At 45.8% G+C, this 56,545-nt stretch carries 59 protein-coding genes, 2 tRNA genes and 2 pseudogenes (2 of these 63 only partly in view); 32 read left to right on the top strand and 31 right to left on the bottom strand.

The genetic code is table 11. The features are described from left to right. Positions 1-773: the 5' portion of a homoserine O-succinyltransferase MetA gene (metA, locus tag AC6I8U_RS06610; RefSeq protein WP_498018078.1), read on the bottom strand. 169 nt of this gene lie to the left of the window's left edge; only the first 773 of its 942 coding nucleotides appear in the window; its start codon is at positions 771-773; its stop codon lies off the left edge, out of view. A 184-nt stretch (positions 774-957) separates the two neighbouring features. On the opposite strand from metA, the gene AC6I8U_RS06615 reads away from it, so the two are divergent. From AC6I8U_RS06615 to AC6I8U_RS06625, 3 genes are read left to right on the top strand one after another with little or no spacing between them, the layout of a single operon-like run. After that, complete coding sequence (locus AC6I8U_RS06615) at positions 958-1,326, top strand: AAA family ATPase (RefSeq protein WP_498018079.1); 369 nt, start codon at positions 958-960, stop codon at positions 1,324-1,326. 32 nt (positions 1,327-1,358) lie between these two features. Beyond that, positions 1,359-1,796, top strand: a complete 438-nt coding sequence (locus AC6I8U_RS06620; protein WP_234495757.1) for a DUF3859 domain-containing protein — start codon at positions 1,359-1,361, stop codon at positions 1,794-1,796. Further along, positions 1,775-2,128: a ribosome recycling factor family protein gene (locus tag AC6I8U_RS06625; protein WP_498018080.1), complete on the top strand. Its 354-nt coding sequence runs from the start codon at positions 1,775-1,777 to the stop codon at positions 2,126-2,128. The genes AC6I8U_RS06620 and AC6I8U_RS06625 overlap by 22 nt, the downstream gene beginning before the upstream one ends. Before the next feature lie 66 nt (positions 2,129-2,194). Here AC6I8U_RS06625 and AC6I8U_RS06630 read toward each other — a convergent pair whose 3' ends face one another. Both AC6I8U_RS06630 and AC6I8U_RS06635 read right to left on the bottom strand, forming a co-directional pair. Next, the gene (locus AC6I8U_RS06630) at positions 2,195-3,301 is read right to left on the bottom strand and encodes a M20/M25/M40 family metallo-hydrolase (protein ID WP_234495759.1); all 1,107 of its coding nucleotides are present in this window, start codon (positions 3,299-3,301) and stop codon (positions 2,195-2,197) included. Between the two features lie 118 nt (positions 3,302-3,419). Continuing rightward, positions 3,420-4,346 carry a DMT family transporter gene (locus AC6I8U_RS06635; RefSeq protein ID WP_498018081.1) on the bottom strand — a complete coding sequence of 309 codons (927 nt, stop codon included), beginning with the start codon at positions 4,344-4,346 and terminating at the stop codon, positions 3,420-3,422. A 101-nt stretch (positions 4,347-4,447) separates the two neighbouring features. Here AC6I8U_RS06635 and AC6I8U_RS06640 point away from each other — a divergent pair, with 101 nt between their 5' ends. Further along, complete coding sequence (locus AC6I8U_RS06640; protein WP_498018082.1) at positions 4,448-5,383, top strand: LysR family transcriptional regulator; 936 nt, start codon at positions 4,448-4,450, stop codon at positions 5,381-5,383. Here the strand turns inward: AC6I8U_RS06640 and AC6I8U_RS06645 are convergent. Continuing rightward, positions 5,334-6,074, bottom strand: a complete 741-nt coding sequence (locus tag AC6I8U_RS06645) for a glycerophosphodiester phosphodiesterase family protein (RefSeq protein WP_498018083.1) — start codon at positions 6,072-6,074, stop codon at positions 5,334-5,336. The two genes, AC6I8U_RS06640 and AC6I8U_RS06645, sit on opposite strands and share 50 nt — an antisense overlap. Before the next feature lie 112 nt (positions 6,075-6,186). Here AC6I8U_RS06645 and AC6I8U_RS06650 point away from each other — a divergent pair, with 112 nt between their 5' ends. Then, positions 6,187-6,948 carry an MBL fold metallo-hydrolase gene (locus AC6I8U_RS06650; RefSeq protein ID WP_498018084.1) on the top strand — a complete coding sequence of 254 codons (762 nt, stop codon included), beginning with the start codon at positions 6,187-6,189 and terminating at the stop codon, positions 6,946-6,948. On the opposite strand, the gene AC6I8U_RS06655 is transcribed toward AC6I8U_RS06650, so the two are convergent. After that, positions 6,945-7,481, bottom strand: coding sequence for a lipocalin family protein (locus AC6I8U_RS06655; protein WP_498018085.1), 537 nt, complete (start codon positions 7,479-7,481; stop codon positions 6,945-6,947). The two genes, AC6I8U_RS06650 and AC6I8U_RS06655, sit on opposite strands and share 4 nt — an antisense overlap. 141 nt (positions 7,482-7,622) lie before the next feature. On the opposite strand from AC6I8U_RS06655, the gene AC6I8U_RS06660 reads away from it, so the two are divergent. The 5 genes from AC6I8U_RS06660 to AC6I8U_RS06680 all read left to right on the top strand — a co-directional run bounded on the left by AC6I8U_RS06660 (position 7,623) and on the right by AC6I8U_RS06680 (position 10,024). Beyond that, the gene (locus tag AC6I8U_RS06660) at positions 7,623-8,288 is read left to right on the top strand and encodes a DUF2726 domain-containing protein (protein WP_498018086.1); all 666 of its coding nucleotides are present in this window, start codon (positions 7,623-7,625) and stop codon (positions 8,286-8,288) included. Positions 8,289-8,468: 180 nt separating this feature from the next. Then, positions 8,469-8,545, top strand: a tRNA-Val gene (locus tag AC6I8U_RS06665). Positions 8,546-8,584: 39 nt separating this feature from the next. Next, positions 8,585-8,661 (top strand) — tRNA-Val (locus tag AC6I8U_RS06670). Between the two features lie 233 nt (positions 8,662-8,894). Beyond that, positions 8,895-9,116: a hypothetical protein gene (locus AC6I8U_RS06675; protein WP_498018087.1), complete on the top strand. Its 222-nt coding sequence runs from the start codon at positions 8,895-8,897 to the stop codon at positions 9,114-9,116. 215 nt (positions 9,117-9,331) lie between these two features. Continuing rightward, positions 9,332-10,024 carry a hypothetical protein gene (locus AC6I8U_RS06680; protein WP_498018088.1) on the top strand — a complete coding sequence of 231 codons (693 nt, stop codon included), beginning with the start codon at positions 9,332-9,334 and terminating at the stop codon, positions 10,022-10,024. Positions 10,025-10,125: 101 nt separating this feature from the next. Here AC6I8U_RS06680 and AC6I8U_RS06685 read toward each other — a convergent pair whose 3' ends face one another. From AC6I8U_RS06685 to AC6I8U_RS06705, 5 genes are all read right to left on the bottom strand, one after another. Continuing rightward, positions 10,126-10,326, bottom strand: coding sequence for a hypothetical protein (locus AC6I8U_RS06685; RefSeq protein ID WP_394151406.1), 201 nt, complete (start codon positions 10,324-10,326; stop codon positions 10,126-10,128). Between the two features lie 219 nt (positions 10,327-10,545). Then, positions 10,546-11,685, bottom strand: coding sequence for a permease (locus AC6I8U_RS06690; RefSeq protein ID WP_498018089.1), 1,140 nt, complete (start codon positions 11,683-11,685; stop codon positions 10,546-10,548). A 162-nt stretch (positions 11,686-11,847) separates the two neighbouring features. Further along, entirely contained in the window at positions 11,848-13,215 is a 1,368-nt protein-coding gene (locus AC6I8U_RS06695; RefSeq protein WP_498018090.1) for an L-cystine transporter, read from the bottom strand. A 167-nt stretch (positions 13,216-13,382) separates the two neighbouring features. Continuing rightward, positions 13,383-14,066, bottom strand: a complete 684-nt coding sequence (locus tag AC6I8U_RS06700; RefSeq protein WP_498018091.1) for a Rossmann-fold NAD(P)-binding domain-containing protein — start codon at positions 14,064-14,066, stop codon at positions 13,383-13,385. Positions 14,067-14,140: 74 nt separating this feature from the next. Beyond that, the gene (locus AC6I8U_RS06705; RefSeq protein ID WP_498018092.1) at positions 14,141-15,025 is read right to left on the bottom strand and encodes a sigma-70 family RNA polymerase sigma factor; all 885 of its coding nucleotides are present in this window, start codon (positions 15,023-15,025) and stop codon (positions 14,141-14,143) included. Between the two features lie 727 nt (positions 15,026-15,752). On the opposite strand from AC6I8U_RS06705, the gene AC6I8U_RS06710 reads away from it, so the two are divergent. The 5 genes from AC6I8U_RS06710 (at position 15,753) to AC6I8U_RS06730 (ending at position 19,193) form a co-directional block, all read left to right on the top strand. Next, entirely contained in the window at positions 15,753-16,043 is a 291-nt protein-coding gene (locus AC6I8U_RS06710) for a hypothetical protein (protein WP_498018093.1), read from the top strand. A 155-nt stretch (positions 16,044-16,198) separates the two neighbouring features. Continuing rightward, positions 16,199-17,227, top strand: coding sequence for a nicotinate-nucleotide--dimethylbenzimidazole phosphoribosyltransferase (gene cobT / locus AC6I8U_RS06715; RefSeq protein WP_498018094.1), 1,029 nt, complete (start codon positions 16,199-16,201; stop codon positions 17,225-17,227). Further along, the gene (locus tag AC6I8U_RS06720; RefSeq protein WP_498018096.1) at positions 17,224-18,012 is read left to right on the top strand and encodes an adenosylcobinamide-GDP ribazoletransferase; all 789 of its coding nucleotides are present in this window, start codon (positions 17,224-17,226) and stop codon (positions 18,010-18,012) included. Before cobT ends, AC6I8U_RS06720 begins: the two co-directional genes overlap by 4 nt. 12 nt (positions 18,013-18,024) lie before the next feature. After that, a complete protein-coding gene (gene cobU, locus AC6I8U_RS06725; protein ID WP_498018097.1) occupies positions 18,025-18,573 on the top strand; it encodes a bifunctional adenosylcobinamide kinase/adenosylcobinamide-phosphate guanylyltransferase in 549 nt (182 codons plus the stop codon). Continuing rightward, positions 18,570-19,193 (top strand): histidine phosphatase family protein, encoded by a 624-nt coding sequence (locus tag AC6I8U_RS06730; RefSeq protein WP_498018098.1) that lies wholly within the window; start codon positions 18,570-18,572, stop codon positions 19,191-19,193. Before cobU ends, AC6I8U_RS06730 begins: the two co-directional genes overlap by 4 nt. Here AC6I8U_RS06730 and AC6I8U_RS06735 read toward each other — a convergent pair. After that, positions 19,182-20,897, bottom strand: coding sequence for a bifunctional protein-serine/threonine kinase/phosphatase (locus AC6I8U_RS06735; protein ID WP_498018099.1), 1,716 nt, complete (start codon positions 20,895-20,897; stop codon positions 19,182-19,184). The two genes, AC6I8U_RS06730 and AC6I8U_RS06735, sit on opposite strands and share 12 nt — an antisense overlap. A 19-nt stretch (positions 20,898-20,916) precedes the next feature. Beyond that, positions 20,917-21,750 carry a formate/nitrite transporter family protein gene (locus tag AC6I8U_RS06740; protein WP_042472574.1) on the bottom strand — a complete coding sequence of 278 codons (834 nt, stop codon included), beginning with the start codon at positions 21,748-21,750 and terminating at the stop codon, positions 20,917-20,919. A 326-nt stretch (positions 21,751-22,076) separates the two neighbouring features. Here AC6I8U_RS06740 and AC6I8U_RS06745 point away from each other — a divergent pair, with 326 nt between their 5' ends. The 4 genes from AC6I8U_RS06745 to btuD all read left to right on the top strand — a co-directional run bounded on the left by AC6I8U_RS06745 (position 22,077) and on the right by btuD (position 26,883). After that, entirely contained in the window at positions 22,077-23,876 is a 1,800-nt protein-coding gene (locus tag AC6I8U_RS06745) for a M3 family oligoendopeptidase (RefSeq protein ID WP_498018100.1), read from the top strand. Between the two features lie 192 nt (positions 23,877-24,068). After that, positions 24,069-25,097, top strand: coding sequence for a succinylglutamate desuccinylase (locus AC6I8U_RS06750; protein ID WP_234495816.1), 1,029 nt, complete (start codon positions 24,069-24,071; stop codon positions 25,095-25,097). 45 nt (positions 25,098-25,142) lie between these two features. After that, positions 25,143-26,141: a vitamin B12 ABC transporter permease BtuC gene (gene btuC, locus AC6I8U_RS06755; protein ID WP_498018101.1), complete on the top strand. Its 999-nt coding sequence runs from the start codon at positions 25,143-25,145 to the stop codon at positions 26,139-26,141. After that, on the top strand, positions 26,125-26,883 hold the full coding sequence (gene btuD / locus AC6I8U_RS06760; protein WP_498018102.1) for a vitamin B12 ABC transporter ATP-binding protein BtuD: 759 nt from the start codon (positions 26,125-26,127) through the stop codon (positions 26,881-26,883). Before btuC ends, btuD begins: the two co-directional genes overlap by 17 nt. A gap of 84 nt (positions 26,884-26,967) precedes the next feature. Here the strand turns inward: btuD and AC6I8U_RS06765 are convergent, their stop codons facing one another. The 5 genes from AC6I8U_RS06765 to AC6I8U_RS06785 form a co-directional block, all read right to left on the bottom strand. Then, on the bottom strand, positions 26,968-27,540 hold the full coding sequence (locus tag AC6I8U_RS06765) for a nucleoside triphosphate pyrophosphohydrolase family protein (RefSeq protein ID WP_128650266.1): 573 nt from the start codon (positions 27,538-27,540) through the stop codon (positions 26,968-26,970). Between the two features lie 36 nt (positions 27,541-27,576). After that, positions 27,577-27,774 (bottom strand): hypothetical protein, encoded by a 198-nt coding sequence (locus AC6I8U_RS06770; protein ID WP_498018103.1) that lies wholly within the window; start codon positions 27,772-27,774, stop codon positions 27,577-27,579. Between the two features lie 102 nt (positions 27,775-27,876). Then, complete coding sequence (locus AC6I8U_RS06775) at positions 27,877-28,137, bottom strand: hypothetical protein (protein ID WP_498018104.1); 261 nt, start codon at positions 28,135-28,137, stop codon at positions 27,877-27,879. A gap of 394 nt (positions 28,138-28,531) precedes the next feature. Beyond that, positions 28,532-29,092: a DUF1415 domain-containing protein gene (locus AC6I8U_RS06780; RefSeq protein ID WP_042472588.1), complete on the bottom strand. Its 561-nt coding sequence runs from the start codon at positions 29,090-29,092 to the stop codon at positions 28,532-28,534. An 82-nt stretch (positions 29,093-29,174) separates the two neighbouring features. Further along, a complete protein-coding gene (locus AC6I8U_RS06785; protein WP_498018105.1) occupies positions 29,175-30,386 on the bottom strand; it encodes an MFS transporter in 1,212 nt (403 codons plus the stop codon). Positions 30,387-30,490: 104 nt separating this feature from the next. Here AC6I8U_RS06785 and AC6I8U_RS06790 point away from each other — a divergent pair, with 104 nt between their 5' ends. Further along, positions 30,491-31,360, top strand: coding sequence for a LysR family transcriptional regulator (locus AC6I8U_RS06790; RefSeq protein ID WP_498018106.1), 870 nt, complete (start codon positions 30,491-30,493; stop codon positions 31,358-31,360). Here AC6I8U_RS06790 and AC6I8U_RS06795 read toward each other — a convergent pair. From AC6I8U_RS06795 to AC6I8U_RS06810, 4 genes are all read right to left on the bottom strand, one after another. After that, on the bottom strand, positions 31,344-32,090 hold the full coding sequence (locus AC6I8U_RS06795) for a hypothetical protein (protein ID WP_498018107.1): 747 nt from the start codon (positions 32,088-32,090) through the stop codon (positions 31,344-31,346). The genes AC6I8U_RS06790 and AC6I8U_RS06795 overlap by 17 nt on opposite strands. Positions 32,091-32,154: 64 nt before the next feature. Further along, a complete protein-coding gene (locus AC6I8U_RS06800; protein ID WP_498018108.1) occupies positions 32,155-32,385 on the bottom strand; it encodes a glutaredoxin family protein in 231 nt (76 codons plus the stop codon). 489 nt (positions 32,386-32,874) lie between these two features. Continuing rightward, positions 32,875-33,078: a hypothetical protein gene (locus AC6I8U_RS06805; RefSeq protein ID WP_498018109.1), complete on the bottom strand. Its 204-nt coding sequence runs from the start codon at positions 33,076-33,078 to the stop codon at positions 32,875-32,877. A gap of 218 nt (positions 33,079-33,296) precedes the next feature. Then, complete coding sequence (locus AC6I8U_RS06810) at positions 33,297-34,196, bottom strand: DMT family transporter (RefSeq protein ID WP_498018110.1); 900 nt, start codon at positions 34,194-34,196, stop codon at positions 33,297-33,299. Positions 34,197-34,313: 117 nt separating this feature from the next. Between AC6I8U_RS06810 and AC6I8U_RS06815 the strand changes: the two genes are divergently transcribed. Beyond that, on the top strand, positions 34,314-34,796 hold the full coding sequence (locus tag AC6I8U_RS06815; protein WP_042472598.1) for a MarR family winged helix-turn-helix transcriptional regulator: 483 nt from the start codon (positions 34,314-34,316) through the stop codon (positions 34,794-34,796). An 82-nt stretch (positions 34,797-34,878) separates the two neighbouring features. Here AC6I8U_RS06815 and AC6I8U_RS06820 read toward each other — a convergent pair whose 3' ends face one another. Together AC6I8U_RS06820 and aceB are read right to left on the bottom strand one after the other, a co-directional pair. Then, positions 34,879-35,316, bottom strand: coding sequence for a GlcG/HbpS family heme-binding protein (locus AC6I8U_RS06820; protein ID WP_446567396.1), 438 nt, complete (start codon positions 35,314-35,316; stop codon positions 34,879-34,881). An 84-nt stretch (positions 35,317-35,400) separates the two neighbouring features. Beyond that, complete coding sequence (gene aceB / locus AC6I8U_RS06825) at positions 35,401-37,017, bottom strand: malate synthase A (protein ID WP_498018111.1); 1,617 nt, start codon at positions 37,015-37,017, stop codon at positions 35,401-35,403. Positions 37,018-37,328: 311 nt separating this feature from the next. Between aceB and gcl the strand changes: the two genes are divergently transcribed. The 4 genes from gcl (at position 37,329) to AC6I8U_RS06845 (ending at position 41,705) form a co-directional block, all read left to right on the top strand. Beyond that, positions 37,329-39,122, top strand: coding sequence for a glyoxylate carboligase (gcl, locus tag AC6I8U_RS06830; RefSeq protein WP_498018112.1), 1,794 nt, complete (start codon positions 37,329-37,331; stop codon positions 39,120-39,122). Between the two features lie 10 nt (positions 39,123-39,132). Beyond that, positions 39,133-39,909 (top strand): hydroxypyruvate isomerase, encoded by a 777-nt coding sequence (gene hyi, locus AC6I8U_RS06835; protein WP_498018113.1) that lies wholly within the window; start codon positions 39,133-39,135, stop codon positions 39,907-39,909. A 25-nt stretch (positions 39,910-39,934) separates the two neighbouring features. Beyond that, complete coding sequence (locus AC6I8U_RS06840; RefSeq protein ID WP_498018114.1) at positions 39,935-40,828, top strand: 2-hydroxy-3-oxopropionate reductase; 894 nt, start codon at positions 39,935-39,937, stop codon at positions 40,826-40,828. 262 nt (positions 40,829-41,090) lie between these two features. After that, entirely contained in the window at positions 41,091-41,705 is a 615-nt protein-coding gene (locus tag AC6I8U_RS06845) for a TetR/AcrR family transcriptional regulator (RefSeq protein WP_042472610.1), read from the top strand. Positions 41,706-41,808: 103 nt separating this feature from the next. Here the strand turns inward: AC6I8U_RS06845 and AC6I8U_RS06850 are convergent, their stop codons facing one another. The 4 genes from AC6I8U_RS06850 to uraH form a co-directional block, all read right to left on the bottom strand. After that, the gene (locus AC6I8U_RS06850; RefSeq protein ID WP_498018115.1) at positions 41,809-43,170 is read right to left on the bottom strand and encodes an 8-oxoguanine deaminase; all 1,362 of its coding nucleotides are present in this window, start codon (positions 43,168-43,170) and stop codon (positions 41,809-41,811) included. 141 nt (positions 43,171-43,311) lie between these two features. Beyond that, positions 43,312-44,721 carry a nucleobase:cation symporter-2 family protein gene (locus AC6I8U_RS06855; protein WP_252011101.1) on the bottom strand — a complete coding sequence of 470 codons (1,410 nt, stop codon included), beginning with the start codon at positions 44,719-44,721 and terminating at the stop codon, positions 43,312-43,314. A gap of 165 nt (positions 44,722-44,886) precedes the next feature. After that, the gene (locus AC6I8U_RS06860) at positions 44,887-46,230 is read right to left on the bottom strand and encodes an NCS2 family permease (RefSeq protein WP_498018116.1); all 1,344 of its coding nucleotides are present in this window, start codon (positions 46,228-46,230) and stop codon (positions 44,887-44,889) included. 230 nt (positions 46,231-46,460) lie between these two features. Further along, positions 46,461-46,814, bottom strand: coding sequence for a hydroxyisourate hydrolase (gene uraH / locus AC6I8U_RS06865; RefSeq protein ID WP_498018117.1), 354 nt, complete (start codon positions 46,812-46,814; stop codon positions 46,461-46,463). Positions 46,815-47,170: 356 nt separating this feature from the next. Between uraH and puuE the strand changes: the two genes are divergently transcribed. The 6 genes and pseudogenes from puuE to AC6I8U_RS06895 all read left to right on the top strand — a co-directional run. Further along, positions 47,171-48,088 (top strand): allantoinase PuuE, encoded by a 918-nt coding sequence (gene puuE, locus AC6I8U_RS06870; RefSeq protein WP_498018118.1) that lies wholly within the window; start codon positions 47,171-47,173, stop codon positions 48,086-48,088. Between the two features lie 23 nt (positions 48,089-48,111). Further along, complete coding sequence (uraD, locus tag AC6I8U_RS06875; RefSeq protein ID WP_498018119.1) at positions 48,112-48,627, top strand: 2-oxo-4-hydroxy-4-carboxy-5-ureidoimidazoline decarboxylase; 516 nt, start codon at positions 48,112-48,114, stop codon at positions 48,625-48,627. A 67-nt stretch (positions 48,628-48,694) separates the two neighbouring features. Continuing rightward, positions 48,695-49,681, top strand: coding sequence for an allantoicase (alc, locus tag AC6I8U_RS06880; RefSeq protein WP_498018120.1), 987 nt, complete (start codon positions 48,695-48,697; stop codon positions 49,679-49,681). A 20-nt stretch (positions 49,682-49,701) separates the two neighbouring features. After that, entirely contained in the window at positions 49,702-50,271 is a 570-nt protein-coding gene (locus tag AC6I8U_RS06885; RefSeq protein WP_498018121.1) for an ureidoglycolate lyase, read from the top strand. A gap of 21 nt (positions 50,272-50,292) precedes the next feature. Further along, positions 50,293-51,228: pseudogene (locus AC6I8U_RS06890) on the top strand (urate hydroxylase PuuD); the annotation flags it as partial. Positions 51,229-51,306: 78 nt separating this feature from the next. Next, positions 51,307-51,561, top strand: a pseudogene (locus tag AC6I8U_RS06895) (urate hydroxylase PuuD); the annotation flags it as partial. A 116-nt stretch (positions 51,562-51,677) separates the two neighbouring features. Here the strand turns inward: AC6I8U_RS06895 and AC6I8U_RS06900 are convergent. Both AC6I8U_RS06900 and AC6I8U_RS06905 read right to left on the bottom strand, forming a co-directional pair. After that, a complete protein-coding gene (locus AC6I8U_RS06900) occupies positions 51,678-53,147 on the bottom strand; it encodes an HD-GYP domain-containing protein (RefSeq protein WP_498018122.1) in 1,470 nt (489 codons plus the stop codon). A 175-nt stretch (positions 53,148-53,322) separates the two neighbouring features. Continuing rightward, complete coding sequence (locus AC6I8U_RS06905; protein WP_498018123.1) at positions 53,323-54,255, bottom strand: 2-dehydropantoate 2-reductase; 933 nt, start codon at positions 54,253-54,255, stop codon at positions 53,323-53,325. Between the two features lie 101 nt (positions 54,256-54,356). Between AC6I8U_RS06905 and AC6I8U_RS06910 the strand changes: the two genes are divergently transcribed. Beyond that, entirely contained in the window at positions 54,357-54,827 is a 471-nt protein-coding gene (locus AC6I8U_RS06910) for a DMT family transporter (RefSeq protein WP_498018124.1), read from the top strand. Positions 54,828-54,840: 13 nt separating this feature from the next. Here AC6I8U_RS06910 and AC6I8U_RS06915 read toward each other — a convergent pair whose 3' ends face one another. Both AC6I8U_RS06915 and guaD read right to left on the bottom strand, forming a co-directional pair. After that, positions 54,841-55,203 (bottom strand): YgiW/YdeI family stress tolerance OB fold protein, encoded by a 363-nt coding sequence (locus AC6I8U_RS06915; protein WP_234495840.1) that lies wholly within the window; start codon positions 55,201-55,203, stop codon positions 54,841-54,843. Between the two features lie 216 nt (positions 55,204-55,419). Continuing rightward, on the bottom strand, positions 55,420-56,545 hold the 3' portion of the coding sequence (gene guaD, locus AC6I8U_RS06920; protein ID WP_498018125.1) for a guanine deaminase. It continues 209 nt past the right edge of the window; only the last 1,126 of its 1,335 coding nucleotides appear in the window; the start codon falls outside the window, past its right edge — the gene reads right to left on this strand; it ends in the stop codon at positions 55,420-55,422.

Genomic DNA, 56,545 nt, shown 5'->3' on the forward strand with positions numbered 1-56,545 from the left:
GCTGGCTCCATACCTTCACCCAAGTCTCTCACGTATTCGTTGTGTAACGTATGAGAATCGTACTCAGGGTGACCTGTTACGAATACATTTCGCTTGTCTTTCGTTGCCGCGAGATACACGCCGGCGACATCCGAGGTTGCCAGAATATCGAGATCTGTGTGTGATTCTAAGTACTCTGGTGAAAAGTCAGCATATCGAGAATGCGGGGCTAAGAAGGTGTCATCAAAACCGCGCAGGATAGGGTGGTGCGGGTCATGAATTTCATGGTGATACACACCCGACAGCTTCTCTTTGCGAGTGCGTTTTGGAAGATCGAATAAGAGCTTTAGGCCCGCTTGTGCCGCCCAACAGACATACAGCGTTGAGGTCACATGCTTGCTTGCCCAGTTCATGATGGTTTGCAGGTGCTCCCAATAGATCACGTCTTCAAACTGAACCAAACCAAGTGGCGCACCTGTGATGATGAGTCCATCAAAGTTACGGTTTTTAATCGTTTCAAACTGGCGGTAGAAAGTATCAAGGTGCTCAGTTGGCGTGTTCTTACTTGGTCTATCGTCGATACGAAGCAGCTCGACATCGACCTGCAGTGGGCTATTTGAAAGAAGTCTTAAAAACTGGGTTTCCGTTTCAATTTTCTTTGGCATCAAATTGAGAATCAATACCTTGAGCGGACGGATTTCCTGAGTCGAGGCGCGAGACTCAGACATCACAAAAATGTTCTCTTCACGCAGGACGTTAGAGGCAGGTAGTTGATCGGGAATCTTAATTGGCACAGCTTTCTCCCTAAGCTCTGTTTGGTCTTCTGGACGTCTATACTTCTAAAGTTAACGCAAACGTTTTTGCTTGTCGATAGTTAATTTTAGCTCAGGTGTCATCAGTTGAATGCAATACGTCATGACGTACATGGGTGAGACAGGGTACAATCACGGCACTTTCTATATTTTGCGGTGAACTTGTTTGAAACTCACGTTAATTCGCGGTCTTCCAGGTTCTGGAAAGAGTACCTTGGCGAAAACCCTCGACGCGCTGCACTTCGAAGCTGATATGTATTTTATCAATGAAAAAGGTGAATATTGTTACGATGGGGATAGGATTGGCGAAGCACATGAATGGTGTCAGCAGCAGGTCGAGAAAGCATTGGCGGCTAACCAAGACGTGGTTGTTGCCAATACCTTTGTTCGCTTGTGGGAAATGAAGGCATATAAAAATTTAGCCAAACGCTACAAGGCCGACTTGGACATCATTGTTTGTAACCAGCGTTACCCAAATGTACATGGCGTGAGTGACATCGTCATCGCCAAGATGCAAAAACGTTGGCAAGACTAACCTTATTCACTTTAAAACAGAAAAATCTAATTATGGCAAAACGCTCTCCAGTCATCGAAATGACGTCGTACGGCATCTATTCCACATGGGATTCCGGATCAAAAGATCTTCCTAAAATACAAGACTTTACAACCATAGTGCCAGCGGATGAACATATTGAGTTTGGTTTCATCGTCAACATCAAAAAGGCCAAAGGAGAAAAGGTGCGCTATTGCATCTATCATCCGGGTGTTCTTAGCAAAAAAGGACAGGTCCTTGCTCCATTTGACGGTGAAGAGCACGTAGGCAGCAATGATTGGGATTTCTACCTAGGCGATACGATTCAGCTACTTCATCCTATAGACGGACTGGAGAGTAACCTCGGTGAGTGGCATATGGTCATTGAGATGCAAGGCAAAGTGATTGCTGAGAAAAAATTCAAAGTGACGGCAAGAGATGAAGGTCAGTTTTGGAAAAATCGCGGTTTCTAATCACAATTCGCCTTAATAGCTTTGTTCACCGCGTTGAAGACAAATCGGCGGTTTTGGCGTGTGCTGCAGATAGTGGTTGCACGCTAAAACGTATACGTCGCTCTCGCAATTGGACGTTGACCGGAGAAGCTACCCAACTAACCAAGTTTGCGCTTGAGTCTAATGTCGGGTGGATATCCGTTGCGGTTGATAAAGCCCTTGAAGGCTATAAATCACCGATTCAAGAAGTGCTGGAAAAAGACCCAGAAATAACCGTTGCGGATCTGATGTTTCAGTCTGGCTGCACACTTGCCGAAGCGCGCACTGCAATCGATGAGTTTGAGGACTTATAAAAAAACCGCGTTGTTCTTATTAGTTAAAAGTACAACGCGGTTTTGAGCTTTCTACTGCTTTGGCAATTACGCAGTCACGTAAGAAATCACAAAGTCAGTGATCTTAACCATGTCTTCTACTGCGATAAACTCCTCAGTCGTGTGAACTTTCGACATACCAGTAGATAGGTTAACTGTTGTTAGACCTTTCTCGTTGAAGTTGTTCGCATCGCTACCACCGCCAGTGTGTTTGGTGTTTGCTTCAATACCGTTAGCTGCAAATACTTCTTTGATCTTCAGTACATGCGCGTCATCTTCTGCAATCACGAATGCGTCATAGGCACGTGTTGATTCGATTTCAACTTCGGCGCCGAACTTCTCTGCAGACGCTTGGAACGTCTCTACCATGTGGTTGACTTGAGCTGTAAGCTTGTCGCTGTTAAGAGAGCGTGCTTCTGCTACTACCGTTAGCTCTGGCATTACGATGTTTGTTGCTTGACCGCCGTTCACAGAGCCGATGTTTGCAGTTGTTTGCTCATCGATACGCAATAGTTTCATGTTAGCGATAGCATCCGCTGCAACCATAGCTGCACTGATACCTTCTTCTGGTGCTAGACCCGCGTGAGCTGGACGGCCTTTGATCTTAGCCACAATCTTTTGCTGGCCAGGGGCGCCCGTTACGATAGTGCCGATTGGACCGCCTGTATCGAGTACGATTGCGTTCTTAGACTGAATGTAAGACATGTCGAAATATTCAGAGCCGAATAGACCGCCTTCTTCATGCACAGTGAACGCAACTTCAATCGTTTTGTGTTCACGGTTTTGCTCTTGTAGGCAGCGCACAGCTTCCATGACTGCTGCGATACCTGATTTGTCGTCGCCACCAAGGATGGTGTCACCTTTTGAACGGATAATACCATCTTCAATAATTGGTTCGATGCCGATGCCTGGCGTTACTGTGTCCATGTGAGCACTGAATACGATGCTGCCTTCTTGTTTACCTTCAAGGCGACCGTATACGTTAAAGCCATTTGTGTACTGCTCAGGTACAGGTAGTTTGCTTACTACGAAACCTAGCTCACCAAGTTGCTCAGCAATCGCTTCTGCAACGGCTTTTTCATTGCCTGATTCGCTATCGATTTTTACGAGGTCACAAAAATGGTTTACTAGGCGTTCTGTATTTACTTGAGTCATTGGATCACTTCACGTTAGTGGAACAGGGGAGAACCACTTTACACGCTACTTGGAGACCAAAGACCTGAGTTAAATCAAAGAAAGGTCCGCAATTTAGAGAATATGACTGTCTTTTGACCTAGTTTTGTTTGGAAAATTTGTAACAAGCTGCAATGGTGGTGCATATGATGATAAAACATCCAATCCATTGAAATAAAGACATCGTCTCTTGAAGAAATACTGTGGCAAATAACAGGCCGAACAAAGGCTCTGTTCCCATCAATAAAGACGCTTGGCTCGCTGGCAGGTGTTTCACGGCATAGTTCTGGATAAAAAACGCCATGAGCGTGCAGCAAAGTGCGAGATAGAGAAGGCTGAGCCATCCGTGCGTATCAAGACTACCGAGCACGGTGATCATTGAAGGTGAGTTTTTATCGAGTAATACAAGCCCTAGGCTCATTACGGTGACCGTAGCAAGCTGAACTAAGGTAATCAACTCAACATGGAAGGTAGTGCTCGTAAACGCTTTTCTACAGGCAACAACCATTACGCCCCTCAGAAAGGCTGCCGCTAGCACCAAGCCTACCCCCAGGTCTAAGCGAAGCGCGACTTGGTGTGGTTCTGCTATCAGTATCATTCCGGTCACACCGACAATGCAAAGTAGAAAAATCCCTTTAGGCAACTGAACCTTAAGCCAGAATTTCTCTAGGATTGGTGTAAACAGCACACACAAGCTTATTAGAACGGCTACTTGCCCAGCTTGCGCCAGTTTGACCGCCCAGGTTTCAGTCACAAAGATGCAGCTTAGAATCAGTCCCGTTGAGACGCCTACCTGCAAATACTGCTTTTGATTAGCTATAAAGTGGCATATTTGTCCTTTATTGACAGCGATAGTGAATAAAATTAAGCAGCTAATCAAAAACCGAAGAAACAGTAGCTGGGGCACAGATACATGGCTAAGTATTTGTTTTGAAACTCCATAACTGGTTCCCCAAATGATGGCGACCGCAAGTAGCCCTAAAATAGCCCAGTGAAATGAGACCTTGTTAACGAAATTCCTTTCCATTTAGCTGTTACCTAAAAGTTAATTATTAGTGTTGGCCTACCTATGCTAACTTATGAATATGGATGTGATAATACTCCCAATTCTCATAGGACTTGTGACTAATGGACACAAATAAGCTCATGGCAATGCTTCCTGACATCGCAGCGTTCGTCACTGTTGTAGAGTCAGGCAGTTTTACTGCCGCTTCACAGCGCTTAGGCGTCACGCCTTCGGGTGTCAGTCGCCAGATTAGTCGCTTGGAGTCAGCATTGAATGCGGATTTGTTAGAACGGACCACTCGTAAGCAAGTGACCACCGAGACGGGAAAAATTGTTTACGAGTACAGCAAAAAGATAATGGAGTCAGCCGCAGACATAGTGCATGTTACAAGCCAAGATTTAGGTGAGGTAACGGGTGAACTGCGCATCGCGGCACCGAAAGCATTCAGCCGCCGGATTTTGCAGCCACTCATGCTCGAGTTTTTAGCGAAATACCCTGAGGTAAAGCTTCGCTTGATCGTAAGCGATGAGTTTATCGATCCGTTCGGCCATAACCTCGACTTTGTCTTCGAGTTAACGCATTTCCCAAGAGAGAACTTAGTCGCTAAATCGCTGGGTGAAATCAAAGCGGTACTCTGTGCCAATAAGGCGTATCTTCAAGAGCATGGTATTCCGTTCCATCCTAATAATTTACTCGATCATGATTGTTTGTACCTTAATGAGCAACCTAACGATAATGTTTGGCTGTTCTCAAAAGATGAAGATAACGTGAAAGTTCAGGTGCACGGGCGTTACTCTGTGAATCACTCTGAGATGCGGCTCAATGCCGTGAAAGAGGGGTTAGGAATAGGCATTTTTCCAGAGTTTGTTGTCGATGAATCGATAGACAACGGAGAGGTATTGCAGGTATTACCTGAGTGGCGCGTAAACTCTCGTTATCAAGGGGAAATCATCATGCAATTTCCCCAATCTAAGTTCACCCCGGCGAGACGAAGGGCGTTTATCGATTTTATGGTTGAGTCGATGTCTCGAGGTTCGTCGCACCTTCAAAAAGAGTAGGGAAGTCGGTAAAGACGGCATCGACGCTATCTAAGTGCTTAAATGATTCTGGATTATTGACGGTATAGCACCAAATCTCGACGTCGAGCTCTCGCAATATGTTGATATGGTTGGCGGTGAGCCATTTGTAATCTAGGTGACAACTAAAAGCATTGACATCGAGTATGGTTGCCAGCGTTTTGCGGTTGACGCGCTTTGCTAACACGCCTAGTCGAATTCCGAGTTCTGCTTGGTGGAGTTCGCGCATCACATCGTTACTGAAACTCGAGATAATGAGATTACTCTTATTAAAAGCGCTATTCTCAAGCTCAGTCTTAAGCAATGAAACAACGTAGGCTGGGTCGTGGCTGTCGACCTTCACTTCCAGATTTATCGACATGTCATTCGCACTACAAAACTCTAGAAGAGCCTCAAGGGTGATAATAGGCTCACCTTGAAATTCCTCTGACTTCCAAGAACCAAAATCTAGGGCTTGAAGCTCTTTCAGCGTCAGCTCATCGACTCGGCCTTTACCGTTACTGCAACGATTGACAGTGTGGTCATGGCATACCACCAAAACATTGTCTTTGGTTGGTTGCACATCAACTTCAACCCATTTCATGCCCAGTTGTTTTGCAGCCTGTATACTGACCATAGTGTTTTCTGGATGCGTTCCCGCGACACCACGATGACCGACAAAAATAACGCTCATAAGCAAACCTCAAAAAAAGCGATGGCTATCGCTACAAAGAATAGGTGTTGTTGCAATGTTGTTAACATCAAGTTATCTTGCAATAAGGTTGTCTGACCAGTTAGCAGGGCTTATGAAAATTCACCAGATCTCAGGATATATTCAACAAATTTATCTCGCAGAGTACCCAGAGAAGTTGTTACTACTGGATGGTGCTAGCCGCGCTGATGTCGGCACGATATTACGCTATATTCGCGACGAACTGAATCGTCCGATATCGGATCTTAAAGCCATTGTGGTTACCCACATGCATCCCGACCACGCAGGGGCTGCGCACAGGTTAAAAAAACTGACAGGTGCGAAAATTGTGTCGCGTTCACACCATAAAGCATGGTACTCCGGGGCTGATGGCATTCTCATGCATCTTACCGATCTGTTTCTTGCTCGATACATGGCGAATCGAATGGGTAAACCGAAGAGAAACCTTTGGTATCAAAGAAAGCTTAAGGTCGATCACGCAGTTACTGATGGTGATCCTGTACCACTGTTTGAAGACTGGCAGGTGATTGATACTCCAGGGCACACAGATCGTGATATATCAGTTTACAACGCCAAGCACTCGACAGTGTATGTTGCAGATTTGATGGTTGAAGTGAAAAAGCACTTAATTGCTCCTTTTCCAGTGTTCCACCCAAACCAATATCGACGCTCAGTGGATAAGGTGTATAACTTGAACGCGAAAAGTGTATTGTTGGCGCATCGTGGGCCCGTTGAGTTTGATGAGGTAGCAAAGAATCATATCCTCGACACCGCACCAAGAAGACCTGTGACTCATTGGCGGGTGACGAAGATAAAGCTCAATAGTGTATTGAAATCAATGTGGTCTAAGCGTTAATTGGTTTGCGCTTTGTCATGGTTAGGGTAGATAAGCGACGCAGTATCAAAGCCCGCGTTTTTGGCCAGTTCGACATACTGTTCTAGTTTTTGGCTCTCAATCGTCGGAGTTCTGGACAGGATCCAGAAATAATCCGAGTTATAGCCACTCACTAGGGCTACTGAGTAGTCTTCTTCCAGATAGTAAACCACATAGCTACCGTAGAAAGGTCCGAAGAACGACACTTTGAGGTGAGCGATATCTTGCGCTTCAACAAACTTCGCTTTACCAATCGCCTCTGACCATTCTTTATCCTCGGTATCCCAGCCTCGGTTGAGTACTTTCACAGACCCATCGTCATTCATAGTGTAGGTCGCAGAGACGTTGTCGAGACCACGCTCGAAGCTGTGGTCGAGTCGAGCGACTTCATACCACTTGCCGAGATATCGATCGAGATCGAAGCCTGTTACAGGTTTCACCGTATCTGGCATCCCAGTACAACCCAATAGCATCAAACTCAAAGAAAACAGCATAAATTGTCGAATCAGTTTCATCCTAAAACCTCTTTTTTGGATTGGTTACCTATTGAATATACGTCACTTTATTAGGATAACACCACAAAGATTGCATCTATTGGTTATTGAGCTTAATCTGAGCACGTACTCTGTCTATTTTTGTTAGGTATCACTAAAAACATGTTAGAGATTTTTATTGTTCTTGCCTTGTTGGTTGGCTTCTCCATGGTTGCACTTAAATACTTTGTGAAACAGGAAGATACCAAGTCATATCAATACAAAGTGAAAGGACCAATCTTATCGTCAGCTCAGACCGCGTTTTATAACGCATTAAAAGAAGCAGTTGGCGATCACGGTGTGATCTTAACGAAGGTAAGCATGGCGAATGTTGTGACACCACAGCAGATGAAGAGTAAGAAGCAATGGTTTATCGCAAATAACGTGATAGCGAAAAGCTACTTTGACTTTGTGGTGTGCGACCCACGAACGATGCAGCCTCGTGTCATTATTGAATATGACAATGGACAAAAGCTCCACAAAGGTAAAATAGAACGCCAAAAGCTGATTATGCAGGTATGTAAGTCTGCAAATATTCCGCTTATTGGAGCATCGGTCAAACTGAGCTACCAAGTGGGTAAAATCCGCCGTTTGCTTGCTGCTCACATTGATTTGATTGAGCCAGACAAAGAAGTTCGCTTTTGTAAGCGCTGCGGCAGCCCAATGAACATCAAAACGGCGATGCAAGGGGAGTTTAAAGGACGACGCTTTTTCACATGTAGCCGCCAGCCTTTGTGCCAGTACACAGAAAACTACAATGTGGTATTTGATGACGAAGAATCGGCATAATCAGTCAGTTTCAACGCAGATGAGTTAGGGCAACGATCTGATAGCCTTCACGTTTTTTCAGCAGTAGCGCATAAAAAAGAGTCGAATTGATGGCGAATGCGTCAAACGGCACCAAAAACGCAAAAATGTACTTGCACAGCTAAGTTACTCTGGTTAATATCCTTCTCGTTCCAGAGAGATGGGTCCGTAGCTCAGTTGGTTAGAGTACTACCTTGACATGGTAGGGGTCGGCGATTCGAGTTCGCCCGGACCCACCATCCTTCTCTGAATGCTTATTCAGAATGGAACAAAAATTTGGGTCCGTAGCTCAGTTGGTTAGAGTACTACCTTGACATGGTAGGGGTCGGCGATTCGAGTTCGCCCGGACCCACCAAATTTTCGAAAAAGCCCGCTTTTACAGCGGGCTTTTTTGTATCTGGCCGTTTGGAAATTCCTTTCCACTGTCATGAAGCCCTTCCTTCTTCTCCCAACTTGATGACCATTATTCTCCATTTATCCTCAGATAGAGCATTTCACGCTCCCTATATACCGCTCGTCGCATGCACAAAGGCTTCAGAACTCACCGCTTTATCATAGAGCCCAGAATCAGAGCAGAAGGAAAGCGTCATGAATGGTAAGAACATAAGAATAGTATTGAGATGGGCACACATAGTATTAGCGCTACTTGTAGGTGCAGCATTCTACTCACCTTTAGCAAGCAATGAAGCCTATATGGCAGCGACGCTATGGGGACTCATTCCAGCGCTTGCGTTAACTGGTATTGGTATGTGGAAGCAGTCTTCCTTGATGAAACTTTTAAAGCCAGTGAACAAGAGAGCTCACCAATAGAGGAAAATTGCGCGAGAATTCATAGATCTCGCGTTTACTTTCTTTTGGTTTAGGGACTAAAACGAAGCTAGATGAGTTCGGAGTAATTATCCCACCCAATAACAATGAACTTTTGATATTTACAACGTAAATATCAGAAATAGATTTTGCCCTATAGTTTGTGTGAGTCGAGGCGGTTAGGATTTACACATCACAAAACATGAAGGCAAAACATCATGAAATTAACCTCGATTCAAAAATCTAAACTCCTTTGCTCTGCACTTGCTGTCGCTCTACTTGCCGGTTGCTCATCAAGTGGCGGAAGCTCATCTCCAACAGAACCGCTACCTGAGTTTGATGGTGACCTAGGCTTTGAAAATGTGGATCCTGGCTATGGCAATAGTGCGCCAGAGGGCTCTGAACCAACAGATCCGGACTTTGGTTTTGATCTCGGCTATGTTTACATTCCGGATTTGGGTCGAGGTGTTCCTGTACATCTGCCGGAGTATGAATCACCGGTAAATCCGAATGCGAAGATCTCTACGGTCAAAGAGCGCGAAACGGAAGGTGAGACCCTGTACTCCATTACATACAATGGTCACCGTATCGGAGAAATCTTAGTTCAAGACGATGTGATTACTATCTCTTCGCTGAAAACGGATCACACCATTACGGGCAGCAAAAACGACAATGGCACTTGGACGGTCCGAGACTCTGATGGCAATGTTCGTGGGGATGTGAAGCGTATCGATGACGGTAAGTGGGTCGTTCGAGAGGAGATTAGCCGTGCGTCGTATATCGTTGTTTATCATGAGGGTGAATGGAAAGCCGTTCCAGTGGCAGACATTAAGCCTAAGTTAAAAGAGCAGGTTAACAAAGAGCGTATCGATCGCGTTAAACAACGCGTTAAGATGAGCCGACCAAGTTAATTTGTCCTCATTGTATGATCGAAAAGCCCGCTTCATTTTGAGCGGGCTTAGCTATATGTGATGCTTTAGATGGTCGATGAAACGAAGTCATTAATTGGTTATTACGCAGCACGCTTAGATACCTCGTGACGATAAACGCGCATGCCCGTTTTGGTATTTTCATACACTGCTGCTTCGTTAAGGTATGACCAAGCATGGATATCGGTATTAGTCTGTGCTGCGAGGCGCTCAATGACAGCATCAATGTTACGGCCCGCATAGTCTTTAGTTGGTACAAATAGATTTCTAATTACTGAAAGCATATTAACATTCCTTGTAAGTTTGTTACCAAAATTGGTGTATTAACTATACAATGAAACAAAAGTGTGATCAATGCCCGTAATTAACTTTCATTAAACTTTAATTTTGTGTAATTGATAAGCAGGGGTAAGCGTGGTAGGAAACTACAAGAACGAGTAAAGAGATCAGCTTGTTTAAGAGAGGTGAGACAACAAAAATTGTTGTCTCACTTGCTAGCGTGATTAACCAAACATAAAGCTATATAGATAACCTGCACTGATAGCCATGCCTAGAATAACCATCAAGAATGCTGCAATCATCTGATTTTTAAAGATAGATTTTAGCAAGATGACTTCCGTTAGACTTGCGCCAGCACTACCAATGATCAAAGCCATTACTGAACCTAGCGCCATGCCTTTCTGAACAAGTGCTGCGCTCAATGGGATTACCGCTTCTGCACGAATGTAGAGTGGAATACCAATCACTGCTGCGATAGGAATTGCATACCAAATCCCTTCGCCAGCGTATTGCGCGATAAGGTCAGTTGGAATAAATCCATAAATAAATGACCCCAGAAGAATACCAACCATTAGGTAAGGGAAAACTTGTTTGAAGTCTTTCCACGTAGATTTCCAAATGCGAACCCAACGATTGTCCTCTTTTGGTGTTGCAGCTGTTGTGTCACAGCAAGCCGTCCCGTCAGCATTGATGTTAGTAATAGTCGGCTCTGGCGTTTTCTCCGAGCAGCAAGATGTCGCAGGAGCTGGCGCTGAGCAAGAGCTGTCTGCCGTACAACTAGCTGCTACTGGCTTTAATGACTCAATCTTCGGTGACCCACAGCTTGTAGAGGTTGCACAAGATGATTTTTCATCTTTGGCAGGTTTGCTGTCACCACACGATGTGCCGCATGAACTCGCAGCTTGTGCCTCATACGCCTCAGGTTTTACATAACGTTCAAAGCCTAGTTTCTCTAGTACATAGCCTGCAGTCACAGAAACAAACATAGCAATGGCAAAATAGAAGACAGCGACCTTGATACCAAACGTCACCACAAATAGACCTATGATGACAGGGTTAAGTAGTGGGCTCGCAAATAAGAATACCATCATTGGTCCGAACCCTGCGCGAGCGCGAAGCAGTCCTTTTAAGAAAGGAATGGTCGAGCATGAGCAAAACGGGGTAATAGAACCAAGCAAGGCTGCGACAAAATAGCCTCTGCCATTTTTTGAGCTCAGGATAGATTGGATCTTTTCCGGAGTCAGAAACTCTTGTAGTACACCGACGATGTAGCTAATTGCCAAAAACAGAATGATTAACTCAGTTGCGAGAAAAGCGAACATGTTCGCTGTCTCGGTCGCCATGGAAAGGAATTCAGGGCTCATATTAGTTTCTCCTAATAATTCGATATGTTTCGAATTATAGAAATAACTAGGCGTAGATCAAGCTTTTATTTCGATAAAAATCGAAATAAATATTAACTCATTGAATATAAACAAAAACAGCGCCATCAGGCGCTGTTTTACTCGAAAGGTTTGGTAAGCAGGTTAGGCTTTCGCCTCTTCGAGAGATGCTTCTTTCTTTTTGAGCAGTCGACTTGTGATAGTACCTGCCGTCATTGCGCCAGACACATTTAGAGCGGTACGCGCCATATCAATAAGAGGCTCGATAGAAATTAACAGTGCAGCGATCGTAACAGGCAGTCCCATTGCCGGTAATACGATTAGGGCTGCAAACGTTGCACCACCACCAACACCAGCAATACCAAATGAACTGATGGTAATGATAGCAATCAGAGACAGGATGAAGTTGATGTCCATAGGGTCGATACCTACGGAAGGAGCAACCATTACCGCGAGCATTGCTGGGTAGATGCCCGCACAACCGTTTTGACCGATTGTCGCGCCAAAAGAAGCCGATAGGTTGGCAATCGCTGGTGGTACGTTAAGTTTCGTTACCTGAGCTTCCACGTTAAGCGGAATAGTCGCTGCTGAGCTACGAGATGAGAATGCGAATGTCAACACAGGCCAGATCTTCTGGAAGTACTCTTTTGGGCTAACGCCAACCAGTGATACAAGCACACCGTGTACAACAAACATTAGGAAGATGGCTAGATAAGATGCAACGATAAATCCAAGCAGGTTCAAAATGTCACCAGCGCTTGACGTCGCGACGACTTTTGCCATCAGAGCGGCAATACCGTATGGAGTAAGCGCCATAATCATCTTAACAAGACGCATCACAACAGATTGAGTCGCATCAACAAATGTGCGGATTGGGGATTCGAGTTCTTCTTTTTCTGCCATGACTTTACGGGCAGCAATACCCGTTAGCACGCCGAAGATAACCACAGCGATAATAGAAGTAGAACGAGCGCCAGTTAGGTCAGCAAATGGGTTGGTAGGGATAAAGCTTACTAGCATTTGCGGAATCGTTAGGTCGCTAACACGGTCAACTCGGTTTTCAAGTACTGCAATGCGAGCCGTTTCACGAGCACCTTCTGTGAGTCCTTCTGCGCTTAAGCCAAACGCTTGAGTAACGACAATACCAATGAGTGCAGAAATCGCCGTAGTAGCGAGCAGGACAGATATTGTTAATCCGCTGATTTTGCCTAGTGAACCACCTTTTTCAAGCTTCACTACCGCGGAAATCATAGACACCAATACGAGCGGCATGATGATCATCTTCAGAAGACCAACATAACCACTACCGACTACGTTGACCCACTCTAACGTACCACCGATTGCTGCGTGTCCTTCGCCAAAAATAAGCTGAAGCGATAAACCAAAGGCACTGCCTAATACAAGACCAAAAAGCACAAGACGGGATAGAGTATGGTTTTTTTGCTGTTGCCCATACAAGAAATAGAGAATGCCCAAAAATACCGCTAGCGATGCGATAACTGCAATTGACATGTAAATATCCTTTTTTATTTCAACTGACGTAATCCCTATAAAGAATATGGGGATTGGATGTGTAGACGGCTAAAATACCGTTTGGTGAGAAACGTTCACAATAAGTAAATGTTATGAACTAGAACTGAAAGTTATATTAATGGGCGTGGTTCGTTGGTTTTTGCGAGTTACTTTGTATATTGGTTAAGAAGGTCGCGCATGTTTGCAGAGTTATATGCGACTGACTTAGCATCGCTCGTCTCTAACACACTGTAGAGCATTGCTTTTGCGACATAGTCTGCGGGGATAGGAGCGATAGCACGTAGAGGCCCACGCATTAAAGGTGAAAGTACGGTAAATAGCTTCTGTACAAATACCTCATCTGATCGGATCTCTTCTTCACGCCCTGCCAAAGGACCGGGGCGCATAAATACCACTTTCTCGAAGCCCATTTGATTGACTCGGCGTTCAACTCGACCTTTACATTTAAGATAATGCGATAGAGAGCGAGCTGATGCTCCTAGACTTGAAACCACAGCGATACGTTTAACACCCACCATCTTCATGGTTTGTGCCACGTCGCAGACAAGATCAACATCCACTTTTTCAAGTGCTTGCTTGCTGCCCGCTTTTTTAAGCGTGGTGCCCAAACAGATAAAGCCAAGCGTTGGAGTAGGGCGACTGTCATCCCATTGAGTGACTCTAAGTGCGCCATCCATGATCTGAGCGGTTTTGCTATGTTGATGGTTTAGAGGAGAGCGGCAGAGGGCGTAGATAGACTCGATGTGGTCAGTTTGTTCTAGTAAAGTCAGCAGTCTGCTGCCTACCAGACCAGAAGCGCCAGCGATCATTACTCTAAAGTCATTGTGCATTAAAAAGTCCCACTCATCGAGATGTAGTGGGACTATAGTCAATTATTCGCTAACGTGTTGTGATAGAGGCAAAATTAATCAATTTCTGCGGCGGTAAGATCCTGCTTTCTGAGCTGATCACGCAATGCTTCCATCGCCACTTTTTGAATTTGCCTTACTCGTTCTCTTGTCACACCAACGATTAATCCGACTTCTTCAAGCGTTTTGGGCTCATCATCGAGAAGGCCGAAACGATGGTAGAGGATAGTTTTATGCTTATCCGGCAAGCCATCGACAAGGTTGACCAATGCCTTGTTCATATTTTGCGTGACAATGTCACGTTCTGGTAGTTCGAACACATCATCGTCATCAATAGTTTGAAGGTGATCTTTCTTGTCCCCGTCGTCATCCCAACCATTATCTAGAGATAATGATTGCTCAGAAAGTTTAAGTAGTTTGCTTACTTCCTCTGGTGAGCGCCCGGTTTTTTCGGCGATTTCGGCTGACGTCGGTTCGTGTTTGCCCTCTTTACGGAGTTGGTGCGCCGCTTTACTGCACTCACGAATTTGCTTAGTCACGTGCACTGGAACACGAATCGTGCGACCTTGATTCATGATGGCACGATCAATAGATTGCTGAATCCACCACACTGCATAGGTGGAAAAGCGATATCCAAGCTCAGGGTCAAATTTGTCCACGGCTTGTATTAATCCGATGTTACCTTCATTAATAAGGTCGTAGAAATCGAGACCGCGATTAGAATAACGTTTGGCAGTTCTAATAACTAAACGTAAATTCGCGTTAATTAAGCCTTGTCTCGCTTGTGTATCACCCGCACGAGCCTTGCGTGCTAGTAATTTCTCTTCTTCAGCTGTTAACAGGTTGTGGTTAGAAACCTGTTTAAAATAGCTAGTACCAATATTGGCAGCGTCTTCTTTGTTCGTTGAACTATGGTGAGTATGCTTCTCTACTACTTTCAAAATACCCCCTTACCAACTGCTTAATTGGTTATTATTAGATTTATAAACGACATGAATTTCGTTTCCTGTCGAAATATCAAATTACTATATTTTTTTATCGAATGACAGCCCGGGTTAATGAAATTCAAACACGGCGTTAACATTTTTTTAAGCAGCTATTTAGATTAAAGACTCAATAGAAACTGAGTCAGGTGGCTGTTTTAGCAGTCAGGAAAATTTATAAAATTGGATGCATATTTATCTTGTTGATAAATAAGGGTTAATATTATTGATAATGATAATTAATATTGAGGGTAATAATAAGGAGGGAATATAACGATCGCTTGTAAACCATAATTAAAATGCAAGGTTTACAATAATTCGTTAATTGACTAACTGGTCACTAATGCTTGTTCGTTCGCTTTGGGTAACGAAAAGTTCTAAAAACCTACCCTAATTTTGTATTATCTACTTTTTGTTTGTAAGTGTTTGGAAGGTTTTGTCGTATTTTTGTAAGGGCAAAAAAATGTGACATTGTGCCCAAAATACTTTGTAAGAGAGAGAAGTGCAGGTGGTTGTTTTACAAGAATATTACATAAGTGAGTGACTTTATATAATTTATATAAATATGTAGAATATGATAAACCTATCACTTTTAGTTAAGTTATATGTCGAAACGGCACAACGACTTAAACTTTAGTCTAAGCTAACGATAGAATGCTTAGTTTCTAGTTTGGATACAGTTACAATGAATGAACAATTACAACAAAAACTCGAAGAGCTACTACTGCTCGCTAAATCACAAGGTGTTTCTATCGTAGGGGTCGTAGATATTCCAGGCGCAGAAGAATGCCATATATTTAAGAACATAGAAGCTGACTGCAAGGCAGGCACACGCAACTTAGACAGCGTGTTGATGAGTCAGCATTGCACACCAGGGCAAAAAAACTGTCAATCTTGTCATCTAACAAAGTCAGGAGTCTCTGATGATGGACTGGCACTTCTGTTCACTGAGTTGAATGCAAACGAACCCGCTTAATCGGGTTGAAACCCACACCTATAATTTATAGCGGCACATATAGTGTTGGTTTGTCGCACTGACATGCGTACACTACGTCTTAAGGATTAAATACATGCAGAAGTGCATGTATTTTTGTAAGTATTGCCACCTGGCACTCTTTAAGAACGGAAACCATGTTAGACACACAATTCGATGCTCAAATTCAAAACCATATCGACCAAAAAACGAAACCCCTGGGCGCGCTTGGGCAACTCGAGACGATTGCTGCTCAGCTTGCTCGGATCCAGAGCCAAGCATCAGGCTCTTTTCCCGCTTCGATAGATATCTCTTCTCCAAAGGTCATCGTTTTTGCTGGTGACCATGGCATCAGTGAGCAGGGTGTGAGTATCGCTCCGAGCGCAGTTACCCAGCAGATGGTAATGAACTTCTTAGCGGGTGGGGCGGCGATTAACTGTTTTTGCCGTGCCAATAATATTGACTTTCAAGTAGTGGATTGTGGCATGGTTGCTGCGGTTGAATCTGATTCTGACCAGTTAGTATTGAGTAGGCTTGGAGAAGGCACGAAGGATTTTTCAGCCTACCCAGCGATGACTGCGGCTCAATTGGAACAAGGCCTGAGCGCTGGCTCAAAGATTGCTACTCAAGCGATTAAAAACGGAACGAACGTTTTGATGTTTGGTGAGATGGGGATCGGTAATACCAGTTCAGCCTCTGCCATACTGTCAGCTTTGACACCGTTAGCTATCGAACAAAGTGTTGGTCGCGGCACAGGCATAGATGCGCAGCAATTGGCTAAGAAACAAGATCTAATTGCAACGGCACTAAATCGATTTGACCAACGCGATGTGAAAACGGTTTTGCAGCAGTTAGGTGGCTTCGAAATCGTTCATATGGTTGGCGCGTTTCTAGCCGCTTATGAGCAGAAAATACCCGTATTGGTGGATGGTTTCATCGTATCTATCGCCGCCCTTGCTGCCTGCGAAATCGAGCCAAACGTCAGAGATTATTTGATATTTGCCCACGTCTCCAACGAGGGTGCCCATCGCTTTGTTCTAGAGATACTCAATGCGACCCCGTTGCTCGATTTGTCGCTGCGTCTTGGTGAAGGAACGGGTGCAGCGTTGGCGTATCCACTTCTGAAATGTGCTGCTGAGTTCTATAACTCAATGGCGAGTTTTGAAAGCGCTGGAGTCACCGTGTGATTAATTCGGAATCAACATCAGGCTGGCGATATCAGTGGCAGCTATTCTGCCTTGCCGTGAGTTTTTTCTCTCGTCTACCGATTCCAAGTAATACGCCATATTCATCAGAACGAATGAACCGTGCTGGGCGGTATTTTGCTCTAGTCGGTCTATTGCTTGGCGCACTGTGTGGCGCCGTCTTCACTGTTGCTGACTGGATGCTACCAACCAGCGTTGCTGTCATTCTAACAATGATCTTTAGCTTACTGTTAACTGGCGCATTCCATGAGGATGGGCTAGCAGATATGGCTGATGGGATCGGCGGTGGAATGACTCAAGAAAAACGCTTGTTGATCATGAAAGATAGTCGACTTGGTACCTATGGTGTCGTCACGATTGTATCCGCGTTAATACTAAAGTATGCAGCGCTTACTGAGCTTGCTGTTGGCAAACCCCTGTTTCTAATTTTCATCATCGCCTATTCATTTAGCCGAGCGGTTGCCGCATCGTTGATATCTGCGATGCCCTATGTCTCTGACCCTGAAGGTAGCAAAAGTAAGCCACTAGCCAACACTCAAACCCAAACGGAGCTTGTGATTTTGGCAGTGTGTGGTCTTGCACCTGCTTTGCTGTTGGGGCTTGATTTCACCATCGCGTTGATAGTGACAGGTTTGATATTTCGCGTATTTTTTACTAAGTGGCTTACCGCTCGTCTTGGTGGGTTCACTGGGGATTGTTTGGGCGCAGCTCAGCAAATTGTTGAGATGTTAACTTACCTCCTCATGCTCTTTTTCTTAGTAAACTAATAGGGTGGCGGAATGTCGATTGAACTGGTATTGGGTGGAGCGCGTTCAGGTAAGTCTCGGTTTGCTGAGCAGCGCATCAAGCAGCTTTGCGACATGCTCCCAAATGTGACCAAGCACTATGTCGCCACATCGGAGCCTCTTGATGATGAAATGAGAGCGCGTATTTCTCATCATCGTCAACAAAGGGGTGACGGCTGGAACGAGTGGGAAGTGCCTGTTGAGCTTGTCGATACTTTGTCCAAGTTTGATAAGTCAGATGTCGTATTAGTCGATTGCTTAACTCTTTGGCTGAATAACGTGATTTATTATTTAGGTGATTCAGCAGGTAACGATGACATTGAGCAGGCAGTGTCGAAGCTAGCGGAAACTTTAATTCACAGCGACGCGCACATCGTGCTGGTGTCTAATGAGGTGGGGCTTGGTGTCGTCCCTTTAGGTGAGGTCTCTCGTATGTTTGTTGACAACGCGGGGCGCATGAACCAAGAAATCGCAAAAGTTTCTGATAACGTCACCTTAGTTGCAGCGGGATTACCTCTGGTGCTCAAGGGGAGCGAGCGATGAAAGTGAACATCTTGCTTCTTCGTCACGGTAAAGTTAACGGACCTGCCGCGCTATACGGTCATACCAATGTGCTTGTTGAGCCGAAGTTCGATAACCAAACAACCGCTGCCTTGGTTTCCAAGACGCTGCGTCTTAGCAAGATTGTGAGCTCACCTTTATCGCGATGTTCTAATCTCGCCAAGCAACTGAGTTGTGAGCTTGGGATAACACTAAATATCAACCCTGACCTAGCCGAAATGAATTTTGGCAGATTTGATGGTGTGGCATTCGATTCAATGTCTTCGGAGGATTGGCAGCAGCTTGCACCTTTTTGGGATAGTCCCGCAGAGTGTGCGTTGCAAGGTGGTGAGCGATTGGTTGGTTTTCATCAGCGAGTCGTTTCAGCGTGGAGAGAAGTACTCGAAACCGAACAAAATACCCTAGTGGTTTGCCATGGTGGTGTGATCCGTCAATTATTGGCAGATGTCCTCGGCCTTGATTGGAGAAACCCAAAACTCTATTCGTCATTAGCGATCAACAACTCGACCATTACACAGATCCAATTTGATACCGACTACCCAGAAAACCTGGTGGTGAAGGTTATCGGGCAGCCTGCGCAAGATTTTAACTTAGTACCATAATGCGATAAGCAAAAGCACCGACAGTACGAGAGAAATTCGTTGCCAAAACAGCACGGGGTTTCTCTCGACAATCGGTAATTTGCCACGCTTTTGACTTTTTGGATTCGGTACTTTTAGGTCGAAGAGAAACTCTGAGACTTCTTGATAACGTTTTTCGGGTTCAATTCTGACCGCATTTTTAAGGGCATAGTCGATCCAGTGTGGTACCTTTTGATTGATGCTTGTAGCGGGGATATAGCGAAGTTTGCCTTGTGCTTTTACGGTAAGTGATTTCGCAACATCTGTACCATACGGAAAGCGCCCAGTTAGCATGAAGTAGGTCATGACACCCAGAGAATAAATATCGGACCGAGTGGTTCCGAAGTAGCCAAGCAGATACTCAGGCGCGGTAAACAGCGCTGTACCAGGAACCGTTGGCTCCATAGGTGCCATTTCCTCTAACCCTTTTACCTGTGTTGCCCCAAAGTCGATGATGGTGACGTGTTCATTCGCGTCAATCATGACGTTTTCTGGGCGCAGATCTTGATGAATCATTTCATGTCGATGCATGGTCTGCAGCCCCTTACATAGCTGACCAATTATATGCCGAATCTTGCTAAGTGGTGGGTTTGGGTTGTCTTTCACCCATTGCGCCAGTGTTATCCCTTCGACAAAAGAAGCCACACTGTAGGTATAAGAGTGGCGTAAACTTGGTTTGTAGGCCTTGAGCAGGTGAGGGCTGTTTAGTCGGCTCGCTATCCAGCTCTCCATCAAAATAGATTCAACGTGTTGGGGATCATGGCGGCTCTCCGCGGAAGGCGTCTTTAAAGCAACTTGCTCATTATTGCTGAGGTCTTTTGCCAAGAATACGTGGCTTCGGCTGGTGATTTGAAGAGGGCGAAGGATTTCAAAGTTGTCGATGCAACGACCTTCTTCAAGCTCTGGTGGCAGCGGCAGCGTAAACAGTGACTCTTTCCAATCTTGGAGTGGATTATCTGGCAGAGCCTCGATAGCTAAAACGATAGCCGAGACATTATCGTGACTACCGTTTTCCAACGCGAGGTTAACCAGGGCATCTGCTTTTGTCTGCTCACAAATCGACTCTTGGTTGAGGATCTCTGATATTTCATGTTCGGTGACGTAGTCATACAGCCCGTCGGTGGCCAGAAGTAATTTGTCTCCAACTGACAGCTCTATCGCAACATGCTCTATATCAACAGACGTATCCATACCAAGAGCGCGAGTGAGGTAACTCGTCGTTGGGTCTATGAAATGCTGATGGTCGTGGGTGAGTTGTTCGAAGTCATCATTGCTTTGGCAATAAACCCGCGAATCACCGCAATGAAACACATAGGCAGTGCGGGATTTGATAATGACAGCGCTGGCGGTGCACACATAGCCCTCGTTGAAATCAAATCGATATTCGCTGTTTTTGGTTTGCGCGAACAGCCAATGGTTTATCGATTTCAATACACGCGTTGCCGAGTTCTTTACTGACCAAGCATCTGAGGTGGCGTAATAGTCTTTGATGAATCCGGTGACCGTTGCCTCACTAGCAACCTGACTCACTGAACTTGAGCTTATGCCATCACAGATAATGGCAGCAAGCCCTTTACTTTCCAGCTCTAGATTAGATGGAATAAGGCATCCGATAGCGTCTTGGTTGACAGGCTTCCGTCCAGCGACGGAAGCCTGACTAACGCTCACTTTTAGTTTGCGTTGCACAGTAATTAATCCGAGCTAACTAGTTAGCTGTGCTTTTAGATAGCGACATCTTACGCTCTGGGTTGGTACGCACGTGTGTTAGGTAAAGCGGAAGACCAACCATCAAGAAACCACCGACTAAGTTACCTAATGCTGTTGGAATTTCGTTCCATATCATGTAATCCATAATCGTGAATTCACCACCCATGATCATTGAAAATGGGAATAGGAACATATTAACGATCGAGTGCTCAAAGCCCATAAAGAAGAACAGCATAATTGGCATCCACATTGCCATCATTTTGCCACTTGCAGACGTCGAGATCATCGCACCAACGACACCCATAGAGACCATCCAGTTACATAGCATGCCGCGAATGAAAATAGTAAACCAACCCGCGGTGCCATGCTCTTGATAGCCTAAGGTACGTGACTCACCTATGGTGCTTACTTTCGCAGCGAGCGTGCCGCCATCAGTGTTATATCCGTAGGTCAGAATAAACGAAGCGAAGAAAGCGACGGTCAGCGCGCCAGCAAAGTTGCCAACGAAGACGAGTCCCCAGTTTCGGAAAAGCTGGTCCATGGTACAACCGCGTCGTTTATCTATTACTGCGAGAGGAACGAGCGTGAACACGCCAGTAAGAAGGTCAAACTTCATTAAATAGAGCATGATAAAGCCGACAGGGAAAAGAATGGATCCAATTAAAGGGCTACCTGTCTTCACGATGACCGTAATAGCAAAAAAGGCAGCAAGTGCCAAAATTGCACCCGCCATGAAGGCTCGTACTAGAGTATCTTTTGTCGACATAAAGACTTTTTGCTCTCCAGCATCGACCATTTTTGTTACGAACTCTTTAGGTTCTACATATGACATACTTTCTCTCCTTAGAATAAAAGTCGTTATCGTTTTAGCGAGTTTCGTGCCATGTCGATAAAGTTGTTAACAATCAGTGTCTTGAAATGTTTTGATACATTCTGTGAGTTAGTAAGTCATTGATTATGATGCAAGGTGCACAACTCAGGTGCGCTCCAGTGTACCTCTAAAGTGGTATTTGGAGGTTGTTCTTGAGAAGTTGTTGAATTAGAAGTCATTGATTTTTATCTGGTCTAGCCCCATGTTATTGATATAGATGGTTTGTCCATCAGTCTTTTCGCCAATCTATTACGCTTGAGTGGCGACTACAGAATTAGGGAAAGCATATGAAAAACGCGGTTTGGGATTTATCTATTGCCTACAAAGGATTGAATGACCCAAAAGTCGAGCAAGACATCGAGCTTATCCAACGCTCTATCTCTCTTCTTAACCTTCACAAAGACGAGCGCCAGCATGTTGTCGCGATGCAAAACGCGATACAGACTATGGAAGCGGCTGGTACCTTGTTAGCGACGGTGAACACACTCGCCAACTGCTACGCTTCGACCAATGCTCAAAACTCACAAGCGAAGCAACTGATTGGTCGTATTGCCCAGCTTAGTTCTGAGCTTGAACAGGCATTTAGCCCGTATGAGGACACGCTATCTTTTGCTGACGTTTCGTTCATAGAGCAAGTGCTAGATCATGACAACCCCTCAGTTGCAGGGCAGGGGTTTCAAATAGAGCTGTTGCAGCGTAAAGCGCAAACACAACTCTCAATTAGTGAAGAGCAGCTTTTGTCGGCCATGCAAGTTGATGGTCGTGACGCGTGGGGTCGTTTATACGACAACATCACGGGTTCATTATTGATCGACATTGAAAGCGAAGATGGCATCGAGCAAGTGGGCTTTTCAACCGCTGCGAGTCTTCTTTATGGTGGAGAGTTCAACAAACAAGAAGCAGCTTGGAAGGGCATTCAAGCAGCAATGAAAGCGAATGAGACTTCGTTTGCGGCGATTGTGAATGCTTTAGCGGGCTGGCGACATAACGAAGGCAAAAAGCGTTCATTACAGCAAGAAGAGCACTTTTTGGATTCAAGCCTACGTGCAAACCGAATCCAGCGCGATACCTTAGATGCCATGATGAATGTGGCAAAGACTAACAAGCATATAGGACAAAAAGTGGGACGCTTAATGGCTAAGGTTCACGGTTTGGAGAGCATGACTCCGTGGAATCACCTCGCCGCGATGCCGCCAATGAACAACAGTGAAGCCAAAGTTTACGAATTTTCCGAAGGTATCGAGGTCATCAAGCAGGCTTTCGAGCAAGTAAACCCAGAAATGGCAGAGTTTGTACAAACCATGGTTGATAATGGCTGGATAGATGCTGCACCTTCTGAGAACCGCCGTTTAGGGGCTTATTGTACCAAGCTCGCCGCAACGCGAACGCCACTTGTGTTTATGACTTGGGGCGGAAGTCGTTCGGATCTGCTGACGTTGGCTCATGAGTTGGGGCACGCTTTCCACAACTGGGTAATGCGCGACTTGCCGCTGTGCCGAACTGAATACCCAATGACGTTAGCGGAGACGGCATCTATCTTTGCAGAAAATATTGTCCGAGACTTCCTATTAGAGCAAGCTCAAACACCGGAAGAAAAATTAGAGATGCTGTGGGAAGAGTTGTCTTCAGCGTATGCACTAACGATCAATATTCCAGTACGATTTGAGTTTGAAAAGGCCTTCTATGAGGCGCGCAAAGAGAGCGAGTTGGATGCGAGCCAGTTGTGTGACTTGATGTCGACCACATGGGCTGATTGGTATGGGGATTCCATGAATGGGACCGACCCGTATTTTTGGGCTAGTAAACTTCACTTTAGTATCTCTGAGTTAAGCTTCTATAACTATCCGTATCTGTTCGGTTACCTGTTTAGCCAAGGCGTTTATGCCCAACGCGAGCAAAAGGGTGAACAGTTCTATGCTGATTACGTTGCTCTGTTGCGTGATACTGGCTCGTATTTAGCTGAGGATGTCGTGGTCAAACATATGAATAAAGACCTGACCGAAGCGACGTTTTGGCAAGAGAGTATGGAGAGACTGTCAGACAAAGTCGATGAGTTTGAAAACCTATTCAATCAATTGAGTAGTTAGGGTTTTCGCCTCTCTGGGTCGTGAGAAATCATGACCCAGAGAAGGGCGCTAGAGGCTCAAAGTTGGGGGTTTTTCAACCAGATTGGAGTTTTTATCTCAAAGAAGCGCGACTTACTTCGATAAACGCGATCATATCCGTATAATTTTCTGTCTTGTTTCATTACCATACCGCTGTTAGATAGGGAGCAGCGCATGACGAAATCGTTTTTTCGCCAATCATTTCTGAAAGATACTTTAGAAACCGAAACTGAATTCACCGCAACATCAATAACCACACCAGACGGTGTGAAGTTAGATCATCGCTACCGTGGCGTTCTTGAAGTCACACCGAGTCACATGGACGAGGACAGCGAGCACATCATCATTTCTTGTGGCATCCACGGCGATGAAACCGCGCCTATGGAACTGGTAGATAAAATGGTCGATGACATCGCATCGGGCTTTTTGAAGCTTAAAGCGCGCTGTCTTTTTATTATTGCTCATCCTGAGGCGACCAACCGCCATACTCGTTTTATCGATGAAAACCTCAACCGACTATTTGGTAACAAAGAGCGTGCGGTTAATCGAGAGGTGGCAATAGCAAAACATCTCAAGCAACTTGTAGAGGCTTTCTATCAAGATACGGCAGTAGCGCGTCGCTGGCACCTTGACCTTCACTGTGCGATTCGTGAGTCTAAGCACTACTCATTTGTTGTGAGCCCTAAAACGCGCCACGCAGTTCGTAGCAAAGCATTATTTGACTATGTAGCAAGCGCTCATATGGATGCTGTTTTGCTCTCTAACGCACCTTCAAGCACGTTTAGTTGGTTCTCTGCAGAAAACTACGGCGCTCAAGCATTAACTATGGAACTTGGTCGTGTGGCGAGAATTGGTGAGAACGATCTAGAGAAACTGCTTGCCTTTGACTTAGCAACGCGTGATTTGCTCGCAGCGGAGCAGCCAGAGCACCTAGCAAAAGCACCAATCATGTATCGCGTCTCTCGCACGATAGTGCGCCATCACGATGACTTCGACTTCCTATTTGATGATAACGTTGAGAACTTCACCGAGTTTAAACATGGTGAAGTTTTTGGTCACGATGGTGATAAACCTCTAATGGCGAAGAATGATCACGAGGCGATCGTATTCCCAAATCGTAAAGTTACGATTGGTCAACGCGCTGCACTTATGGTGGTTAATGTCGCAACTCGCTATGAGGATGACCAACTGGTCTACGATTAATCGAAAAGCAGTGGCGTTCTCTCGCGCTGCTGTTATGCTTCTCTAATGGAATTCAATCAGTTACTGAATCAAAACCAGAGGCGCTGGCACACGCTTATGCTCGTGATGTTTGGCGTCTTAATAGGTTGCGCTTTTCTTCATCTCTCCGTGGGTGAGATACTCATCAATCCTTTCTCACCGCAAACTGCACTTGAGTCTCGGCTTCTTTACGACTTGCGTTTACCAAGGCTACTCGCGGCCGCTGCAATTGGCGCGGCGCTCGCTCTCTCAGGGGCATCTTTGCAAGTGCTGTTAGGTAACGTCCTTGCCGAGCCAGGTGTGCTTGGTATTTCGGGTGGGGCAAGTCTAGGTATGGTATTGATCCTATTCGCCTTTCCCGCCGCCGCAACTCCGCTAGGGTTTATGCTGGCTGGCGTGGCAGGTGCGTTAGGCTTTACTTTAATTTTGGTATCGATGGCGAGAACCCTCAGGTTGACAACGACTCGTTTGCTGCTGGTGGGCGTGGCGCTTGGGATACTATCGGGTGCAGTGGTCACTTGGGCATTTTACTTTAGTGATGATTTGAGTATTCGTCAGCTCATGTACTGGCTAATGGGAAGCGTCGGGGGCGTCAGTTGGTATCAACATATTCTCACTCTGGTGATGATACCCGTTGGGATTTGGCTGTGTCTGAAGGGGACGATACTCGATAAACTCATGGTTGGCGAGATCCATGCGAAACAGCTTGGCGTCGATGTTATGCGCATACGGTGGCAGCTGATTTTAGCGGTTTCATTGCTCGTGGGCGGCTCCGTTGCTCTTGGCGGAGTGATTAGTTTTGTTGGTCTTGTTGTACCACACTTGCTTCGTTTGTCTTTTGGAACAGAGAATCGGTATTTGCTGCCGCTGTCTGCATTGACGGGCGCAGCACTGCTAGTTGTTTCAGATATCTTGGCGCGCACTGTTCTTGATTCAGCTGAACTCCCTGTTGGCGTTATGACGACGACTATCGGTGCGCCCGTGTTTATTTGGATGCTATTGAGAAGCCATGATACAAGCTCATAACTTATCGGTTGGAACTCGCTTATTACCCGTTAGCCTCTCATTACCCGAAGGGAAGCTTACTCACATCATTGGTCCGAATGGCAGCGGAAAAAGCACCTTGCTCGCTGCGTTATCCGGTGTGATGAGCTATCAAGGCTCCATTAAAGTGGGCGACTTGGATTTGGCTCAAATGTCACTCCCCGATATCGCTTTACTGCGTGCTTATCTTGCTCAGTCCGCGCGACCTGCGTTTAACATGCCCGTTTACCAATTTCTGTCGTTGTCGATCCCTAGCAATAAGCAGTGTTCAGATGAGGCTCTCAATCAAGCGATAGCGGAGATCACTGAGCTACTCAATATCAACACTATGTTGTCTAGAACGGTCCATCACTTATCGGGTGGGGAATGGCAGCGTGTTCGGCTAGCCGCATGCTGTTTACAGGTTTGGCGTCCGATCAACCCTCTGGCTCGAGTTCTGATTCTAGACGAACCCGCAGCACCATTGGATATTGGTCAAGAAAAATACTTAAATGAGCTGATAGATATCGTTACTCGCCAAGGAACATCGGTCATTGTGGCTAATCACGACCTTAATACCACTCTGAGACGTGCCGATTACGTAGTATTGCTCGCAAATGGGGTAATGGAGGCAGTAGGGACGAGCGAAGAAGTGCTGACGGAAGAGAACATCAGTTCGGTTTACAAGACCACGGCCAAAAAGATTGAGTTTGAGGGAAAGCCCTTGCTTATCTTCAATGAATAGAAATGAAAAACGGTCTCTAATATAGAGACCGTTTTGCTATTTTTTTAGCTGACTCGCTGATTGCAGCTCAACTCACACTAGCAATTAAACCAGTGGCGAAAGATCAGCAGGGCGGTAGTAGACCGACTTCAAAACCTTACCTTTGCGAATAGTCTTCGCTTCAGACACAAAGTCTTCTGCACACTTCGCGATGATGTACTCACCCTTTGTCACCGCCATTAGTTTGATACCTTGCTCAGCGTAGTGCGCTTCTGTTTCTTGGTATTCGCTTTCGTTACGGCATACTTTACTCATGTTGCTGGAGTGAATCTCATCCCAGCATTTGATGAAGTCGATATCGCGGTTGGCAGCCACGTGCAAAAGCAGTTCAATCAGATAGCTAATTGCAACGTTATCTTCGACTTTGCTATCGCCTAGGTGAACCAAACGACCCATCAAAACATAGACTGAATCGATGATAGCGTCCGCTTGTTCTACTTTACTGTCCGCTTCTGCCAGTTCGGTCATCTCTTCGATAGCCAGCGAGCTGTGTAGAGTGTCAGCGGCATCATCTAGCGACTCTGCATCATTCACAGGCAAATCAAATGTAGTACGGAACTCAGTAATGTCGCGGTATAGGTGATCGAAGATCGGTTGGGTAAGTTTGGTTAGTTTCATCGATTTTGCTGTTTGATAATTGGTGACAAGATCCTATCAGAGCGGGAAGCCATTCGCTACACCGATGAGCATTTTCTTGGCGTTTGGATATTGAACTACACTGATTAGCGGCGTCAGATATTGTTTTAAAGTCGGAATACGGTTAATATTTCCAAACAATTCAAATGGTTGAGTGGATAATATCTCACCATTGATACGAATATTGATGAGATGGGAGGCGTTAGGGCTGACCATCTTATTCCCAGTTTCAAAAGGTACACGTACTTTTTGGAAAACGACGTTTCGGATTAGGGTCCCGAGTCGTCGTATTTAAAGGCCACCTTTCGAGGTGGCCTTTTAACCTTCTTGGAACTCTTGATAAAAACTATCAAAATTTCCCCACATCTCCAGTAGTTGCCCAACGTATTTAGCGTCGATAAACTTACTATCTATATGATCGTTACCTTCCAAAAGAACAAGGTAGTGCAGGGTGACTTCTTTTGCTCGAGGAATCTTGTCCCATACTTCTAGTACATGTGATGAAGAAGGGGCTTGGTAACTCGCCAACTCAACACCGTTATCACCGATATTAGTAAAAATAGTGAGCGCTAGACCCATTGGTAATTCTTATTGATGGTCATTAATGATTTGTGAAGATTATCAATTGAACTGGCGTTAGGGAAGGGAAGGAATGTAAGAGTTCCGTCTGATCTCTGAAGTCCGATAGGTAATCCCGACGATTAATAGCAGTTACTTTGTTTGTTCGATGACAGTTTGCTGTGAAGCCGGTTGGCTGTGATTGTACTGGTCGACAACGTCATAAATAATCACGTAGCTAACTAAAAGGCAAAGCGGAATAAACTTGATCCAAGGTTTCATAATGATGCTCAAAGTCGGATAGATGCCACTACCTTAGCAGTGGCATTGCCTATTGAGTATCTACATTATCGCAACCTAATATTGACGCTATCTATTGCAAGTAGAAGATAAACGCAACTATGACGGATCGTGCCTAGGAGAATAAGTAAGGGAACAATCGTTTTCGCTCGTGTTCGTCGAGTTCACTGACACGTGCAATGTTGTTGTCAGGGATCGCCTCTGGATCGGGATAGTGTTTAAGTACTCGCTCCATACTTTCTTCGCGAATAAGGTGGAAAATGGGGTATGGTGAACGGTTGGTGAGGTTTTCTGGATCCTCAGGTTCAGCGCCACCAAAACAGTAGTTAGGATGGAAGGTCGCGACTTGATAAATGCCTTCCCAGCCATTTTGTTTTATCAAGGCTTCAACCCAGTCGATGAAGAAGTTGTAATCGACAAAATCATGCAGCATCTTAGGCACGACAACTAATGTTGTTTCTAGATCTCGCGCATCTGTTTGCTCTAGCAGCATCAGTTCACTAAGAATGTCTTCTAGTAACCCTTCCTCTTTGTCTGCAAGGCTAACAAAGGTCTTAATTTGCTTATTGCGTTCAGGTTTAGCGGCGAAAGGGCATAGGTTTAACCCGATCACGACCTCTTTTAACCATTGCTGAACTTGTTGCTCGATCTTTACTACTTCTTCACGTAACGACATAACACTTACCACTCTTAACACTATGGCAATTATATGCTGCTAAGCGGTCGATAGCGAACGTTTCTCGCGGCTGGCGCCATTATCAAGCGTGCTTGATGGGCTTCTCTGAGAGCGTATTACGTTGATCGACGTGATATAACCTGTAGCAGAGCCCGAACAATGCGGCGTAGAGTAAAGCACCTCCCTCAACGACGCTTGGCCAGCGACCGACTTGCCAGCAATAGAGTAGGAAAAATCCGCCTAAGCTTCCGCCGATATAGTAGTGGACCAAGTAAAGCGCTGTTGCTGTCGCTTTCGCATGTGTCGCCTTTTGGCTTACCCATGCATAGGCGAGGGTGTGAGTAAAGAATGCACCACCACTAATGAGGAGTAACCCTAACAACATGGCAGGAATGGATTCAAATAAAGCGACCAGCATGCCCAGCATGCTTAAGAATGTACCCAATACCATCCCTGGAATAGGTGGGTATCGCTTGCGCCAGTTTGCACTTAGTTTTGATGATAGCGTTCCCGCCAAATAGCACAGAAAAATTAGCGAGCTAAGGGCGAGAGGAAGGTTGTGTGGCGCCTCAACCAAGCGGAATCCCATAACTGAATACAGGTTAACGAACAAAGCGAAGTTGATGCCTCCAATCAGCATAGCTACCCAAACGGTAGGGTTTGAGATATGTGCCACTAAACTTCGATTGTGATGATAGAAAAGCCCTCTGGCCGGCTTAAAGTGCTGCTGTTTTGGCAGTATCGTGACGACAATTAACGCCGACACTAAGGTAAACGTAGCGATAACAAACACCGCGGTTTTCCAGTCAAAGTAGCCGGTTAACACGCCGCCAGCGACTCGTCCGGCAATACCACCAAGGGAGTTCGCTGCGATGTAACCGCCAATAGCCTTGGTGAAGGCGTCGGGTGAGAGTTCTTCTACCATGTAGGCAACGGCGACTGACGCAAATGCCGCTAAAGCGACCCCCATTGCAGCTCTCAAAAAGACGATCGCGGTTAGGCTTTCAGTCAGCATCATCGCATAACCGATGACAGGCAGAGCCAGTAATCCCCCTAGCATTACCGAGCGACGCCCGATACTTTCAGAGGTGATTGCCCAAGGCACAAGGCATAAAGATAGTGCGAGCGTAGAGGCTGCAAATACCCAGTTGATCTCGGTTTCAGACACACCGAAATGAACACTTAACTGTGGCAAGATTGGCTGGAAAATATACAAATTGCAAAACACCAGAAACGAACCCAAAGCGAGTGCGAGAGTAATTCGTCGATATTGAGGGGAGTGCAATTCAATCACGGTGAAGCCTTACTGCTAAATGGTGAACTATGTGATCAAATTAGCATTGCAGTTTGGATTAATGAAATATATTAAAAATATGGTTTGAATATATTTTATCAATAATGGACGTTAAGCAGATCACGCATTTCCTCGCCGTTGTCGATCATCAGAATTTTACCCGCGCTGCGCAAGCCGTGATGATTGCCCAGCCTGCACTGAGTATTTCAATTCGCAAGTTCGAGCAGCAACTCGGTATTCAACTATTTACCCGACTCGACAAACAAGTTCGCCTGACACAAGAAGGTCGAGCACTTGAACCACATGCAAGAAAGATCTTGCAGCAGGTCGAAGATGCGAAGCTTGCAGTGGATGAGATGAAGGGACTTTTGAAAGGCGAAGTACGCCTAGGCACGCCCAGTATGATGGGGTCGTACTTTTTCCCAGAGATTGTGATGGCATTTAAGACGGCTTATCCCCATCTTAAAATGACGGTTGTCGAAGCGGGCACGCAAGATATACGCAGAATGCTACTCAGTGGTGAGATTGACCTTGGGGTGATTAGAAACAAAGAGGTGCCTGATGATTTAGAAGTTGACCAGATATTTCGTTCCGAAATGGTGACAGTCGTCAGCCAACATCATGCTTTTGCTCAAAGAGATTCGTTGGATTTTGATGAGTTTTTTGACGAAGAACTGGTGATGTTTAAACCAGGTTATTTCCATCGAGACTTTATTGACGAAGAGTGTAAAAGAAGGCAAATAGAAGCTAAGTTCTCATTTGAAACCAATCTACTACCCATGATTCTCTCGATTGTTAAACATGAGTACGCGATTACCGCTTTGCTGGAACTGGTCACCGAGCATGAACCCGAAACTCGCGGTATTTCATTTGAGCCGCCAGTTTTTGTCGACTTGGCGCTAGCGTGGCGAAAAGACGGTTATTTGTCTCGTGCCGACCGAAGCTTTATCGACTTTATTAAAAAGCAGATGTAGCGCAGAGCTGCTGGGGTGTTAATCGTCGTAAAGCGGGCTCTATTGATGTCACCTGATAGCGTATGAGTCCATCGGCGTGGCCTTGGTCTGTAACTAATCCAACTAACGTCGTTTTCGCTCCGATTAAGCTAAGAATTGGGGTTCCAGAGACAACCTCACTCAGCTCATCGCATTCGGTTAGCCAAAGCTTCCCATTGCTTTCGGAATCCAATAAGCACGTCTCAACAGACAGTACATCGCGCGCTGTATCGAGAACAGCGATTTGAACGGGCTCAGCGTCCCATTTCTTGCCTGCCATATTGATTAAAGTTGGCAGGTTCTGGTGGCAGCCTAACTCAGCGTCTACTTCTAATATAGCCCAGTCCTCGTTTGCGCTGACGTTAGATAGTTTCTGATGATCCGTGGTTACGGATACGACAGATGCGTAGGTGTACCTGTCATCCTGAGAAAACAGCGGCGTAAGCCTTAGGTGTCGCAATGGGTAGAATGTTGAGTCAGAGCTTGAGAACACACAATGAGCGGGCACTAGTAAGGTTTGATTGCCTACTTGTGTCGCTAAGCAGTTTAATGGTGGGTACTCGGCCTCTGTGAGCTGTAGGTTGTAGAGCCGCTGATTGGTAATTCTTGCTTCGTCGAGAGGGAGAGTTGCGTTTGCTGTCTTGCTTATTAGCAGCGCCGATATGAGGGTAGTGAAGGTGACGGCTAAGCGCCCGTAAAAGCAGTTTGGCATAGTTCGCCCCCATCTCAGTTAAGAATAACTATCACATGATAGGGGCAGTATAGGAAATAAAGCGTTAATTGCTGTTATACATACGCTCAAAGTTTTTTGGGTTCCAGCCGATCATATAGCGGTCACCAATTTTTAGAACAGGTAATGAGCGAGCGCCGATTGCGTCAAGTTCCTTTCTGCCACGTTGCATCTTGGCGTTAGTTAATCTGTATTTGTAACCTTTGCTGTCTAGGTATCGTTGTGCGTCTTTGCAGTGAGGGCACTTGTCACTTACGTATAGGACTAACCGTTTCATAGTAGATTTATAGCTGGTGGATTTGGGGTAGGAGGATAACTCATTTTTGAGACATTAGGTTAGTTGTTCCGTTGCTTATGTAAATATAGACAGTGCACATGTTGTGTCCGTTTTATGAACTTGGTACAATAGCTGTGTAGTTGAGATGGCTATTTGGGATTTGTGTTGGAAGCCATTATCCCCAATTGACACGAACTTAGGTGACTGCCGAAACAATAATACTAAGTGTAGGCACCTTGCTAACATAGCTAAAAGGAGGGCAATTGGATGGAAAATCCTCTTGTTCTTTCACTTGTCTATCTAGAGATAGTTCTGACAGTGTTAGAAATTGCTGAAAAGCTACTCTAGTTTCAATGTGAGCCTAATCTGAACCACCTGTAAAAGGGTGGTTTTTTTATGCCAGTAAGAAACGACAAACCCCCACCGATGAAGTTGGGGGCAGGGCTGTTTTCCGCTGTTGTTATTGAAGTCGAACATGACAGATACCTTCTATGCCTTGAAGATTTTTTCAGCTAGGTTGTCTAATGCTCTTTCGAGAGTGGAGCCGTGACCTTCAATGATGTTGCCGTTCTTAAGGGTGACGAAGGCAGTGGTTAAGCTGTCACGTGTTCCGAATTTGATGTCACTGTTAACTGTGGGATGATTGATGATTAGGAGAGCGTCTGTAGTAGCTAGTTGGTTTAGAGTTTGCATGAGCGTGTTCTCTTTAGTGGTTAAAGTTGAAGTTTCACACACTAGATAACTGAGGTTTTGTCATTTTACGCCAGAGCTAAACAATGTGTGGAACTGAACTTTATCCTTTACGTCGAGAACAAGTCGTTTCATGTTGAGCGCACTGTAATGAATAAGTGGCCATTTGGTGCGTAGTTAACTCTAGAAGCTCAAGCCACTTTCGATCTCAATGGTTTTAATCAAGAACCGTGTTTCGCTAAGTTTTGCAGTTTATGGTGTTTGGCGGCTTGAATGGTCTGAGGAACGAGTGACATTACGATCATACCCATCATTAGCGCGTATTGGGTTTGAGTAAACGACTCACCAAGCAGAACCATACCGCAAAGGATACCTGCAATAGGATTTGCAATACCGCCAAAGGTGAAATCAACCACACTCATGCGTTGCAGTAACCAAACGTACATCCCATAGCTCAGTGCTGTATTCAGACCGACAACCCAAAGCAGACCAACGAGGTTTTGTGTTGAGAAGTTAGCTACCACCGATTGATAAACCTGTGGCTCAAACGATGCGTGAACGCCTGATACAATGCTTAGTACGGCACCGCCTAAAATCAGCTGCCAAGTGAGAATGGTCCACCAGTGAATACGACTGCCCAATGCCTTAGTAATTCCGCTGCCCGCTACGATACACATTATGGCGGCGAGCATAGCCCCTAAGCCAATAGGATTGAGCGAAATAGTGCCCGGTGAAAACAAGAAGAACGCAAACAATACTAGCGCCAATCCACTCAGCGTTTGTACCCAACTTGGACGCTTTTTATTGACTAACCATTGGTACAACATAGCGAATACAGGAACAGACACCATACCGACGCCGGATATGGTGGAAGGTAGAGTCTGCGCCATAACGAAGATAAGACCGAAGAAGGTCGCGATGTTGACCGTCCCTAAGATGAACAAGACTTGCCATTCACCTTTTTTAGGTAACGACGGTCTAACTAATAGCAATAGCAAGCCAGCCGGAAGTGCTCGGAGCGCTCCCAGTAGGATTGGTGGCCAGTCTGGAAGCGTGAACTTCGTGACGGCGTAGGTTGTGCCCCAGAAAAATGCAGGGATCATTGCTAGAAGTATGTTCATATAATTTATCTTTACATTAAGATATCTGCCGCCACTTTAACGATCTTTGGGCTGTCTGTAAAGTATCTTTATGTTAAGCTAGTTTGAACAGACATAAGACAGTGGGAAATTATTGGAATGGATGCGATTGATCGAGTGGTCGAGCAGTGGGCAAAACAGAAGCCAGAGTTGGATACCGACCCAATGGCGATGATGGGACGACTCATGCGGATCGCTAAGTACATGGAAACGAAAGTTGCTGATTTACATAAGAAGTATGACCTAAAACTCGGAGAGTTTGACGTACTTGCGACGCTACGTCGTAGCGGTAAACCTTATCGATTAACACCATCTGAACTTATTGACACCATGATGTTGACCTCGGGTGCAATGACAAACCGTCTTGATAAGCTTGAAACTAAGGGGCTTATTTTGCGCGAGCACAGCAAAGAGGACCGTCGTAGCGTTACCGTGCAACTCACAAAAGATGGACTCATACTGATTGATAAGTTGATTGAAGAGCATGCGGATGTGCAAAAAAGTCTCGTTAAATCCATGACGTCTGCACAAAAAAAGCAGGCAAACCAGTTACTGAAGGTGTGGTTAAGTCAATACGAGTAGTTTAGGTCAATAGAAATAGTGGTTGAGCCTCGTTTCCTAGAATAGCGCTCGTGCCTGTCTAGGAAACGAAGAAGTACATCCGTTATGCTGCTAGCTCATCACTAAATAGATCGGCAGCGGCAATACCTATCAATGCGCAGCGTTCGTCAGCATCGGAGAGATCCCCACTCACGCCAATTGCACCGATCACCTGTTGCTCTTTGTCCCGAATGAGCAAACCTCCTGGTACTGGTACCATATTTCCATGTGCCAATACATTGACTGCTGAGATAAACGCAGGTCTTGCATCGGCATCTTGCGCTAATTTTCTAGACGAGCAACCAAGCGCTAGTGCTCCCCATGCCTTTGCGATGGCAATATCGGGTCTCATCATACTCGAACCATCTTGGCGCTGAAGAGAGATGAGCTTGCCACCGCTATCGAGAACCGCTGCAGTTAACGGTGCGCATTCGTCGATTTTTCCTGCCTGGAAGGTGGCGTTAATAATCGTTAGTGCTTGGTTAAGAGTTAAACTTCCCATGTTGTTTCCTCGTCGTCTAGTCGCTTGCGCTAAATCTTCTAGGAGGATTAGCCAACGTTGTTTACGTTGGCTAAACGGCAAAACCTAAAGAAGGGAATAGCTTGGAAGGGTCAGGAAGCTAGCAAACTGTTTCGATGTAGACAGCTCGTAGAAAAGGTCAGCGGTTTCGTCAAAGCGTCCAGCAAAGTAACGAGTATCACCCACTTCCTGTTGAATAGTACTAAGCTCCTCGTAGAGCCAAGTGTGAAAGAGTTCGGCAGTAAATACCTGACCGTCATCGAGCGTGACACCATGATGTATCCACTGCCAGATATTGGCTCGAGAGATCTCTGCCGTTGCGGCATCTTCCATCAATCCGTAAATAGGCACGCAGCCGTAACCTTGGATCCACGCTTCAATGTAGTAAAGCGCGATACGTATGTTCTTGCGAACGCCCGCTTCATCGCGAGTTCCATCACATGGTTTTAGCAGGGTTTCAGCAGTAATCTCAGTATCCGGACTAACAAAGTCGAGCTGATTCGTTTTGCCACCAAGATGCTTATCAAAGGTAGACATTGCCAAGTCGACAAGTGCAGGGTGCGCGACCCAAGTGCCATCATGACCGTTTTGGGACTCACGTTGCTTGTCTTCAATAACTTTTGCTGTAACGCGTGCCATTTCTTGTGGATCTTTCGCTGGGATAAACGCAGACATGCCGCCCATCGCCAGTGCACCTCGAGCGTGGCACGTTTTAACCAGAAGTTGGCTGTACGCATTGAGGAAAGCTTTATCCATGCCTACACCGTGGCGGTCGGGCAGGATACGATCTTTATGATTCTTTAGGGTTTTGATGTAGCTAAAGATGTAATCCCAACGACCGCAGTTCATGGCAACAATATGGTCTTTCATTGCATACAGGATTTCATCCATTTGAAATACAGCGGGTAACGTCTCGATGAGTACAGTCGCTCGAATCGTCCCTGTTGGCACACTAAAGTAGTTTTCAGTGAAGGAGAATACATCATCCCACCACTTAGCTTCTTCCATACTCTCAAGCTTTGGAATGTAGTAATAAACACCGAGCCCTTTGTCCGCACGTGTTTGGTAGTTATGGAAAAAGTACAGCGCGAAGTCCATCAAACACCCGGCGATAGGCTGGCCATTAATAAGAATCGATTTTTCAGGTAGGTGAAGACCCCTTGGACGAGCGATAAGCAGTGCAGGGTTTGCATTCAGCGTGTAGTGCTTGTCTTTGTTTTCATCGTAATGGCTGATAGTACCTTGATTAGCATCTCTTAGGTTTATTTGGCCATCAACCATATTGCTCCAGGTCGGCGCAGACGCGTCTTCAAAACAACACATGAATACTTTAGCACCAGAGTTTAGTGCGTTTATCACCATCTTACGGTCTACAGGACCGGTAATCTCAACACGGCGGTCGAGCAACGGTTCTGGAATCGGGCGTACTCGCCAGTTTTTGTCGTCCCGAATTGATTGCGTGTCTGTACGAAAGTCAGGTAATTCTCCAGCATCAAATGCGGCTTGTTTGACTTCTCTCTGCTTTAACAACGCGTCTCTTCGGCTGCCGAATTGATTGACTAGCGCATTGAGGAAAGCCAACGCCTCTTTACTTAATATTGATTCGTAGTCACTGTTGCATATTGAGCCGATGATATTCAATTGATTCGCCGGTGCGATTTTCGTTCCTTCGATTTCGGTCATTACCTGTCTCCTTTATACAATATTTTTATTTTTTGTATACAAAACTGTATTGCATATCTACTTATATGAGAAAAAATACAAATAATCAAAGACTATTTATCATTAATTTAACGAAGGGAAATTTGGAAATTATTTTTACGTAAAGATAGTTTATGTAAAGTATTTGTTTTCAGTGTTTATGGGGTTAGTGGTTGCTTAGTGTATCTGCTCTATGTGAATGAAATGTGAAATTATTGCTTGCCAATGCTCCATTTTGGTTCATAGTACACAAAGTGATCGAAAATTGTACACAATCCAATGGAGGGGTTGGAATGGCAAGAATGAAAGCAATAGAAGCAGCAGTAGCGGTACTAAAAAAAGAAGGGGTGCACATTGCGTTTGGTGTCCCAGGAGCGGCAATCAATCCTATGTATGCGGCAATGAAAGCACTAGGTGGCATTGAGCATGTACTTGCTCGTCACGTCGAGGGTGCTTCTCATATGGCAGAAGGGTTTACACGCACAGAACAAGATAGCATTGGAGTATGTATAGGAACATCGGGTCCTGCTGGTACGGATATGATCACTGGCCTTTATTCCGCATCGGCGGACTCGATCCCTATTTTATGCATCACAGGCCAAGCGCCGCGAGCTCGTCTTCATAAAGAAGATTTTCAAGCGGTTGATATAGAGTCAATTGCCAAGCCTGTCACTAAATGGGCTACGACCGTATTAGAACCCGCTCAAGTACCGCGTGCGTTTCAAAAGGCGTTTCATATCATGCGCTCGGGACGTCCGGGTCCAGTATTGATTGATTTGCCACTCGATGTGCAGTTGGCAGAAATTGAGTTTGATATTGATACTTACGAACCATTGGATGCTTATAAGCCGTCAGCAAGTCGTGAGCAAATAGAGAAAGCGCTCGATATGTTAAGTGCTGCGGAAAAGCCGGTCATTGTTTCTGGTGGTGGTGTCATTAACGCAGGGGCTTCTGATTTGCTTCAGCAGTTTGCGGAAATCACTGGGATTCCTGTCATCCCGACTTTGATGGGGTGGGGGTCTATTCCCGACGACCACGAGCTAATGGCCGGCATGGTAGGTCTGCAAACGGCGCACCGCTATGGTAATGAAACCTTACTTGAATCCGACTTTGTATTTGGTGTTGGAAATCGATTCGCCAATCGACACACCGGTTCGCTCGACGTCTATACCCAAGGTCGTAAGTTCGTTCATATTGATATTGAACCGACTCAGATTGGCCGAGTGTTCTGCCCTGATCTTGGCATTGTTTCAGATGCTAAAGCGGCATTAGAGCTAATGGTAGAAGTCGCGAAAGAGCGAGCGGCGAAAGATCTGTTACCAGATCGAGCTCATTGGGTAGGCACATGTCAGCAACGCAAAGCAACCATGCTTCGTAAAACCCATTTCACCGGCACCCCGATTAAACCAATGCGCGTCTATGAAGAAATGAACAAGGCATTTGGTCCGGAGACATGCTATGTCAGCACGATTGGACTATCGCAAATCGCGGCGGCTCAGTTCCTCCATGTCTATAAACCAAGACATTGGATTAACTGCGGACAGGCGGGTCCATTAGGTTGGACGATACCTGCAGCTCTTGGTGTGAAAGTCGCCGACCCACAACGTGATGTTGTGGCCGTCTCTGGTGACTATGACTTCCAATTCATGATTGAAGAGTTGGCGGTTGGGGCTCAGTTCAATCTTCCTTACATACATGTGGTCGTGAATAACTCTTACCTAGGCCTCATTCGTCAAGCCCAGCGCCAATTTGACATTGATTACTGCGTGCAATTGGCATTTGAAAACCAGAACTCGCCGGAGGTTGAAGGCTATGGCGTCGACCATGTGAAGGTCGTTGAAGGTTTGGGTTGTAAGGCGATTCGCGTTACCGATCCTTCCAATATTCAAAGTGCATTTTCTGAAGCGCGAGCATTGATGGCGGCGCACCAAGTACCTGTTGTGGTTGAGATTATTCTAGAGCGTGTCACTAACATCTCAATGGGGGTTGAAATCAATGCTATCAATGAATTTGAACCGCTAGCTGAGAGTGCAACGGATGCGCCAACTGCACTGTCGTCGATAAACACCACAAACTCAACGTCTTAAGGAGAAGATAATGCCAAAGTTCGCAGCTAACCTATCGATGCTGTTTAATGAAGTCGACTTTCTCAGTCGATTTGAAAAAGCGGCAAACGCAGGATTCCACGGAGTCGAGTATCTGTTTCCTTACGATTTCACCGCAGAGACCATTAAGTCGCTATTGGATGACAATAATCTAGAGCAGGTTCTGTTTAACCTTCCTGCAGGTGACTGGAATGCGGGAGATCGCGGTATCGCGGTCGACCCAAGCCGTATTGAAGAGTTTCAACAAGGGGTGAGCAAAGCGATAAGCTACGCACAGATCTTAGGTTGTAAGCAAATCAACTGCTTGGCGGGCATTGTTCCAGCAAGTGTAACGGGACAAGATGCGAGAACCACGTTCGTAATCAACCTTCGTTATGCTGCGCAGCAACTTGAAGCAGCAGGCATCAAGTTGGTGATTGAAGCGATTAATACACGTGACATTCCAGGCTTCTTCTTGAACACCACAGAACAAGCCAAGTCCATTATTGAAGAAGTTGGTAGTGCGAATCTATCGGTGCAATACGATATCTATCACATGCAAATCATGGAAGGTGACTTAGTTCCGACTATCAGTAGCAACCTATCGCAAATCTCCCATATTCAATTGGCTGACAACCCCGGGCGTCATGAGCCGGGTACTGGAGAAATCAATTATGACTTTGTGTTGAGAGAGCTTGATGCGATGGGATATCAAGGTTGGGTGGGTTGTGAATACAAACCGAAAACAACCACTGAAGACGGTCTGTCTTGGTTAAACGCTTTTCAATAATTCGACACGTTAAGGAGAACACATCATGAAAATTGCATTTATCGGTACTGGGATTATGGGTTTGCCAATGGCTAAAAACCTGCAAACGGCAGGTTATGAATTGGTATTGTCGGATCATTTCAATGCACCACCGGCCGAACTGGTCACTCGCGGGGCAACCGTATGTCACTCGCCGAAAGAAGCGACGGAAATCGCAGATGTTACGATTCTAATGTTGCCTAATACACCGCAAGTTGAAGAAGTGCTGTTTGACGCTGACGGTGTTGAACAAGGTTTAGCGAGCGGTAACTGCAAGCTGGTAATTGACATGAGTTCTATCTCGCCGATGGCTACTCAATCATTTGCTAAGCGTATCAAAGAGAGTGGTGCTCAGTACCTCGATGCTCCAGTGTCGGGTGGTGAAGTTGGAGCGGTGAACGCGACACTCAGCATTATGGTGGGTGGTGAACAGAAAGCGTTTGATAAGGCTAGACCATTGTTTGAAGTGTTAGGCAAAAACATCACGCTGGTGGGTGATAGTGGGGCAGGACAAACTTGTAAAGTCGCCAACCAGATTATCGTAGCACTTAATATTGAAGCGGTATCAGAGGCATTGGTGTTTGCATCGAAGGCTGGCGCTGATCCTGCACGCGTGCGTCAGGCACTGCTCGGAGGCTTTGCGAGCTCGAAGATACTCGAAGTACACGGTGAGAGAATGATTGAAGGCAGTTTCAATCCTGGCTTTAAGATTGCGCTTCACCAGAAAGATCTCAACCTAGCCTTAACGGGCGCAAAAGAACTGGGTGTCGCGCTGCCGAATACAGAAAATGCACAGAACTTGTTTGACGAGTGTGCTGACCAAGGTGGAGAGAATTGGGACCATTCTGCGCTAATTAAAGCGCTTGAAATGCGTTCTAGTCACTCGATTCGCAATGATTGAGTCTCATTTAGTCAGAGGCCGCTGTTACCTTTAGTTTCCGCATAAATCGCGTAGTTTTGTCTCCTTTTATACGCGTTCCCGAAGTTATACAAACTGCGCAGAAGTTTTCGGCTTCAAACTTCACTAACCAGGCGCAGAACGTATTGGCTTCGGGATTTTTTATCTTCTTGTGCTTGCTCAGAATTCAACACCTCACGCTTTGTACTTAGTGTTTAAATTCATTAAGATGAACCAAGCATGAGTAACGACAGTAAGGACAAGCATGTCGCGCATTAGACGGAAGAATCAAGATCTTATCATTGAAGTGGCCAGTGAGCAGTTTGCTACACATGGCTATGCTGCCACAAAGATGGTGGACATCGCTAAGGCGGCAGAGATTCCTAAACCTAATGTGTTCTATTACTTCAGTTCAAAAGATAAGTTGTACTATGCGGTTCTTGAAACTGTAACCCAGCCGCTGCTAGAAGCATCATTACCTATTGAAGAGCTTGATGACCCTGTTGAAGCACTCACACAATACATTCGAACAAAACTCATGATTTCCAGAGATCACCCTCACGCCTCTCGCGTATTCGCTAGTGAAGTGATGTCTGGAGCCAAAGTGCTGCCCGAGGGTATTCGAACCAAACTATTTCAACAGTCACAGCTTATACTAGAAAAATTTGCGAACTGGGCAGAGCAGGGGTTAATGGACGATGTGCCACCACATCATTTAATGTTTGCCATATGGTCGGCAACTCAAACCTATGCCGATTTTAGTTGGCAGATCTGCAGTGTAATGGATAAGCCAGAGTTAACAGACAGCGATTTTGATGAAGCTGCAGCGTTTCTGACCAAGATGGTGATTCAAGGGTGTGGTGTAAAGAGTCGGGTATAAGCTCATGTTTGAAAGGAAACAGTGATACACAGCTGCTCTATTGGTGTGAATAGAATAAGAGCAGCAGTGTCCTTATATTTATCGTTTTAGCTCTATGAGTAAGCTACATACTCAGTGCTTTTTGTCTTAAACGAAGTGCGGCGGCTTTATGTCGCTCAATAAGCTGCGGCATATCCACACCCATGACGGCACCATCGTGAACTCGCCATTGACCAGCCACCATCACACGGTCGGCCTGTTGAGCCCCACACAATAGAAGAGCTGCGAGTGGGTCGTGACTGCCAGAGAAGCGAATATCATCGAGCTTAAACATGGCAATGTCTGCTTGCTTGCCGACGGAGAGTTCACCTATATCCGTGCGACCCATAGCGCGAGCTGATCCTGATGTTGCCCAGCGAAGCGCGTCAAAGTGTGTCACGTTGTTAGAGCCGTAGCGAAGGCGCTGCAAATACATTGCCATACGAACCTCAGCTATTAGGTTGGAGCCGTCGTTGGAAGCTGAACCGTCTACCCCCAAGCCTACTTTCACGCCCGCTTTCTCAAGCTCGTTATTTTTACAGATACCAGAAGCTAGCATCATATTAGAAGTAGGGCAGTGACTTATTCCTACCTCTGCTTTACCAAGTCTTCGAATCTCTTCACTGTTAAAATGGATACCATGAGCTAACCAAGTGCGCTCGTTAAGCCAACCAACGTCTTCAAGATAATCCACCGGACGCAGGCCAAATTTCTCAAGACAGAAATCTTCTTCGTCCAACGTTTCACAGAGATGCGTATGCGTCATCACCGATTCATTCTTGGCGATTCGCGCCGTCTCTTTCATTAAATCCGTGGTCACAGAAAATGGCGAACAAGGTGCGAGGGCGATTTGAGTCATCGCGCCATCCTCACGTTGATGATAGCTATTAATTAAGCGCAAGCTATCGTCAACGATGGTTTGTTCCGTTTGTATTGTGTGACGCGGTGGCAGTCCGCCATCATCTTCTCCTAGACTCATCGAACCGCGAGTAAATATGGCTCGTATTCCTAGCTTTTGCGCCGCTTCAACTTGCAAATCTATCGCATGTTCAAGGCCTGTTGGGATTAAATAGTGATGATCTGAGGCTGTCGTACAACCCGAGAGTAATAGCTCAACAAGTGCCAGTTCGGTGGCGACACTCATCATCTCCTCGTCGAGATTGGCCCATACGGGATACAAGCTTTTCAACCAATGGAACAGCTCTTTATTAAGCGCATCGGGGTAAGCTCTGGTTAGCGTTTGATAAAAGTGATGATGGGCATTAACAAGCCCTGGCGTGACGACATGTTGTGACGCGTCGATAACTGAAGTAATGGTTGTGGTGGGTTCTTGGTTGCTTGCTACTAGTTCGACAATTCGACTGCCAATTACGACGATACCGCCGCCAGCGTCTTCTGTCGTGCCAGTGTAAATAGCAAGTGGATTCTTAATCCATACGGTTTCCATTCATAATAATCCTTAGCCATCTCAGCCTTTTCAGGGAAGAGGGTCTTTTTTGAGTTTTTAGTTGATGAAAAGTGCTCTATATCATTGATTAAGCCATGTATTAGAGCACAAGGGTTATAGCCACTTTGTTGTTAGTAAGCGTTAATTATTGCCTTTTGCAGACAGTTCTGTCTGTGATACTTCTTGGTTTTCTTCTTGTTGCTGAAGCTCATGAATTTCTTGCTTAACCATAGCGCGGCTCTCTTCGTGCGCTTCTTGCTCTTCAAGCTTGCTTGATTTTGGTAAGAACTGATGCAAAAGCACGGTAACGATCGTTCCGGTAGTAATCCCTGAATGAAGGAAATTTGAGAGCTCATGAGGGAAGTGTTGAAGCAAGCGAGGTTCAAACGTGACCGCCAGACCTGATGCCAAACCAACGCAGATGACGAGGGCGTTACGTTTAGTATCAGCCGCTTTAATGAGCATACGAATACCCGCGTAAGCTATCATGCCAAACATGACAAAACCTACACCACCTAACACGGGTTTTGGAATCGTGACTGCAATCGCCGCCAATTTCGGAAACAATCCGCCCAAGATGAGTAATCCACCCGTTGCTGCTACAACGTAACGGCTAGCGACACCGGTAATGCCCACGATGCCCACGTTTTGACTGAATGATGCCAACGGCATTGCCGTTAAACAGGATGCTAGGGTGCTGCCTAGACCATCGCCAAGCAATCCGCGCTTAAGGTCTTTACCATCGATCTTAGTGTGACAGTTGTTTGCGAGAGCCATGAAATCACCCGTTGCTTCCGCGATGACAACAATATAAACCAAGCTCATACTGACAATGGCGCTGGCCGAAAACGTGAGACCATACTTAAACGGCTCAGGACCACCTACCCATGCAGCAGTGCTTATTTGATTAAGGTCGACCATGCCCATAGAAAGAGCGACGATGTATCCACCTGCAAGCCCAATGACAATAGCGGAAGCCGCAACTGCACCTTTACAATAAACCGACACCGCAATCACAATGCCAAGTGATACAGCGGCAAGAAACAGTTTAGGTAAGGTGGCAAACTCACTGCTAACGGCGGGGGCATCACCAACCCAGTTCATGGCAACGGGGAGTATGGTCAGTCCGATTAAGGTAACCACAACACCACTCACAACCGTTGGGAAGAGCTTGCGTACTTTGTCCATGTAGAAGCTCGCCAATATGACGACAAACGAGCCAACTAAGGCAGCCCCCATAATGCCGGATACGCCAGAGTCTTTTCCGATGGAGATAGCAACGCCAAGAAAGGCAAAGCTTGATCCCATAACAACAGGTAGCTTAATTCCGATAGGACCGAAACCGACGCATTGAGCGATGGTGACGATACCAGATGCAAGTAGGGCGGCATTAATGAGCGAGACGATTTCGTCATTCGGTAAGCCAATGGAGGCGCCAACAATGAGTGGTACAGCGACGATACCACCGATAGAGGCCAGCATATGTTGGACGGCCAGTAAAAAGGTCATGCCGTGAGGCGGTTTTTGATTCAGGGTGTACAGAAGTTTCATACTTATTCCTTTAGAGAGCGATGAATCGACTCTTCCTTGGTGGTGACATGGTGACTTCTACAAACTGCGTAGTGATTGTTATCCTGCTCGTCCTTTGCGCTGACCTAAACGACAGGGATGAAAACAAGCGGTAACCGTTAAGCACGATTACCGCTTGAGATTGGTTTAGCCAATGAATACCAGTTTGGCGACGAAGATGGCGCTGAGTAGGTACATTGAAATAGATACATCTTTGGTTTTACCCGTTGCAACTTTAAGAACGGTGTAAGTGATAAAACCAAGGGCGATACCATTAGCGATAGAGAAAGTAAGCGGCATCATTAGCGCTGTAATGGCTGCTGGAGCGCCATTGGTAAAGTCTTTCCAATCGACGTGCTGCATACTGCTCATCATGACGAACGCGACATAGATAAGAGCGCCAGCGGTAGCGTAAGATGGGATCATACCTGCCAATGGAGAAAGGAAGATTGCCGCTAGGAATAGGGCAGCAACGACAATCGCGGATAGTCCGGTTCTAGCACCTGCTGCCACACCCGCCGCGCTTTCTACATAACTAGTCACTGGTGGACAACCTACACATGCACCGGCAACACTAGAAATACTGTCGGCTTTAAGTGCCTTACTCAATCCTTCAATTTTGCCTGTTTCTTTGTTGATTAGGTGAGCTCGCTCAGCGACACCCATCAGAGTACCTGCTGTGTCAAACATGTTCACAAAAAGGAAAGCAAGAATCACACTGACCATAGAAACGTTAAGAGCACCTGAAATGTCCATCGCCATGAAGGTTGGAGCAATGCTTGGTGGCGCAGAGAAGAAACCATTGTATTGAACAAGACCCAACATCATGCCAACAATAGTGACGCTCAGAATGCCGATTAATACCGCTCCGAACACGCGACGCTCACTGAGCACGGCGATGATCAAGAAGGCAATAGCTGCTAGCAGCGCATCGGGCTTAGTGAAGTCACCTAGAGAGACCAAGGTTGCTGGGTTTTCAACAACAATACCTGCGGTTTTTAGGCCGATAAGACCCAAGAAGAGACCGACACCTGCCGTCATAGAGTAGCGTAAGCTTTCAGGAATACTCTCAATGATCCACTGTCGTATCTTGTAGAAACTCATACCCACGAAGAGTACACCTGAAATAAACACTGCCCCGAGTGCGACTTCCCAGCTATAGCCCATCTCACTGACAACAGTAAAAGAGAAAAAAGCATTAAGCCCCATACCAGGTGCTAAGCCTACTGGCCAGTTCGCGAACAGTCCCATGAGTAAACAGCCGATGGCTGCACCGATACATGTCGCAACAAAGACGGCGCCTTGATCCATTCCGGAAGCAGCCATGATGCTCGGGTTAACAAAGATGATATACGCCATAGTAGCGAAGGTAGTGACGCCACCTATCAATTCATTTTTAACGCTAGAACCATGCTGTTTTATCTTAAAAAAGCGCTCTAAGAGTCTGTTTTGGGATGCTTCATTGAGCACTTCTGCTTTGGTTTCATTCATTTTGAGTAAGTCCTTTTCGCATTACCCTGTTTAGTTGAGTGGGTAACATTTCTATTGCTTATCCTTAAATTGAAAACAGCAGTCCCCATGACTCGACGCGTCCCCAAAAGAACGAGTTAAGAGCCATTCCTCACATGAGGTGGTTCATTTCAATTTGTTGGTGATGCGCGATAACGCGCGGCTCATTTAAAGCTGCGTGCGACAACTTCTAAGAGATGGTGAACACCGAGCTAACTGCCTCGGTATGTCGAGAAACTGTATGGTGATACCAACAAAGGGACGTGATAGTGAGCGTCTTTATCATTAAGCCCAAATCGAATCACAACGTCGTCTAAGAATGGAACCGCGTCGAGTTCAACCCCTTTAGCTTGGTAGTAGGAGGCGACATGAAACACGAGTTGATACTTGCCAGACAGAAACTGTTCACCCTCTAGGATAGGGGTGTCGGTGCGTCCGTCTGAGTTAGTTACTACTTCTTTGATGAACTGGATGTCGTTTCCTTCTACTCGAAATAGCTCTACTCGAATCTCTGCACCTGGAACACCGTTGGTCGTATCCAAAACATGTGTAGTCAGTCTTCCCATATTGCTTTCGTACCTAGGTACGCTCCTTGATTAGCTGATTCAATCTTGTATACAACGAGGTCGTATCAAGAACTTTATTGATATTAATATGTACACAATTAAATCGATTAGTAAAGTTTTACGTTACAAATATGTTGAATTAATTCGCTGCTTTGTGATGGTGCAATGCGCACTAAAATGTAGCTAAGCTTGAGGTTTTTGTTTTTAAATTATTGATTTTATTTGCGTTAAATCTAGAAAGTAATTCAACAAACAAAATCTTTACATTAAGATAAATTATTGTATACAATTAAGTTAACGAAATGAGTCGTGAACTTGCGGTGGCAGGTTCATTCAGATGGTTAAGGAGTCTGTGGATGAATAAGGATTATTCACGTAACCTCGTCGGCTATGGAGCCAACCCTCCAAACCCTAAATGGCCGAACAACGCACGAGTTGCGGTCTCTTTTGTATTGAATTACGAAGAAGGGGGAGAGCGTTGTATTTTGCATGGAGACGACGAGTCGGAAGCGTTTCTCTCAGAAATTCCATCGGCAGCACCGATCAAAGGTGAGCGTCACATCAGCATGGAATCCATCTATGAGTATGGCAGCCGTGCAGGTGTATGGCGTGTTCTGCGTTTATTTGAACAATACGATATTCCTCTAACGATATTTGCTGTTGCGATGGCGGTTGAGCGTTATCCAGAGGTGGCGAAAGCCATGAAGGAAGCAGGTCATGAGATATGCAGTCATGGCTATCGCTGGATTGACTATCAGTATATGGATGAATCACAAGAGCGTGACCACATGGCGAAGGCCATCTCTATCATCAAAGAGATCACGGGTGAGCGACCACTTGGCTGGTATACGGGGCGAACGGGTCCCAACACTCGTCGTCTAGTCGCCGAAGAAGGTGGATTCCTCTACGACTCTGATGCTTACGACGATGACTTACCTTATTGGCATACTGAAACAGGTCGACCACAGTTGGTGATTCCGTACACATTAGACGTTAACGATATGCGATTCGCTACCACCCAAGGCTTCAACTCTGGTGAGCAGTTCTATCAGTACCTAAAAGACACTTTTGACACCTTATACGAAGAGGGCGAATACGCACCTAAGATGATGTCAGTAGGGCTTCACTGTCGTTTGATTGGTCGCCCTGGAAGAATCGCTTCTCTTCGACGTTTCTTAGACTATGTCAAACAACATGACGATGTATGGCTTTGTCGAAGAGTGGATATTGCGAAGCACTGGCACGAGCATCATCCATACGACCCGAATCAATAATAACAATCACAAGGAGCAAAGTGATGACGCAATTTAAACACTGTAAGCCAACGGAAATGGTTCGAGACGAGTTTGTCTCTTGCTTTGCTGATATTTATGAACACAGCCCTTGGGTTGCTGAATCGGTGTTTGATTCAGGAATTGAACCTGATGATGACCACATTGAAAACCTGCATTTGAAAATGTCGACGACACTGTTAAATGCAACGGAAGCCAAGCAACTCGACTTGATTAATGCTCACCCTGATTTGGCAGGGCGAGTCGCTATTAATGGCGAACTAACTGCAGCCTCGACAGCTGAACAAGCTGGTGCTGGTATAGATCAGTGTTCTGAGGAAGAGTTTGCCAAATTTACCACCTACAACAACGAATACAAAAGTCGCTTCAACTTCCCTTTTATCATGGCAGTAAAGGGGGCCAATCGTTACCAAATTCTTGAATCGTTCGAGATGCGATTAGGCAATGATAGTGAAACTGAGTTTGTTACAGCACTTAACGAGATCAACAAGATAGCGTTATTTCGCCTAAGAGATATGTAAGTCAGGGAAACGGCAGCTATCTCTCTCATTTTCTTATTAATTGAATAATTGAACTGGATGACAAGAAATGTCTTTGAAAATTGAAAACTACATTAATCTAGCAGATGACAAACTGGGCGCTGAAGCGCTCTACGCCACGGATGACTTTTTCGCTGATAAGAGCCGCTTGCTCAGCCGATTAGACCCGGTATGGAAAGATGACGTCTATGACGACAACGGCAAGTGGATGGACGGCTGGGAAAGTCGTCGTAAGCGTGGAGAAGGTTACGACTACTGTATCGTTAAACTAGGCTTGGCGGGCACAATAGCTGGCGTTGATATCGATACGTCCTTCTTTACGGGCAACTACCCACCATCAGCTTCTATCGATGCTATTTATAGTCCAGAGGTTGATCCAACAAACTCAGAAGAATGGGAAGAAATTCTACCCTCGCAGAGTTTATCTGGAGATAAGCACCACATCAGTGAGATCGACAGTGACAAAGTTTACACCCACGTAAGACTTAACATCTATCCCGACGGTGGTGTTGCACGTTTACGCGTCTACGGCACGCCAAGTGTCGATTGGGATGCCATCGACGAGCTGCAGCAAATTGACCTCGCCGCCGTAGAACATGGTGGAAGAGCGTTAGCATGTAGCGATGAGCACTACGGAAACAAGTCCAACATATTAGGACCAGGTCGTGGTGAAAACATGGGTGATGGCTGGGAAACCGCGCGCCGCAGAACGCCAGGTAATGACTGGGTTATCGTTGCGCTAGGCCATGCGGGTAATGTGGGTCGAGTCGTTGTTGATACTGCACACTTTAAAGGTAATTACCCTGACAGCTGCTCGATTCAAGCTGCTTATGTGAAGGGTGGCACGGATGATCAGGTCGCAACTCAAAGTTTGTTCTGGAAAGAGTTGCTGCCGTCTCAAAAACTCAATGCACACTCGATTCATGAGTTCGTATCAGAGGTTAATGAGATCGGACCGATCACCCATGTACGATTGAACATCTTCCCCGACGGCGGTGTTAGTCGCTTGCGCCTATTTGGCACCAAGGCGGACTAAACTTACTAGAGGGAATGGATATGAGTACTGGTATACGCCGAATTGAAATAGAGCCTCTCAACAAGCATGCGTTTGCTGAGTTTGGTGATGTCATCGAGGTGGAAAATAGCGACTATTTTATGATCAACAACGGATCAACACGTCGTTATCACAAGCTAGCTGAGGCTGACGTGGAAGAGCAGGGTGGTAGAGCCATCATGAGTATCTTTCAGGCGACGCCTTTGCAGTATCCGCTGACTATCAAAATGTTAGAAAGGCACCCGCTTGGCTCACAAGCGTTTATACCATTACTCGGGAAACCGTATCTTATCGTCGTTGCGCCCGAAGGAGACAACCCTTCTTTGGAGCACTGCAGAGCATTTTTGAGCAATGGTCAGCAAGGTGTGAACTATCACAAGGGCGTTTGGCATCATCCAGTTTTAGCGTTAACCGACCAAGACCAGTTTCTAATTGTAGATAGAGCTGGCGATGGGAATAACTGTGATGAGGTGTTCTTTAGTGAGGGACTGGTTCAGCTAAGCCTAGAAGATCTGCCCATTGACCTAGATGAGATACAAAAAGATAAGGATGAGCAGCGAGTTTCTGTCTAAGCTGCTGACGAGGAGTGTGTTATGGATCCACACGTAACAGAATGGCTGAACCTGATTATTCGTTGGGTTCACATGATAGTAGGTATCGCATGGATTGGTGCGTCATTCTACTTTGTATGGTTAGAGAATAACCTTAATCGCACAAATCCCCGTGATGGTCTTTCCGGCGATTTGTGGGCAATTCATGGTGGTGGGATTTACCATCTAGAGAAATACAAGCTTGCGCCACCTAAGATGCCAGAGAATTTGCATTGGTTTAAATGGGAAGCGTATTTCACATGGATAACCGGTGTGCTGCTTTTGGGCGTAGTGTACTACCTCAACGCTGAGATCTATTTGGTTGCTCCGGGCTCGGGTATCGATTCCACTACCGCGATAATGATAGGTGTGGCGTCTCTAGTAGCCGGCTGGGTCATTTATAACGTGCTTTGTAACTCAGCCTTAGGTAAAACACCCATAGTCTTAGGTATTGTGTTGTTTGTCGGCTTAGTGGCTGCAGCCTATGGGCTAACTCAGGTGTTCAGTGGTCGCGGTGCTTACATCCATGTTGGTGCTATTATCGGGACCATTATGGTGGGTAATGTGTTCTTCGTTATCATGCCAGCTCAGCGTAACCTAGTGAAAGCGATTGAAAACAATCAAGAGCCTGATCCTGCGTTACCTGCGAAAGGGTTGCTGCGCTCAAGACACAACAATTATCTGACGTTGCCAGTGCTGTTCATTATGATCAGTAACCACTTTCCAAGTACCTATGGCCATGAATATAACTGGGCGATCTTAGCGGGTTTATCAGTGTTCAGCATCTTAGTGAGACACTATTTCAATACACGTCATGGTAGTCAAAAATTTGCATGGACGATTCCAGCAGCCGCTTTGGGTATGGTGACTCTTGCTTTTGTCTCATCTCCGTATGCGAACAGACCATCGACGCCAGTCGCTAAAGCACCGGTGGCACAAATTCAGGCAAGCTCTGAAGAAGTACAAACGGGCAATGGCCAGATTGCTCAATCTCAAGGTCATGATGGCTCGATTCCGTTTTCACAGATTAATCAGGTCATTCAAGAGCGATGCTCTGTGTGTCATTCCGCAACGCCAACACACGCTGCATTTCAGACTGCGCCTGGTGGAGTCGTATTGGATACGCCAGAAGAGATCAAAGTGAATGTGCCGCGTATTGTCGCTCAGACAGTAACAACAAAAGTGATGCCACTTGGCAACCTCACTCAAATGACCGATGAAGAGCGCACTCTAATTGGAGAGTGGGTAGAGCAGGGTGCTCAGATTCAGTAGCATGTTTATCTAACATAGTTACTTAGCATAGTTAATGAACATTGTTCATAACAAAAGCCGTCCGAACTGGGACGGCTTTTATTTTTTGAATTATCCAGAATATTGCGCTTCGGGGCTTATGCAGCGATCTCGTGCTCTTTGTCTTTATATTGCTTCGCTATGTCGATGAATTGTTGTTCAACAGCCAAAAACGCATCAACAACTTCAGGGTCGAAATGCTGCCCGCGTCCTTCGACGATGATTGCTTTGGCCTTGTCGTGACTAAAGGCGGGTTTATATACGCGTTTCGAAATAAGAGCATCATAGACATCGGCCAATGCCATTAATCGTCCTGACAAAGGAATATCCTCTTTGGCAAGCCCTTTAGGATAGCCACTGCCGTCCCATTTTTCATGATGGGTCAGAGAAATTTCTTTCGCTACTCGCAGGAAGGAGCTACTGCCAAGTTGCTGCTCAGCGATGGAGAGCGCTTCCGCGCCGATCACTGGGTGCGATTTCATGATGTCGAACTCCTCATCAGTGAGTTTTCCTGGTTTGAGTAGAACATCATCGGGGACACCAACTTTGCCAATATCGTGCAAAGGAGCCGACTTGTAGAGAAGATCTATATAGCTAGGTAAAAGCAGGGTGTTGTGCTTCGGGTGCGCTGAGAGCTCGACCGCTAACGCCTTAACATATTCTTGTGTGCGTAGAATATGCGCGCCGGTTTCGTTGTCGCGAGACTCCGCAAGTGCCGATAAGCTAACAATCGCCACATCGCGAGTGACAGCCACTTCGTCTTGGCTATCTTGTAGAGTATCGATCATCGCATTGGTCATCCGAGCCACAGCACCAAACTCATCGTTATTGTAGATCGGCAACCTAGTGTCTATGTGACCAGCGGCAACTTTCTTAAGCGCAGCTTCTTGGTCCGCTAGGATGCGCTTCATTAATTGGCTCCACAGTTTCATGATGTAAATAGAGTAGCCAATGAGCACGCAGGCAATGTAGGCGAACTCTTTGATTATGCTGATCTTGCCACTGCCGTCTAACACACGCTCTGGATTGTGCTCCAACCAGAATACGTCTTTTAAAGCGACCATGCTTAAGGTAATAGTTAGAGTCACTAGCAGCAGCAAAACAAGCGCGATAGCCTGTCCCATCATTGACTGACGTTCATTGGTTTGTAATGTGATAGGAGATGAATCCTGATCGAATTGTTCGACGTTCTCTAACTGCGCTCGAAGGTTGAGAATAAACCCTGTGAGAAACCCGAACATGGTCAAACCAAACACGACCTTGAGGTTACTGTCGATCGGAAACTCATAGCTGAGGGAATAAAACATCGCTAGAGGAATGCTCGCTATCAGGAACAAACCAGCATCCAACTTAGCAAGGTTTGAAAAGCCTAGATACTCTAACCGCGAAGAGATTATGTGTCGCACCGCGAATAACGCAGTAAAAGTAATTCCAGTATGTATTAAGACCTCTGAAAGTGTCAGCGTCTCTAACATAGGGCACACGCGCCCGCCATAAATGCCAAACAAAGTGCCAGCTAACAGGTACAGCCAAAAGGTGAAGGAAAGGTCGTATCGTGGAGTGTTCATTAACGCGCTTTTATAAAGTCCATTTTGAGGCGAATATCAATAACACAAAATTTAACAATTAGTAAGCGGAGTGGTCACAACCCATTGAATTTTTGGAGACTCAATAATTCATTGGGTTGGAGATTGAAAGATAGGGCTCCAGTGAGAAGCGACCCACGCAGGGTCGCAGAGTAGATTAAACGCCCTTGATTTGTCTATTAATGAAGCACAGTTGCTCGTAAAGCGCAGTTGTTTTTGGCATCGTAACGCCATGACTAGCGGCTAAATCAATGGCGTTTTTGTACATATATTGAATCTCAAGCTCTCGATTATTGCGCCTATCTAGCAGCATACTGGTCAAGTAGGGCTTCATTTTAGCTGTGTTGCTAAGCATGGTGTCAATGAGTGACATCGGGATCTCTGTGTCAGTAGTTTGGGCGGCATGCTGAACTTCGATCATAATTGCCTTTGATAAACCTACTAACTCAGCGCAATCCATCATTGTTGCAGTATCTGAATCCAGAACTGTAGACAATCCGTTGAATGGCACATTCCAAAGTAATTTTTTCCAACGCGCATCGATGATTTTGGAGTCTACATCGACTTCGACGCCACCTTGGGTTAAATCATTTGCGAATGCGTGTAATGCGTCGATTCCACTTTGGCCGTATACGCCAATAGTAATGCGTCCGTAATCAATGTGGTCAATATGTCCAGGGCCCACCTTGTTCGAGCAAATAAAACACAAACCACCACCAACGAAAGGCAGGTCGAACGCCTCTGCTACCTCTTGTTCTGCACCGATTCCGTTTTGGAGCAGCATGACTAATGTGTTTGGTTTTAGCAATGGTTGAATGAGGCTTTCGAGTAGATGATTCTGGGTAGTTTTGAGCGCGACGAGTACGACGTCTGCTTTTGGCATGTCAGTAGGCGTGCTGTATGCGTTGAGGTCACTTGAAGGAATAGAAAAATCGCCGTAGTGCGAGTCGACACGTAAACCGTTCTCAACAACATGCTGGTAGTCACTGTTTAATAGGAAGTGGACGTCATGACCTCCATGATGGAGTCTTGCACCGTAGTAACCTCCGATCGCGCCTGTTCCAATTACTGCGAATACCTTTTTGCTCATGTCCTGTCCCTATTTCGAATATGTACTCGTATTACTGTACAGGAAAATAGTTGGGAATGAAGTGCTACGCTTGAAAGAGTGCAGCAATAAGGAAATAAACAGTGGCGAATTTTACGGGCGTGATTTTGGTGTTGCTCAGTGTCATAGTCGGCACCACTTTAGCTTCACAGGCAGGCGTTAATGCACAGCTTCGAACTGGGCTAAGTTCTCCACTTCAGGCCGCGTTTATTTCGTTTGTGATTGGGACCATAGTACTCGGTACATTAGTCGTGCTGGAAGGAAAGCCTTGGTTTCCGACAGGAAGTTTAAAGAATCTTCCTTGGTGGGCGTGGTTGGGTGGTTTTTTAGGGGCCTTTAATATTGCAATGTCGATCTATCTAGCACCTAAGTTAGGGGCTTTAGCGCTTGCGATCTCGATTGTTTGTGGGCAGGTCATCGCGTCTCTTTTTTACGATCAGTACGGGCTTTTGGGCTACCCTAAGATCGAACTATCGCCCCACCGGATTGGAGGGGCGATCTTGATAGTGATCGGCGTGATTCTTGTCGCCAATCACCCTAGCAAAGGCAGTTGACTCTTAAGTCAGATTAGCCTGCAATTGCTACGCGTTTAATGTCCAGCTTAGTGTCTTCGAACGTGTCTTTATCGACCTTACCAGAGATAATTACTGTATCGGTTGGAGACACTTCAACACCACGCCAGTCTTCGTTCTCAACCTCGATAACAATGGTGTTTTGACCGTCAGTGAATTGGTACTTTTCATCACCTAGAGAGTGGGTTATGTTGCCAGTGATTTGAACCGCAGTGTCGTCTTTTGCTTCCAACGCTTGTGCAACAGTCGTTTGCGCGCCAAGGGTAGGACCGTTAAAACCGCCTTGAGCAGGCATTGATTTAGCTGCTGCGAAACCAGACGTTAGGATTAGTGCTGTAGCGATGATAACTTTTTTCATAATAACCTCGATTTAGACATCTTTGTTTAGTTGACGATGTCAGTATGCATCCGTCTAGATTAACTAACCTTGAAATGAATATTCAGAATTCGTTCATGTTTGAAAAAAGGTGAAAAAAGTTGTTGTTTGAGGAAGGAGTTGAGGATGGGCGTGCTTGTAGAAGACCCCTGCCTGCGCAGGGGTGACGATTGTTTTATGTAATACAGTTGACTACCCTTAACTCACCATTCTCTTATCGCGTTGACCTTTCGCATCATACGCTAAATCGCCATAGATATAAGTTTCACAAACCGTTCGGTCATCACCCAGGCTCATCAACACAAACAGCTTTTCTTCAAGCGTTGTTGCTTGATTCATCCTAAAGCGCATCAGTTGCGTCGCATGCAGATCCAGAACCACAAAGTCAGCTTCTTTACCTATTTCTAAGTTACCGATTTTATCTTCTAAGTGCAGAGCCTTCGCACCGCCCAGCGTGGCAAGAAACAGTGATTTGATTGGGTGCAGCTTTTCTTGTTGTAGCTGCATAATCTTATACGCCTCACTCATGGTCTGCAGTATAGAGAAACTGGTGCCTGCTCCCACATCCGTACCCATGCCAACTCGGATGCCAGTGTCTTCCATCTTGTTGAGCTTAAATAAGCCAGAACCAAGGAATAGGTTAGAGGTTGGACAAAAAGCAATGGCGGATTCTGTATCCGCTAGACGTTGACATTCACAATCTGAAAGATGAATACCATGGGCAAATACCGAGCGTTTATGAAGTAGGCCGTAGTGGTCGTAGACATCTAAATAGCTCTCTCGCTCTGGGAACAGGTCGAGAACCCACTCGATCTCTTTCTTGTTTTCTGAAAGGTGAGTGTGCATATAGACGTCAGGGTATTCCTCAAGCAGCTTTCCAACCATAGCGAGTTGCTCAGGTGTGCTAGTAGGAGCAAATCGCGGTGTGACAGCGTAATGCAGACGCCCGCGATGGTGCCACTTTTCGATAAGCTCTTTTGATGCTTGGTAGCCAGATTCTGGTGTATCAGTAAGGTAGTCTGGAGCGTTGCGGTCCATTAACACCTTACCGCAAATCATTCGCAGGTTTCGACGTTCAGCTTCTCCAAAGAAGACATCCACCGATTCTTTGTGCACGGTACCAAACACTAACGCGGTCGTTGTGCCGTTGCTGGCAAGCTCATCCAGAAACAGCTTCGCTACCTTGAGTGCATAGATAGGGTTTTGAAAGCGTCGCTCTTCTGGGAAGGTATAGTTTTCAAGCCAATCAAGAAGCTGTTCCCCATAAGAGGCAATCATACCTGTCTGAGGGTAGTGGATATGAGTATCGATAAAGCCTGAGGTG

The organism is Vibrio sp. KUL80, assembly GCF_059725495.1.

Bases quoted from the DNA above. Each gene is read 5' to 3' on its own strand.
- AC6I8U_RS06620 (WP_234495757.1), top strand. From the start codon at position 1,359: ATGGCAAAACGCTCTCCAGTCATCGAAATGACGTCGTACGGCATCTAT.
- AC6I8U_RS06630 (WP_234495759.1), bottom strand. From the start codon at position 3,301: ATGACTCAAGTAAATACAGAACGCCTAGTAAACCATTTTTGTGACCTC.
- AC6I8U_RS06635 (WP_498018081.1), bottom strand. From the start codon at position 4,346: ATGGAAAGGAATTTCGTTAACAAGGTCTCATTTCACTGGGCTATTTTA.
- AC6I8U_RS06640 (WP_498018082.1), top strand. From the start codon at position 4,448: ATGGACACAAATAAGCTCATGGCAATGCTTCCTGACATCGCAGCGTTC.
- AC6I8U_RS06645 (WP_498018083.1), bottom strand. From the start codon at position 6,074: ATGAGCGTTATTTTTGTCGGTCATCGTGGTGTCGCGGGAACGCATCCA.
- AC6I8U_RS06650 (WP_498018084.1), top strand. From the start codon at position 6,187: ATGAAAATTCACCAGATCTCAGGATATATTCAACAAATTTATCTCGCA.
- AC6I8U_RS06655 (WP_498018085.1), bottom strand. From the start codon at position 7,481: ATGAAACTGATTCGACAATTTATGCTGTTTTCTTTGAGTTTGATGCTA.
- AC6I8U_RS06660 (WP_498018086.1), top strand. From the start codon at position 7,623: ATGTTAGAGATTTTTATTGTTCTTGCCTTGTTGGTTGGCTTCTCCATG.
- AC6I8U_RS06675 (WP_498018087.1), top strand. From the start codon at position 8,895: ATGAATGGTAAGAACATAAGAATAGTATTGAGATGGGCACACATAGTA.
- AC6I8U_RS06680 (WP_498018088.1), top strand. From the start codon at position 9,332: ATGAAATTAACCTCGATTCAAAAATCTAAACTCCTTTGCTCTGCACTT.
- AC6I8U_RS06685 (WP_394151406.1), bottom strand. From the start codon at position 10,326: ATGCTTTCAGTAATTAGAAATCTATTTGTACCAACTAAAGACTATGCG.
- AC6I8U_RS06690 (WP_498018089.1), bottom strand. From the start codon at position 11,685: ATGAGCCCTGAATTCCTTTCCATGGCGACCGAGACAGCGAACATGTTC.
- AC6I8U_RS06695 (WP_498018090.1), bottom strand. From the start codon at position 13,215: ATGTCAATTGCAGTTATCGCATCGCTAGCGGTATTTTTGGGCATTCTC.
- AC6I8U_RS06700 (WP_498018091.1), bottom strand. From the start codon at position 14,066: ATGCACAATGACTTTAGAGTAATGATCGCTGGCGCTTCTGGTCTGGTA.
- AC6I8U_RS06710 (WP_498018093.1), top strand. From the start codon at position 15,753: ATGAATGAACAATTACAACAAAAACTCGAAGAGCTACTACTGCTCGCT.
- cobT (WP_498018094.1), top strand. From the start codon at position 16,199: ATGTTAGACACACAATTCGATGCTCAAATTCAAAACCATATCGACCAA.
- cobU (WP_498018097.1), top strand. From the start codon at position 18,025: ATGTCGATTGAACTGGTATTGGGTGGAGCGCGTTCAGGTAAGTCTCGG.
- AC6I8U_RS06730 (WP_498018098.1), top strand. From the start codon at position 18,570: ATGAAAGTGAACATCTTGCTTCTTCGTCACGGTAAAGTTAACGGACCT.
- AC6I8U_RS06740 (WP_042472574.1), bottom strand. From the start codon at position 21,750: ATGTCATATGTAGAACCTAAAGAGTTCGTAACAAAAATGGTCGATGCT.
- AC6I8U_RS06745 (WP_498018100.1), top strand. From the start codon at position 22,077: ATGAAAAACGCGGTTTGGGATTTATCTATTGCCTACAAAGGATTGAAT.
- AC6I8U_RS06750 (WP_234495816.1), top strand. From the start codon at position 24,069: ATGACGAAATCGTTTTTTCGCCAATCATTTCTGAAAGATACTTTAGAA.
- btuC (WP_498018101.1), top strand. From the start codon at position 25,143: ATGGAATTCAATCAGTTACTGAATCAAAACCAGAGGCGCTGGCACACG.
- btuD (WP_498018102.1), top strand. From the start codon at position 26,125: ATGATACAAGCTCATAACTTATCGGTTGGAACTCGCTTATTACCCGTT.
- AC6I8U_RS06765 (WP_128650266.1), bottom strand. From the start codon at position 27,540: ATGAAACTAACCAAACTTACCCAACCGATCTTCGATCACCTATACCGC.
- AC6I8U_RS06770 (WP_498018103.1), bottom strand. From the start codon at position 27,774: ATGGTCAGCCCTAACGCCTCCCATCTCATCAATATTCGTATCAATGGT.
- AC6I8U_RS06775 (WP_498018104.1), bottom strand. From the start codon at position 28,137: ATGGGTCTAGCGCTCACTATTTTTACTAATATCGGTGATAACGGTGTT.
- AC6I8U_RS06780 (WP_042472588.1), bottom strand. From the start codon at position 29,092: ATGTCGTTACGTGAAGAAGTAGTAAAGATCGAGCAACAAGTTCAGCAA.
- AC6I8U_RS06790 (WP_498018106.1), top strand. From the start codon at position 30,491: ATGGACGTTAAGCAGATCACGCATTTCCTCGCCGTTGTCGATCATCAG.
- AC6I8U_RS06795 (WP_498018107.1), bottom strand. From the start codon at position 32,090: ATGCCAAACTGCTTTTACGGGCGCTTAGCCGTCACCTTCACTACCCTC.
- AC6I8U_RS06800 (WP_498018108.1), bottom strand. From the start codon at position 32,385: ATGAAACGGTTAGTCCTATACGTAAGTGACAAGTGCCCTCACTGCAAA.
- AC6I8U_RS06805 (WP_498018109.1), bottom strand. From the start codon at position 33,078: ATGCAAACTCTAAACCAACTAGCTACTACAGACGCTCTCCTAATCATC.
- AC6I8U_RS06810 (WP_498018110.1), bottom strand. From the start codon at position 34,196: ATGAACATACTTCTAGCAATGATCCCTGCATTTTTCTGGGGCACAACC.
- AC6I8U_RS06815 (WP_042472598.1), top strand. From the start codon at position 34,314: ATGGATGCGATTGATCGAGTGGTCGAGCAGTGGGCAAAACAGAAGCCA.
- AC6I8U_RS06820 (WP_446567396.1), bottom strand. From the start codon at position 35,316: ATGGGAAGTTTAACTCTTAACCAAGCACTAACGATTATTAACGCCACC.
- aceB (WP_498018111.1), bottom strand. From the start codon at position 37,017: ATGACCGAAATCGAAGGAACGAAAATCGCACCGGCGAATCAATTGAAT.
- gcl (WP_498018112.1), top strand. From the start codon at position 37,329: ATGGCAAGAATGAAAGCAATAGAAGCAGCAGTAGCGGTACTAAAAAAA.
- hyi (WP_498018113.1), top strand. From the start codon at position 39,133: ATGCCAAAGTTCGCAGCTAACCTATCGATGCTGTTTAATGAAGTCGAC.
- AC6I8U_RS06840 (WP_498018114.1), top strand. From the start codon at position 39,935: ATGAAAATTGCATTTATCGGTACTGGGATTATGGGTTTGCCAATGGCT.
- AC6I8U_RS06845 (WP_042472610.1), top strand. From the start codon at position 41,091: ATGTCGCGCATTAGACGGAAGAATCAAGATCTTATCATTGAAGTGGCC.
- AC6I8U_RS06850 (WP_498018115.1), bottom strand. From the start codon at position 43,170: ATGGAAACCGTATGGATTAAGAATCCACTTGCTATTTACACTGGCACG.
- AC6I8U_RS06855 (WP_252011101.1), bottom strand. From the start codon at position 44,721: ATGAAACTTCTGTACACCCTGAATCAAAAACCGCCTCACGGCATGACC.
- AC6I8U_RS06860 (WP_498018116.1), bottom strand. From the start codon at position 46,230: ATGAATGAAACCAAAGCAGAAGTGCTCAATGAAGCATCCCAAAACAGA.
- uraH (WP_498018117.1), bottom strand. From the start codon at position 46,814: ATGGGAAGACTGACTACACATGTTTTGGATACGACCAACGGTGTTCCA.
- puuE (WP_498018118.1), top strand. From the start codon at position 47,171: ATGAATAAGGATTATTCACGTAACCTCGTCGGCTATGGAGCCAACCCT.
- uraD (WP_498018119.1), top strand. From the start codon at position 48,112: ATGACGCAATTTAAACACTGTAAGCCAACGGAAATGGTTCGAGACGAG.
- alc (WP_498018120.1), top strand. From the start codon at position 48,695: ATGTCTTTGAAAATTGAAAACTACATTAATCTAGCAGATGACAAACTG.
- AC6I8U_RS06885 (WP_498018121.1), top strand. From the start codon at position 49,702: ATGAGTACTGGTATACGCCGAATTGAAATAGAGCCTCTCAACAAGCAT.
- AC6I8U_RS06900 (WP_498018122.1), bottom strand. From the start codon at position 53,147: ATGAACACTCCACGATACGACCTTTCCTTCACCTTTTGGCTGTACCTG.
- AC6I8U_RS06905 (WP_498018123.1), bottom strand. From the start codon at position 54,255: ATGAGCAAAAAGGTATTCGCAGTAATTGGAACAGGCGCGATCGGAGGT.
- AC6I8U_RS06915 (WP_234495840.1), bottom strand. From the start codon at position 55,203: ATGAAAAAAGTTATCATCGCTACAGCACTAATCCTAACGTCTGGTTTC.